The organism is Pedococcus sp. P5_B7, from assembly GCF_054049895.1.
This window is the reverse complement of sequence record NZ_JBFULM010000007.1, coordinates 169954-225588: the sequence shown is the minus strand read 5'-3', so window position 1 is coordinate 225588 and position 55635 is coordinate 169954. Positions and strand designations below refer to the sequence as shown.

Below are 55635 nucleotides of genomic sequence, written 5' to 3'. Positions count from 1 at the left end.
CTGGGCTGCGAATCCAGCTGTCGCGCTCGACCTCGACCAGACGCTCGCGGATTCGCCCAGCCGAGTGAGGTACAAGACCGGCTCGGACGGCAGCGCCCGGCTGTCGCCGGCCGCGAGCTTGGCGATCCGCTCCCGGTGCCGCTGGCGTTCCCGGATCTCGGCCCGTAGGCACGACCGTCAAGCACCTACCGGGACAGCACACGTGAACACACATGCTTGCCCACAATGCTCGCGGTGAGGACTTTCCATACTGGCTCAAGCGCGGCTCCGCCGCGAGGCGCGGGGCCCCGCGATGGGGCCCCGCGCTTAGGCGCTTCGCGCCACGCGCACCCCACCGCACCCCACGCCTGAACAGCAGAAGAGCGGCGTCCCGGTTCTCAGTCACCCGGGCGCCGCTCTCGTGGGGCTGTCAGTCCTTGCAGCAGCCGTCCGCGCAGGCCGCGACCGAGCCCGTCTGCCTCGACTCGTGCAAGACCGCGTTCGGGGCACAGCAGCTGTCGCCCTTCCACGCCTCAAGACCCTCCTTCAACGCCACGCCGGCGATCACCAACGCGGCCAGCGGGTCGGCCCAGGTCCACCCAAACATCGAGTTCACGGCCAGCCCGACCAACAGCACCGCCGACAGGTACGTGCACAGCAACGTCTGCTTGGAGTCCGCGACCGCCGACCTCGAGCCCAGTTCCCGCCCCGCGTGTCGTTGGGCGTACGACAGCCCCGGCATCACCATGAGACTCACGGCCGCCAAGGCCAACCCGACGGTGGAGTGCTCGGCCCGTCCCGACCCGAGCAGAGAGCGGACAGCCTCGAAGCTCACGTAGGCCGCCAAGGCGAAGAACGAGCAGGCGATCACCCGCAGGGCAACCCTTTCCCGCGACTCCGGGTCCTTCCCTGAGAACTGCCACGCCACCGCGGCCGCCGAGGACACCTCAATGACCGAGTCCAGCCCGAAGCCGACCAGAGCGGTCGACGACGCCGCACGCCCAGCCCAAAGCGCGATGACAGCCTCGATGACGTTGTAGGTGATCGTCGCGGCCACCAGCAGCCGGATGCGACGCGACAGCACTGCGCGACGGGCCACGACCGAGGGTGTGGTCAGCTGCAGCGAGGTCACGCCGTCGACCCGACCTTGTCGCACACATCGACCGGCGAGCACGCAGGGTCCACGGCCAGCACCAAGCTCAGCAAGTCACCCAGCGCGTGTCCGATGTTTCGGTCCGCCAACTCGTACCGAGTGCGACGCCCTTCCGGAACAGCCACCACCAGACCGCACCCACGCAAGCACGCCAAGTGGTTCGAAACGCCTTGCCTGGAGGCACCCACCAGGTCAGCCAAGTCACTCGGATACGACGAACCCTCTCGCAAGGCCAGAAGGAGCCGGGCCCGGGTGGGATCCGAGAGGGCATGCCCGAACCGGGCCAGTACATCGCTTGGGGTCGCCATTTGCATGACCGTCATAGTACAGCCACCGCTGTATCCCCCGACCGAGGTCCCCGTGGCCCCGTCCCGGCGACACTCACCTTCCGCCGCCGACCCGACGCTCCACTGTCCACCCGCCTCCGGGACGCCTCAAGGCCGCTGCGCGTCACTGTGTGATGGCCTGCGGCCAGCCTTGACCCGACCACTCCGGCAGGCTCCCCTGCTCTGCTAACGGATCGGTGGCTCCGTCTGCTCACCTCACCGACAGGACCCCCGCGCTTCAGACGACCTCTGGCGATTTCGGCCCACCGGTCCAGGAGCTCATGTGACCGCGTGGGAAGACCCAACGGAACACGCTCAGGCCCGGTCGCTTGCACCAGCAGTCGTCCGCGCAGCCACAAGCGATCAGCCCCATGCGCTCTCGCACCAGCCCGACGACGGCCGCCGCGAGGTAGAGACCCCCAGCAAGTCCCACGACTCGCTTCATGACAACACCTCCACCAACTGATCCACCGTGGGCGACCCGGCTCGGCCTTCTGCGGAAGAGAACACCCGGCAGGCCAAAGCCGCCTGCTCGTCCCCTGTCGCGAATGGGTCTTGGCCATCGAGCAAGATCGTCGGCGACCCGATGAAACCCAGACGCTCTGCATCCTCGGGCGTCTCCACCAGCACATGCTCGATCCGCTCGACATCACGCCCAACGCGGGCCAAAGCCGTCCGCAACCGCTCATCGGCAAGCGCCGAATGGGGACACCCATCGAAGTACAGCAGCCGCACATCCACGACCCCATCATGCGCCTCGCCACACCGGAGGCTCCGTATGTTGCGGGTCCGACCCTCAAGCGCAGCGACTCTCGTGGCACCTCAGTGGCACACCATTTTGAGAATCGACCGATTTGGTGTCAGCCGACCACGACCGACTGAGCACAAATCGGCAAGAAATAGCGCCTGACCTGCACCTTCGGGACTTCTCATGATCCGTCGGTCGTCGGTTCAAGCGCGACCTGCCCCACCAGTGCCTCGGCGCGGAGCTCGCGGACGCCTCAGGTTGCCTTTGGGTGACAGATGGGGACGGAGGAGGCAGGGAACTGCGTCAAACGGGTAGGTTGCCGGGCATGACGGAGCCACTGGTCGTCCTCAAGGGCGTCAACAAGCACTTCGGCGAGCTGCACGTCCTCCAGGACATCAACCTGTCCATCGGCAAGGGCGAGGTCGTCGTCGTGATCGGTCCCTCGGGGTCCGGCAAGTCGACCCTGTGCCGCACCATCAACCGGCTCGAGACCTTCGAGACCGGCTCGATCACCATCGACGGTGTACCGCTGCCCGAGGAGGGCAAGGAGCTCGCCAAGCTGCGGGCCGACGTCGGCATGGTGTTCCAGTCCTTCAACCTCTTCGCCCACAAGACGATCCTCGACAACGTCACGTTGGGCCCGATCAAGGCCCGTAAGGTGCCCAAGGCCGAGGCCGAGAAGCGGGCGATGGAGCTGCTCGAGCGGGTGGGCGTCGCGCACCAGGCGCAGAAGTTCCCCGCCCAGCTATCCGGCGGTCAGCAGCAGCGCGTGGCCATCGCCCGTTCGCTGGCGATGGACCCCAAGGTGATGCTCTTCGACGAGCCCACCTCCGCCCTCGACCCCGAGATGATCACCGAGGTCCTCGACGTCATGATCTCCCTCGCCAAGGAGGGCATGACGATGGTCGTCGTCACCCACGAGATGGGCTTCGCCCGCAAGGCTGCGAACCGGGTCGTCTTCATGGCCGACGGCCAGATCGTCGAGGAGAACGACCCCGAGGGCTTCTTCACCACGCCGAAGTCCGACCGCGCCAAGGACTTCCTCGGCAAGATCCTCACCCACTGACCGACCACGACATCCAGACCGCACTGCACTGAACACCGGGGCGCGCCAGCGCAGCGGCTACACATCAGGAGGAAACGGAATGAAGATTCGTCAGATTGGCGCCATGACCGCCGCATCGGTCCTCGCGCTCGGCCTGGCCGCCTGCGGCGACAGCGCCAAGGACGGGGGCAGCGGCGGAGGCGGGGGCAGCAAGTTCAAGGTCGGCATCAAGTTCGACCAGCCCGGCCTCGGTCTCAAGGAGGGCGCGAAGTACACCGGCCTCGACGTCGACGTGGCGACCTACGTCGCCAAGGAGCTCGGCCACGAGGCGGGCGACATCCAGTGGGTGCAGGCCCCCTCGGCCCAGCGCGAGACGCTGATCTCCACGGGTCAGGTGGACATGGTGGTCGCGACGTACTCGATCACCGATGCCCGCAAGGAAAAGATCTCCTTCGCCGGTCCTTACTTCGTCGCCGGCCAGGACCTGCTGGTGCGCGCCGACGACACGTCGATCACCGGCCCGGAGGCCCTCACCGGCAAGAAGCTCTGCTCGGTGACTGGCTCCACCTCCGCCCAGAAGGTCAAGGACAAGTACCCGGGCGTGCAGCTCCAGGAGTTCGGCACCTACTCCGAATGCGTGACCGCCCTCGTCTCCAAGGGCGTCGACGCCCTCACGACCGACAACACCATCCTCGCGGGCTACGCCTCGCAGGCGCAGTACAAGGGCAAGCTCAAGGTCGTCGGCAAGACCTTCTCCGAGGAGCGCTACGGCATCGGCCTCAAGAAGGGCGACACCGCCACCTGCGAGAAGATCAACACGGCGATCGGCAAGATGATCTCGTCCGGCGACTGGCAGAAGGCCATCGACGCCAACCTCGGCCCGGCTGGTTTCAAGGTCGACAGTGCGACCAACCCGCCCAAGCAGGACGCCTGTTCCTGACCCGTCCCACGCCGCAATGGGTATGCCGCGCGCTCAGCTGAGCGCGCGGCATGCCGCGGCCTTTGTCCGCACCACCCCAGCGACGGAAGGCATCCCTGCATGGGCGACATCCTGAGCACTTACGGTTCCGAGATCCTCAAGGCGTTCTGGGTCACGATCCGGCTCGCCGTCGTGGCGGGCATCGGCTCGCTGGTCATCGGCACCCTCGTCGCAGTCATGCGGCTGTCGCCGGTGCGCGTCCTGCGGCTGCTGGGCGCGTGGTACGTCAACGTCTTCCGCAACACGCCGCTGACCCTGCTCATGGTCTTCAGCATCCTGGGCCTGACCTACATCCTCGGCCTCAACCTCGACCAGCAGGACATCACGCAGAACGCGCTGCGATGGTCGGCCGTGATGCTGTCGATCTACCACGCGGCGTTCGTCTGCGAGGCCCTCAGGTCGGGAGTCAACACCGTGCCGGTCGGTCAGGCCGAGGCCTCCCGGTCGATCGGGCTGACCTTCTCCCAGAGCATGCGTGAGGTGATCCTGCCGCAGGCCTTCCGGGGCGCCGTTGCCCCGCTCGGGTCCAACTTCATCGCCCTCGTCAAGAACACGACGGTCACCGCAGTCATCGTGGCGGCCGAGGCGGGCGGGCTGATGCAGAAGATCATCGAGAACGAGACCGGCACGCTGTCGGTCTTCTTCATCTTCGCGCTCGGCTTCGTCATCCTGACGCTGCCCCTTGGAGTCTTCTTCACCTCGCTGTCGCGTCGCCTGGCGGTGAAGCGATGAGCGCCTCCGTCCTGTTCGACGCTCCAGGGCCCCGTGCTCGCCGGCGGCACGCCATCCTGTCGGTCGTCGGCGTCCTGCTCGTCCTCGCGATCGGCTACGTGGTCGTCCGCAAGATGCAGACGGCCAACCAGCTCGAGGGCTACATGTGGAAGCCGTTCGTGACGGACCGCTCGGTCTGGCGCGACTACCTCCTCATCGGCCTGTGGGGCACGCTGAAGGCCGCAGTGATCTCCATCGCGCTGGCCATCGCCTTCGGGCTGCTGTTCGGCATCGGTCGGCTCTCGAGCATCACGCCGATCCGCTGGGCGTCCGGCGTGGTCGTGGAGTTCTTCCGCGCCGTCCCGGTGCTGATCATGATGATCGCCAGCTACGGCTACTACTCGCGAGCCGGCGTGTTCTCGAGCGAGACTGCTCCCCTCGCCGGCGTCGTCACCGGGCTGACGCTCTACAACGGGTCCGTCATCGCGGAGCTGGTTCGTTCCGGTGTCTTCTCCCTGCCGAAGGGCCAGTCCGAGGCGGGCCTGTCCATCGGGCTGACGGAGTCGCAGACGCTGCGCTCGATCCAGCTGCCGCAGGCCATCACCGCCATGCTGCCCGCCCTGATCGGCCAGTTCGTCGTCATCCTCAAGGACTCGGCGCTGGGCTACTCGATCACCTACGGCGAGCTGCTCGTCTGGTCCAAGACCCTGGGGTCGGCGTTCGCCAACACCCTGCCGGCCTACATCGTGGCGGCGCTGCTGTTCATCCTCATCAACTTCACCCTCACCGTGATCGCGAGTCGGGTGCAGCGCCGGCTCTCGCGTCGTGGGCGGACCACGATCCGCGAGGCCGCAGCCGTCCCTGCCCCCGCAGCGGCGGACACGACCGCCTGAACGCCCGCCGACGGCACGACGAAGGCCCCGGACCTGATGGTCTGGGGCCTCGTTGGTGGGGTGGCTCCCCCGGTTGGACTCGAACCAACAACCTGCCGATTAACAGTCGGCTGCTCTGCCAATTGAGCTACAGGGGAAAGTCCGTCGGCGGTCCCCCGCGTTCGGCGCTGCGCAACCATAGCAAAGGATGCGCGCAGTTCTGAAAACGGGTGGAGGCGCGGGTGGAGGGTCGCCGCAGCGTCCCTAGAGCCCGACCTGCTCGCGCAGGTAGACCAGCACCGCCTCGGTGCGGGCGACCAGCTCGGGGTCGTCGGCGCGCACCCCTCGGCCGAGCACCACCTGCTCGACCAGACCGCCGCCCGCGAGGTCCTGCCGCACGGCCACCTTGGCCGTCCGGCGAGGTCCGAGCTCGATCCGCTGGGCCAGCACCACGCTTGCCTGGACGCGCTCGCGCAGGGTCTCCGGCACCAGGCTCGTGGCGCCCAGCACCCACTGCGAGGGCCGCGAGCCGTCGACCCAGGTGACCGTGAGGGTGCTGAGCTCGGCCGACCAGGTGCCGCCGTCCACCTCGTGCCACGGGCGGTGGAGCGTTCGCTCCCCGGCCGCGTCGACGGCATACAGGGCATGGTTGGTGGCGACCACGGTCGCGCCGCTGGCTTCCTCGCGACCCCAGCTGAGCACCCGCTCCCCCGACGCGAGCCCCACGGCGGAGCGCACCTCGGCCGGCAGCCGCTCTGGGCGGCGCAGCGAGATCGCCATCACGAGGCCTGGTCGCGCAGCGTCGCCAGCTCGCGCTGGAGCTCCTGGAGCTCCCCGCTCAGGCTGCGCGCGAGGGCAGGGTCGGTGTGCGGGTCGGTCGCCATCCTGCGCATGGCCGACATCGCGTCGGCGATCCTGCGGGTCAAGGAGACCTCCTGGACGCGGGTGAGCAACGCGTCGATGTAGCGGCGCTCCGGCAGCCCGGTCGCCTTGTCGAACCTGGTCGGCAGTGACGCGACCGCCAGCTCGGCGACGAGCCCGTGCACGGCCAGCGGCGCTGCCTGCGTCACCCGGTCGGCCCAGGCCTGGACGGACAGCCCCCGCTGTGGCCCGCCGGCTCCGCGGACCCCGTCGAAGACCGCCCGGTGGGCAGGAGCGGTGAACGCGTCGGCCGAGACCTTGTCGACGTCATCGGGGGCGAAGCTGTCGGGGTACTGCAGCAACGTCTGGAGCAGCTGCCGCTCGGCGAAGACGATGGGGTCGCGCAGGTCGGGGGCGGGCAGCGCGGCGCGCGCCTCCTCGATGGAGGGCTCGGGCACCGTGTCGGCGTCGGGCCGGTTGACGACCGCCTCGCGCGAGCGCTCGTGCTGCCCGGGCCGACCCTCGCGACCAGCCGGGGACTCCGCAGCCTCCTTGGCGTCACGGGCGGCCATCCGCTGGGCGCGGGACACCTCCGCCTGCACCTGCTCGACCTCGACCCCGATCCACCCGGCGACCGTGCGGATGTACTCGGGGCGCATCGAGCTGTCCCGGATCGAGTTCACGATGGGAGCGGCGGCACGCATCCCCTGGACCCGGCCCTCGGCAGTCGTCAGGTCGAACCGGGCGATCGTCGTGCGGACGGCGAACTCGAACATCGGCACCGCGTCGTCGATGAGGTGACGCACCGCGTCGTCGCCTTGGGCGATGCGCAGCTCGCACGGGTCCATCCCGCCCTCGGCCACGGCCACGAACGACTGCGAGGCCCACCGCTGGTCCTCGCCGAACGCCCGCATGGCGGCCTTCTGCCCCGCGGCGTCGCCGTCGAACGTGAAGACCACCCGGGCTGGGGCGAGGTCGGCCTCGTCGCGCATGATCCGGCGCAGCAGCTTGATGTGGTCGACACCGAACGACGTGCCGCACGTGGCCACGGCGCCCTCGATGCCGGCCAGGTGGCATGCCATCACGTCGGTGTAGCCCTCGACGATGACCGCCTTGCGGTCGCCCGCGATCGACTTCTTGGCCGCATCGAGGCCGTAGAGGACGGTCGACTTCTTGTAGATGGGGGTCTCGGAGGTGTTGAGGTACTTGGCGGCGATCCGGTCGTCCTCGAACAGCCGGCGCGCGCCGAACCCCACCGTGTCGCCGGTGATGTCGCGGATCGGCCAGACCAGCCGCCCCCGGAAGCGGTCGTAGAGCCCGCGGCTGCCCCGACCCGAGAGACCGGCCAGGGTGACCTCCTCGTCGGTGAAACCCTTGGAGCGCAGGTGGCGCGACAGCTCCTCGCCACCGCGGGGCGCGAAGCCCACGCCGAACTTCTTGGCCGCCTCGCTGTCGAACCCGCGCTCACGCAGGAAGTCGCGGCCCACCCGGGCCTCGGGCGCGTTGAGCAGGGCGTGGTGGTAGAACTCCTGCGCCACCCGGTGCGCCTCGACCAGCCGCGAGCGCCGCCCGAGGGTCTCGCCGTCACGGGGCCGGCCACCCTCCTCGTAGTGCAGCTCCATGCCGAGCTTCTGGGCCAGCCGCTCGATGGCCTCGCTGAAGGTGAGGTGCTCGACCTTCTGGACGAACGAGATGACGTCGCCGCCCTCGCCGCAGCCGAAGCAGTGCCACGCGCCGACCACGGGACGGATGTTGAAGGAGGGGGTCTTCTCGTCGTGGAAGGGACACAGGCCCTTCATCGAACCCGGGCCGGCAGGTCGCAGGGTCACGTGCTCGCGCACGACATCCTCGATGGACGAGCGCTCCTTGACGAGCGCGACGTCCTCGGCCTTGATCCGACCCGCCACTGGCCCTCCTTGTCGCGGTTGAGTCTAGGTGGTGGCCATGACTCGTCGTGGCCGACCATGAGGTCAGGACCAGGCGTGGTGCAGGTACTCCGCGCGCACGTCGGTCAGCGATGCGACCTGGTCGACCACGACCCGCAACGCCTCGGCGTCGTCCGTGGCCGCCTTCCAGTCGCCGAGCAGGTCGGGGTCGAGCCGTCCGACCGGGTCCTGCTGGTAACCGGTCACCAGGTCGGCCACCACCTCCCGCTGCCGGCTCAGCACGTCGACCCGCTCCAGGGCGTGCATGACGAAGTGCGCCGCCACGGCCTTGAGCACGGCACACTCGGCCCGTGTCTCGTCCGGAACGACCAGGTCGGCGGCGTAGCGGGTCAGCGGCCCGTCACCGTGCCGCTCGCGGGTGGCCACCTCCACCCCGTGGACGAACCGGCCGATGAGCCGCGACGTCATGTCCTTGAGCGCCGCCCGGTCCACCCGTGACCCGTCGTATGCCGTGGGCACGGCACCGCTGGCGAGCACGCGTTCCAGCGCAGCGCCGAGGGCGTCCACCCCGAGGTCCGCGGCGTACAGGCCGGTGGCCACCGCGAGCACCGAGTCGACGTCGGTGCGGTCGCGGAGGCGGCGCACGTCGAGGCGGCCCGAGGCGATCGCGTCCTCGACGTCGTGCACGGAGTAGGCGACGTCGTCCGACCAGTCCATGACGTCTGCCTCGAGGCACCGCTGCCCGTCCGGCCGGCCGTCTCTGAACCACTCGAAGACCGGCAGGTCGTCGACGTAGACACCGAACTTGGCCGCGGCACCGTCGTCCCCCGCGCCGCGGCGCCACGGGTACTTCGTGGCGGCGTCGAGGGTCGCCCGGGTCAGGTTGAGCCCTGCTGGTCGGCCGTCCGGGTGGACCCGCTTGGGCTCCAGCCGGGTCAGCAGCCGCAGGGTCTGGGCGTTGCCCTCGAACCCGCCGATCTCGGCGGCGATCTCGTCGAGGGCGCGCTCGCCGTTGTGGCCGAAGGGTGGGTGCCCGAGGTCGTGGGCCAGGCAGGCCGAGTCGACGACGTCGGCGCTGCAGCCGAGCGCCTGCCCGAACTCGCGGCCGATCTGGGCGACCTCGAGGCTGTGCGTGAGCCGGTTGCGCACGAAGTCGTCGTCGCCGGGCTGCACCACCTGGGTCTTGGCCGACAGACGGCGCAGCGACGCGGAGTGCACCAGCCGGGCCCGGTCGCGGGAGAAGTCGTCCCGGTCGGCCCGTTTCGTGGCAGGGTCTTCCCGCACCCACCGCTCACGGTCGACCGCGCTGTACGCCACGCTCGCGAGCCTACGACCGGGCGGCCCGCGCTGCCTCGGCGGCCCGCTCCACCCACTTAGGCTGGGTGCCGTAGCGCTGGCTGGGGATCAGCCGCCCCGCTGCGCTGTCCTCGACCAGCTGGGCCATCCGCTTCGCGCGGGTGGCCTCCTGCTTGGCGGTCACCACCCAGTGCACGGCGAGCTTCCGGTAGGACGCCGTGGCGATCTCCCAGAAGGCACTGGCGGCCGCGTCGCCCGCCAGCCGCGCGGCATACTCCGGCGGCAGCTCGAGCTGGCCCGCGCTCTCGTAGGAGTAGACCCCCGAACGGTCCTCGCGGCGCAGGGCGTAGGCGGCCAGCCCCGGTGGCTGCATCCGCCCCTCTGCCTTGAGCCGCTCGACCGCGGCGATGTTGATGGCGCTCCAGTTGCTGGTGGACTTGCGGGGCGTCCAGCGCTGGCGGGTGGTGTCCTCGTCGATCCGCTGGGCGACCGAGTCGATCCAGCCCCAGCAGAGCGCCTCGATGACCGCCTGCTCCCAGGTCAGACCGCGGTCGGGCACGTGCTTCTTGGAGAGACCCATCCAGAGCTCGGTGGCGGTGTCGTGGTTGGCGGCGAGCCAGGCGCCGAACTCCTCAGGCCCCGAGAAGAACGTCGCCGGGCGCTCCGCGGTCCCGCCCGGCGTCCCGATCCGCATCGGCTTCGTCGTACCCATGGACGCAGCCTGCCACGACCCCCCGACGGTCGTGCCACACCCGGTAGGCCACCGCCGAAGCGGCGACACCGAGCGCCCACACCACGTGCCAGCCGTTCATCACCAGCAGGCCCAGCACCGAGACCAGCGCGACCACGGCGGTCCACCAGGCTCGTGAGCCGCGGTCCAGGAGGCGCACAGCCGCAGCGGTCCCCAGGACGTAGACCAGCGTGAAGCAGCCCGTGGCCAACAGCATCAGCGGGGTGAGCCCGAGGTGCAGCACCTCCGAGGCCACCAACCAGAGCACGGACTGCCCGGCGATGAGGGCCAGGCTGCGCCGCGGCACGCCACCCTTCTCCGCATCCACCGCCAGGTATGCCGGGAGGGCACCGTCGCGCGCCAACGCAGCCCCCAGCCGCGAGCCGCCCGCGTAGTAGGCGTTCATGGCCCCGACCGTGAGCAGGACGGCCACCACGGCGGTGACGATCCGGACCTCGCCGCCGACGCCCGCTGCCAACAGGTCCGACAGGGGCGCCGCACTGGTTCCGGTCGCCGGCCCGAGCACCATCAGGCTGGTGGCCGCGAGCGCGAGGTACAGGGTGCCGACGACCACCAGCGCGATGGCGGTCGCCCGGGGCACGTCCCGAGCCGGGCGCCGGTAGTCACCCGCGAGGGAGGCCACGGCCTCCCAGCCGGCGAACCCCCACACCAGCAGTGCCGCCGCCGAGCCCACGGCCCCCCAGCCGTGCGGCGCGAACGGCCGCAGGTTGTCCCACGACGCGTGCGGCAGGGCGGCGACGATGGTCACCAGCATCAGGGTCGCGAGCACCGCGGTCAGCCCCAGCTGGGCCCGGCCCGACAGCCGGAGCCCGGCGGCGTTCATCAGCGCGACCCCGACGATGAGGCTCGCGGCCACCGCGACGGAGACCATCCGCCCGCCACCCACCGCGTCGGACACGTAGTGCCCGGCCATCAGCGACGCCGGTGGGGCCCCCACCGGGACCGCGAAGTAGAAGCACCAGCCGACGGCGGCCGAGGCTCGCGGACCGAAGGCGCGCCGCACGTAGGTCGAGACTCCCCCGCTGTCCGGGAAGCGGGCCCCCATCGCGGCGAAGGTCGATGCGAGCGGGATGCTCAGCACCACCAGCGCGGCCCAGGCCACGAGGGAGGCCGGTCCGGCGATCCCGGCCGCGATGGCCGGCAGTGTGATGACCCCGGTGCCGAGCACGGCACCGATGGACAGGGCGGTGCCCTGGGGGATGCTCAACCGCGCCGTCGTCGGGGTGCTCGTCATGGGACCAGCCTCGCCGCTCATTGGCCCGGTCAGAAGGTCCACTTGAGGGCAAACTGATTGAGCCAATTTCCGGTCTACGCCCTACCCTGTGGAGGTGGACCTGCACCTCGATCCCGCCACGACCGGCGACCGGTCCGCGACCATCTACCGCGAGCTGCTCGAGGCGATCCTCGACGGCCGGCTGGCCGCCGGAGAGCGGCTCCCACCCAGTCGCGAGCTCGCGTCGTCACTGGGCGTCGCCCGCGGCACGGTCACCACGGCCTACGACCGGCTGACGGCCGAGGGCTTCCTGGTGACCCGCGTCGGCGCCGGGACGTTCGTGTGCGCCGACATCGAGCCACGGCGGGCCCGACGGGCCCCGGTCGGCGACCTCCGCCCCCGGGAGGTGTGGTCGGCGCTCCCACCACCGGTGCCTGACGCGGCACCCACCGACTTCGACCTGTCGGTCGGCGGACCTGACACCACGCTCTTCCCCCTCGCCGTGTGGCGCCGGCTGGTGTCCGCGACCCTGCGGCCGTCGTTGCTCGCCGCCTCCGCCTACGAGGGCGGTGGCCACCCGGGGCTGCAGGCCGAGGTCGCGAGGTATGCCGGTCTGGCCAGGTCGGTGGTCGCCAGCCCCGAGGACGTGCTCCTCACCAACGGCGCCCAACAGGCCCTCGACGTGGTCGCGCGGGCAGTGCTCGACCCGGGTGACGTCGTCGTGGTCGAGGACCCGGGCTACACGGCGGCCACCAGGCTCTTCGCCTCGCACGGCGCCAGGGTGCGGCCGGTCCGGGTCGACGAGGAAGGTCTCGTCGTCGACGACCTGCCCGGCGCCGCGCGGATGGTGTACGTGACGCCGTCCCACCAGTTCCCGACCGGTGCGGTGATGTCGCTACGACGCCGGATCGCCTTGCTGGAGTGGGCCTCTCGGCGCAACGTCGTCATCGTCGAGGACGACTACGACAGCGAGTTCCGGTTCGAGGACCGCCCCCTCGCGCCGCTGCAGAACCTCGACCGTGACGGTCGCGTCGTCTACGTCGGCTCGTTCTCCAAGACCCTCATGCCCTCGCTGCGGGTCGGTTACCTGATCGCCCCTCGGTCACTCCAGGAGACGTTGCGCCAGGCCAAGCTGCTCACCGACTGGCAGGGTGACGCCGTTACCCAAGGAGCGTTGGCCCGGTTCATGGGCGAGGGGTTGCTGTCGGCCCACGTCCGCAAGGTCACCAAGCTCTACGCGGTGCGCAGGCAGGCCCTCCTCGATGGCCTCGCCACGCTGCCCCACGGCGTCCTCGAGGTGCTTCCCTCGGCCGCCGGCCTCCACGTGTGCACCTACTTCACCGACCGCACGGTCGACGACGTGGCGGTGGCTGCGGCAGCCGCTAGGGCCGGGGTCGCGCTCGAACCCGTGTCGGTGCGGTTCCAGGGCGGCACGCCCCGCCCCGGCCTGGCGATGGGGTTCCGCCGGATCACCGTCGAGCAGGTGCCCGAGGCGGTCGCCCGGCTGGCGTCGGTCCTCCCGGCGCCGGGTCAGGCACCCACGTAGAGCGCGAGGTGCTCGCCGGTCAGGGTCGAGCGGTCCGCGACCAGGTCGGCCGGCGTGCCCTCGAAAACCACCAGCCCACCGTCGTGCCCCGCGCCGGGGCCGAGGTCGATGAGCCAGTCGGCGTGGGCCATCACGGCCTGGTGGTGCTCGATGACGATGACCGACTTGCCGGAGTCCACGAGCCGGTCGAGCAGGCCGAGCAGGTTCGCCACGTCGGCGAGGTGCAGACCGGTCGTCGGCTCGTCGAGGACGTAGACGTCACCCTTCTCCGCCATCTGCGCGGCCAGCTTCAGGCGCTGGCGCTCGCCGCCGGACAGGGTGGTGAGCGGCTGGCCCAGGCTGAGGTAGCCCAGGCCCACGTCGGCGAGCCGGTCGAGCACCTTGTGGGCGGCCGGGGTCTTCGCGTCACCGTCGGCGAAGAAGGCCTCCGCCTCGGTGACCGACATGTCCAGCACGTCGGCGATGTTCTTGCCCCCGAACGTGTACTCGAGCACGGCGGCCTGGAAGCGGCGGCCCTCGCACTCCTCGCAGGTCGACTCGACGGTGGCCATCACCCCCAGCTCGGTGAAGATGACGCCGGCGCCGTTGCACGTGGGGCAGGCGCCCTCGGAGTTCGAGCTGAAGAGGGCCGGCTTGACGTTGTTCGCCTTCGCGAAGGCCTTGCGGATCGGCTCGAGCAGGCCGGTGTAGGTGGCCGGGTTGCTGCGGCGTGAGCCCTTGATCGCGGCCTGGTCGACGACGACCACGCCGTCACGACCCGCGACCGAGCCGTGGATGAGCGAGCTCTTGCCCGAGCCGGCGACACCGGTGACGACGCACAGCACGCCGAGCGGGATGTCGACGCTCACGTCGCGCAGGTTGTGCGTCGAGGCGCCGCGGACCTCCATGGCTCCGGTGGACGCGCGCACCGAGTCCTTGATCGCCGCGCGGTCGTCGAGGTGGTGACCAGTGGTGGTGTCGCTCGCCCGCAGACCCTCGACGCTCCCCTCGAAGCAGACCGTGCCACCTCCGGTCCCGGCACCGGGACCCAGGTCGATGACGTGGTCGGCGATCGCGATGGTCTCGGGCTTGTGCTCGACCACCAGCACCGTGTTGCCCTTGTCGCGGAGCTGGAGGAGGAGCCCGTTCATCTGCTCGATGTCGTGCGGGTGCAAGCCGATGGTGGGCTCGTCGAAGACGTAGGTGACGTCCGTGAGCGACGAGCCGAGGTGGCGGATCATCTTGGTGCGCTGCGCTTCTCCCCCGGACAGCGTGCCGGCCGACCGGTCGAGGGAGAGGTAGCCCAGGCCGATCTCGGTGAACGAGTCGAGCGCGTGCTGGAGGCCGGCGAGCAGGGGTGCGACCGAGGGCTCCTCGAGGTCGCGGACCCACCCGGCCAGGTCGCTGATCTGCATGGTGCACAGCTCGGCGATGTTCCTGCCCCCGATCCTCGACGACCGCGCCTCCTTGCTCAGCCGGGTGCCCTCGCACTCAGGACACGACTGGAAGGTGATGGCCCGCTCGACGAACCGCCGGACGTGCGGCTGCATCGCCTCGACGTCCTTGGACAGCATCGACTTCTGGACCTTCGGGATGATGCCCTCGAAGGTCAGGTTGACGCCCTCGACGTTGATCTTGGTCGGCTCCGCGTAGAGCATCGTCTCGAGCTGCTTCTTGGTGAACGAGGCGATCGGTTTGTCCATCGGGAGCCCCATCCCCTCGAAGAGCCGGCCGTACCAGCCGTCCATCGAGTAGCCCGGCACGGTCAGGGCGCCCGCGCGCAGCGACTTCGTCTCGTCGTACAGCGCGGTCAGGTCGAAGTCGGAGACCGCGCCCATGCCCTCGCAGCGCGCGCACATCCCGCCCAGGTAGACCTGGTTCTGGACGACGGCCTTCTCGACCCGGCCACCGGCCTTCTCGGTGCTCATCACCCCGCTGGCCTTGCGGGTCGGGACGTTGAACGAGAACGCGGTGGGCGGGCCGATCTGGGGGTCGCCGATGCGGCTGAAGAGGATGCGCAGCATGGCGTTGGCGTCCGTCGCGGTGCCCACGGTCGAGCGCGGGTTGGCGCCCATCCGCTCCTGGTCGACGATGATCGCGGTCGTCAGGCCCTCGAGGAGGTCGACATCGGGTCGGGCCAGCGAGGGCATGAACCCCTGCACGAAGGCGCTGTACGTCTCGTTGATCATCCGCTGGGAGTCGGCGGCGATGGTGCTGAAGACCAGCGAGCTCTTGCCGGACCCGGACACCCCCGTGAACACCGTGAGCCGCCGCTTCGGGATCTCGACGCTGATGTCCTTGAGGTTGTTCTCGCGCGCACCGTGGACGCGGATCAGGTCGTGGCGGTCCGCCGGGTGCGTCCCGGTCGACGTCGCCTGCGTGGTGCTACCCCTGCTCATCGTGTCTCCCTCTCCAACCCGGTCGCCGCGCGGCCAAGCCTAGCCACGGCGCGTGCGGCGATCTTCTCGATTCCTGACGGACCGAGGTGGCTCAGTCGGGTCAGCCGCCGGAGACTGACAACTCGGCCTCGGCGACCGCCTCGCGGTGCGCCTCGCTGAGCTCGCGGCTGTCGAGCCAGCCCTCAGGCAGGGCGACGTGGCGCGGCGAACCTGCGCGCCCACGCTGGCCCTCGGCGGCGTCACCCGGCCACGCCGCGTCGGGGTCCATCGACGCGATCAGCTCGTCCAGGGCCGCCATCGAGTCGACCAGCGCGAGGTGGTGGCGCACGGTGGAGCCGGCCGGGAATCCCTTGAGGTACCAAGCGATGTGCTTGCGGATGTCGCGGCAGGCCTTGTACTCGTCGTCGTAGAAGTCGATGAGGTACTCGGTGTGCCGGCGCATCGTGGCGGTCACCTCGCCGAGGGTCGGCTCGACGCGCGCCGGGGCGCCGGCGAAGGCCGCGGCCAGGTCGGTGAACAACCACGGACGACCCAGGCACCCGCGGCCGACCACGACGCCGTCGCAGCCGGTCTCACGGGTCATCCGCACGGCGTCCTCGGCCGACCAGATGTCGCCGTTGCCGAGCACCGGGATGGTCTTCACCGTCTCCTTGAGCCGCGCGATGGCGGTCCAGTCGGCTTCGCCGGAGTAGGCCTGGGAGGCCGTGCGCCCGTGGAGCGCCACGGCCGCGACACCGGCCCGCTCCGCGGTCAGGCCCGCCTCGAGGTAGGTCAGGTGGTCGTCGTCGATGCCCTTGCGCATCTTCACGGTGACCGGCACGTCATACGGGCTCGCCTCGCGCACCGCCCCGCGGACGATGGCCTCGAACAGGTCGCGCTTCCACGGCAGGGCGGCGCCGCCGCCCTTGCGGGTGACCTTGGGCACGGGGCAGCCGAAGTTGAGGTCGATGTGGTCGGCGCGGTCCTCGGTGACCAGCATCCGCACGGCCGCCGCGACAGTGGCGGGGTCCACGCCGTAGAGCTGGATCGACCGCGGGCTCTCCTCCGGGTCGTGCTCGATCAGCCGCATCGACTCCGGCGTCCGTTCCACGAGCGCCCGGGACGTGATCATCTCGCTGACGTAGAGCGAGGTCGCCCCGCTCGCGCCGCCCTGGTCCAGCCCCTGGTTGCCGTACTCACGGCACAGCTTGCGGAACGCCCGGTTGGTGATGCCCGCCATCGGCGCCAGCACGACCGGCGACTCGATGGTGTGGCGCCCGATGGTGAGCGGCGGCAGCAGGGAGGCAGTGGTGGCGGTCATGGCGGCACCAGTGTCCCATCTGGTGCTTGACTGGCCGAATGCTTGCCCTGATCAGCGCCGACGAGCTGCTCGTCGACGTCACCCGCGACCCGGCCTCGGTCGTGCTCGTCGACGTCCAGTGGAACCTCACGACGACGGCCGGACCACCGGGGCGTGACCTGTATGCCGCGGCGCACCTCCCGGGGGCCCATCACGTCGACCTCGACGCCGAGCTGGCCGGGCCTCCCGGTCGCGGGGGTCGTCACCCACTCCCCCAGGCCCACTCGGTCGCAGCCGCCGCCCAGCGGTGTGGAGCCGACAACGACTCGCGCATCGTCGTCTACGACCAGGGTCCGTCGTTCGGGGCGGCGCGGGCCTGGTGGGTGCTGCGCTACTTCGGGGCCAGTGACGTGCGCGTCCTCGATGGCGGCCTGGCTGCGTGGCGCGCCGCCGGTGGACCCGTGACCCGCGAGCTCCCCGAGCCCGGCGCCGGGACCTTCGAGGCCCACGCGGGTGGGATGCCGGTGGTCGACGCCACCGCGGCGGCCCAAGTCGCCAGCGACGGTGTCCTGCTCGACGCACGCGCCGTGGAGAGGTTCCGTGGCGAGACCGAGCCCATCGATCCGGTGGCCGGCCGCATCCCGGGAGCCGTGAGCGCCCCCGCCACCGAGAACCTCGGCCCGGACGACCGGTTCCTCGATGCCGAGGTCTTGCGGGAGCTGTTCTCCCGCAAGGGAGTTCCCGCAGCCGGCCCGGTGGGTCCGGTCGCGGCATACTGCGGCTCCGGGGTGACCGCCGCGCACACGGTGCTCGCCCTGGAGGAGGCGGGCGTCGAAGCGGCCTTGTATGCCGGGTCGTGGAGCGAGTGGATCACCGACCCGAGCCGGCCGGTCGCCACCGGCGACTGAGACCGACCTCCCGCCGGACGGGCTACAGCCAGCCGTACTCGTCGGCGATCCGGACGGCGTCAGCGCGGTTGCGCGCCATGGTCTTGCCGATCGCGGAGGACAGGTGGTTGCGCACGGTCCCCTCGGAGAGGCTGACGTCCCGGGCGATGTCGGCGACCGAGCCACCCTCGCGCGCCGCGATGAGCACCTCGGTCTCGCGGGCCGTCAGCGGCGACTCGCCCCCCGCGAGCGAGTCGGCAGCGAGGGCCGGGTCGACGACCCGCAGACCCGAGTGCACCCGGCGCACCGCCTCGGCGAGCTGTCTCGCCGGGGTGTCCTTGACGACGAACCCGCTCGCACCGGCCTGGAGCGCCCGACGGAGGAACCCCGGTCGTCCGAAGGTGGTCACGATGAGGACCCGCACCCCGGGCATCGCCTCGTGCAGCGCCGCGGTGGCGGCGATGCCGTCCAGCCCGGGCATCTCGACGTCCACGAGCGCCACGTCCGGCTTGCTGGCTCGGGCGGCGGCGACGACCTCGTCACCGCTGCCCACCTCGGCGACGACCTCCATGTCGGGCTCGAGCCCGAGCAGCGTCGCGAGGGCGCCGCGCACCATCGCCTGGTCGTCGGCGAGCAGCAGTCGGATCATCATGCCTCTACCCTCTCGTGGGTGTCGGGGTCGGACTGTCGCGGGTCAGACGGTGCCGTGACCGACAGCCGGTAGCCGTGCGGCACCAGCGATCCCGCCACGAGGCGGGCGCCGGCAGCCTCGGCGCGCTCCTGGAGGCCCAGCAACCCCGTGCCGGGACTGCCGGGCTGCACGCCGGCGCCGTCGTCCGTGACGGTGATCCCGTGCTCGTCGAGGATCACCCGGCAGCTCGTCGCGCGGCTGTGCCGGATGACGTTCGTGACGCCCTCGCGCAGGGTCCACGCGCAGAGCTCGCGCAGGTGGCTGGGCACGGCGTCGGCAGCAGTGGGCAGGTCGGCCTCGATGCCAGCCGTCGCGAGGGACGCGCGGGCCCGGGCCAGCTCGGCCGGCAAGGACATCTCACGGAAGCCCGCCACCGCCTGCCGGACGTCGGCGAGTGCGTCTCGCGCCAGCCGCTCGAGGTCGGCCACCTCCGCCTTGGCGCGTTCGGGGCTGACCTCGAGCAACCGGGCGGCCAGCTCGGCCTTCACCGTGATGACGGTGAGGCTGTGCCCGAGGATGTCGTGCACGTCGCGCGCCATCCGGTTGCGCTCGTCCTGGATGGCGAGGCGGGCGTTCTCCTCCCGGGCCTCGGCGAGCGCTCGCTGCCGTTGGGAGGCGATCATGCCTCCGGTCACGGCCAGCATGGCCAGCACCATCGACATGCTGATGCTGACGTCGTGCGTCCAGCCGTCGACGTGGAAGGTGAGCAGCTCGTAGAGGGCGACCAAGCAGGCGCCGATGGCCAGTCCCACGCGGACCCGGAAGGTCCACAGCCCTGACACCGCGAGGAACACCCAGGTCGCCGCGCCCTTCTGGCCCACCGTGACAGTGGCCAGGGCCGCGAGCAGGGCCAACCCTGCCCACGACGCGATCCCGATCGATGTGACGTACCAGCGCGACGCGACGGAGCCCCTTGTCCCCCACACCGCGGCGCGGAGGTGGGAGAAGTGCACCAGGTAGAGGACGACGAACAGGACGAGCACCACCAGCCCACCGTCCCCGCGGAGGTTCTGCCGTTGCTGCCAGGCCGCGTTGAAGGCGTCGGAGAGGAACACCAACCAGATGCCGGCGAAGAAGATCCCGACGATCCTCCCGCCCCACGTGTCGTCGCCGGTGTCGCCGAAGAACTGGGCCCGCGGACCGGTGGTCCGTCCTCCCTCGGCGTTGCGCTCGCTCACACCGCCCAGCCTGTCAGAGACCGGGCCGGCGGTGAACGAGCGCACCGCCGCCAGCAGGGTCAGACGCGCGCTGTGTCGCGACGGAACCGCCATGCCGCGCCTCCCGCGAAGACCGCCAGCCAGGCCACCACGTTGACGCCTGCCGCCCAGCCGGGCGCGTGGCCGGTGAGGGGAGCGTGGGCCAGCTCGCTGAGCCCGTACATGGGCGTGAACTTCGCGATGGTCTGGAAGGTCTGGCCCATCTGGTCGAGCGGGGTGAAGAGCCCGCCGAGGAAGGCCAGCAGGGCCAGGCCCGGCCCGAGGATCTGCATGACGTTGTCGCTCGGGAGCAGGTAGCCCATGAACACCCCGAAGGCGGCGAAGACCAGGGACCCCACCCACGCGATGAGCGCCGTCTCCCACCACAGGTGGTGGTCCATCTGCGCCTGCGTGAACGACCCGGCGAGGTACACGACCGCGACGGACAGGCCGCCCAGGAGCATCGCCACGAGGACCTTCACCGCGATGTAGGCCGTCGGCGTCAGCGGGGTGAGCCGCAGCTGGCGGCTCCACCCCTGGCTGCGTTCGGTCGACACCATGGCCCCTCCCGCGGTGGTCGAGAGCATGGCGCCGTAGAGGGCCATCGAGATCATCACGTAGCTCGCGACATTGCCGTGCCCGGCGTTCTTCAGGGAGTAGTCCTTGCCGGTGCCGAAGAGCAGGAAGAAGACCACCGGCAGGACGATCGAGAAGATCACCGTGCGGCGGTTGCGCAGCAAGCGCCGCAGCTCGATGCGCAGCAGGGTCGAGTTGAACCCACCCAGGGGTGGGACGGCCCGCTCCGGGACGGTGCCGGTGGCGGTGGTCATGACTGGTCCTCCTCGGCGGTCAGCGAGATGAAGGCGTCCTCGAGTCCCCGAGAGGTGATCTCGAGGTCGTGGGCGTCGGTCGCGCTCAGCAGGTGACGGGCCACGGCGTCGCTGTCGGTGGTGGCGATGAGGACCGAGTCGCCACGCACCTCGACCGTCTCGACGCCTGGAAGTCCTTGCAGCGCAGGCACATCTGCATCCGGAAGGGTCGCGCGGATGGTGCGTCCGGACACCAGCGCCTTCACCTGGGAGGCGGTGCCGTCGGCGACCACCTGTCCGTGGCTGACCAGGACGATGCGGTCCGCGTAGGCGTCCGCCTCCTCCAGGTAGTGGGTCGCGAACAGCACGGTCCGCCCCTGCTCGGCGTCCTCGCGGATGGCAGCCCAGAAGTCCCGTCGGCCCGTGACGTCCATGCCGGTCGTGGGCTCGTCGAGCACGAGCAGCTCCGGGTCCGGCAGGAGCGCCATGGCGAAGCGCAGCCGTTGCTGCTGGCCGCCCGAGCACTTGCCGACCCGGCGGTCGCCGAGGTCGGAGATGCCTGCGCGGGCCAGCACCTCCGCGACAGGGCGGGTGTCGCTGAACAGGCTCGCGGTCAGGCGCAGCGTCTCGGCGACAGTGAGGTCCTTGAGGAGGCCGCCGGTCTGCATGACGGCCGAGATCAGTCCGTGGCGGACCGCGGCGGACGGCTCCATGCCGTAGACCTGCACGCTGCCGCCGTCCGGCCTCGACAGGCCGAGCATCATGTCGATCGTCGTGGTCTTGCCGGCACCGTTCGGGCCGAGGAAGGCGATGATCTCGCCGGGCCGCACGGTCAGGTCGATCCCCCGCACCGCGTGGACGCGACCGAAGCTCTTGGTGAGGCCTCGCAGCTCGATGGCCGGCACCGCGGTGGTGCGCGCCACCGGCAGCGTCTGCGTTGGTGAGCTGCCAGCCGACTGTGTCATGCCGACCACGGTGCCGTGGGCGGGCGTCGCGGTCCTCACACAGTCGTCATGAGCCGACCATGACGTCTGTCAGTCGCGCCGGCCGACGTTGAGGGCGACCGGGGTGGCCGGGTCGTCGGGTGCCGCGGTGGTGATCCGCGAGACGTCGAACACCTCGCCCGTGGTCGTCTTCCAGGCCAGGATCCAGCGACCGTGGCTGCCCACCGACTGGAAGAGGACGGTCTGGGCGTCCGCCCACCCGAGCACCGTGCAGCAGCCCTTGAACCGCCCGGTCTGCCCGTCGGGGTTCTCCGGCGCGAGCAGCACCGTGGCCGCCGCGGAGGAGGGCTCGACGACCAGCAGGCCCTGGTAGATCGGGCCGAACCCCCTGCGGATCACCGTCGAGGTGATGTTCTGGTCGAAGAACGCACCGGTGGCGGCCAGCCCCTCGGTGTTGACCGTCTCGCCCCACAGCCCCGACACCGGGCTGCGCACGGGCATGGACCCCAGCGGCACGCCGTGTGCATCGAACCTGGTGACGCGGACGTCGGCCGGCACCGTGTCGCTGGCCGTGACGCGGAAGGTGCCCTCGTAGCCGCCGCGCACGGGGACGGCCGGGGCCCCCGCCGTCGAGGGGTCGACGGTCCACGTGTTCTCCGCGTCGCGCGCGACGACCAGGCTCCCCGCGCCGTTCCAGCCGGCCCACTCCACGTGCTCCGAGGGGATCGGGTAGGACACCGTGGCACCCGTCTGGGTGTCGAGCCGCACGACGTGGTCACGCTGCGGGAAGACGACGTAGCGACCACCACCGCCGACCGCCCGCGGACCGAGGGGCGTGGCCTGGTTGCCGCCCGAGTCCGTGGTCCAGACGAGGGCGACGCCGGCGACCTCGAGCTGGCGGCCGTCGCCCGTGACGAGGACCGGGTGGAAGCGCTCGCCGTCCGCACGCAGGTAGACCGCCACGACCGAGGCCGGGGGCCGGGCCGGCGAGAACGCCTCGGTCCGGGCGCCGACGTCGATCGTCGAGGGCAGCCCGGCGTCGAAGTCGGGCAGCTGCGCCTCCTTGCCCTCCGGGGGCATGACCGCGTATGCCGTGCCGTCCGGGAGCGCGCCCCGGCTGGCCGAGGTGGTGGACGAGATGGCGGGGCCGGGCTTCGGGTCGTCCGACCCGCCCAGCTGGACGGCTGTCACGGCGAGCGCGGCCGCGGCAACGGCCCCCGCACCGGCCACGAACCTGCGTCGGCGGTTCCGCCGACCTTCGAGCGCCGCGTTCCACGCGTTCTCGGCGAAGTCGAGCTCGACGACGTCCTCCGCCGCCCGCTCCAGCAGGGCGCTCAGGTCACGGTCGGTCATGACGGCTCCTCGGCAGACGGGTGCGGTCCGGACGGGTGCGGTCCGGCCAGGTGCGGCGCAAACTCCGGCAGGAGGGTGCGCAGCTTGGCGAGCGCGGCGTGGGTCTGGCTCTTCACCGTGCCCACGGAGACCCCGAGCGCCTCGGCCGTGTCCGCCTCGCTGCGGTCCTCGAAGAACCTGAGGACCACGACCGCCCGTTGTTTCGGGGTCAGCTGCGCAAGGGCACGCAGCAGGTCGACGCGCTCCCCTGCCCGAGACGACCGGTCCGGCTCGATCCCCTCGAGCTCGAGCTCGGGGAAGAGCGACAGGCTCTCGCGCCTGGTCCGGCGCCACGACGACACCGCGTCGCGGTAGAGGATCCTGCGGACGTAGGCATCCGGGTTCTCGTGGCGCAGCCGCTCCCACCGCGTGGCGAGCTTGGCCAGGGCGCCCTGCAGGAGGTCCTCCGCGAGGTGCAGGTCACCGCAGACGAGGAACGCGGCGCGCAGGAGGCGGTGCTGACGGGCCCGCACGTACCGTGCGAAGTCCTCGTCCACGTCCTGCTGCATACCCACCTCCAGCCTGACGACTGCCTCGCCGACACTCCCCGGCGAGGGCTCTCACCCCAGTAACGCACGGGCGAGGCCAAAAGGTTGGCCCGCGGCATACCCGGGCAACGGGTGGTGCAGGAGGCGCTGCGGTCAGCAGCCGAGCAGGCGCCCGCCGAGGTACTCCTCGACCTTGTCGAGCGACACGCGCTCCTGGGCCATGGAGTCACGCTCGCGGATCGTCACGGCGTGGTCCTCGAGGGTGTCGAAGTCCACCGTGATGCAGAACGGCGTGCCGATCTCGTCCTGGCGACGGTAGCGGCGGCCGATCGCGCCGGCGTCGTCGAAGTCGATGTTCCAGTGCTGGCGCAGGGTGGCGGCGAGGTCGCGGGCCTTGGGCGACAGGTCGGCGTTGCGCGACAGGGGAAGCACCGCGGCCTTGACCGGGGCGAGGCGCTTGTCGAGCTTGAGCACGACGCGCTTGTCGACCCCGCCCTTGGTGTTGGGCGCCTCGTCCTCGGTGTAGGCGTCGACGAGGAAGGTCATGAGCGAGCGCGAGAGGCCCGCCGCGGGCTCGATGACGTAAGGGGTGTACTTCTCGCCGCTGGCCTGGTCGAAGTAGACGAGGTCGGTGCCGGAGTGCTCGCTGTGGGTCTTGAGGTCGAAGTCGGTGCGGTTGGCGATGCCCTCGAGCTCGCCCCACTCGCTGCCCGTGAAGCCGAAGCGGTACTCGATGTCGACGGTGCGCTTGGAGTAGTGGCTGAGCTTCTCCTGGGCGTGCTCGTAGTGCCGCAGGTTGTCGGGGTTGATGCCGAGGTCGGTGTACCAGCGGGTGCGCTCGTCGATCCAGTACTGGTGCCAGTCCTCGTCCTCGCCGGGCTTGACGAAGAACTCCATCTCCATCTGCTCGAACTCCCGCGTGCGGAAGATGAAGTTGCCGGGCGTGATCTCGTTGCGGAAGMTCTTGCCCGTCTGGGCGATGCCGAACGGCGGCTTGCGGCGCGCGGAGTTCATCACGTTGAGGAAGTTGAGGAAGATGCCCTGGGCGGTCTCGGGGCGCAGGTAGTGCAGGCCCGACTCGTCCTCGACGACACCGAGGTAGGTCTTGAGCAGGCCGGAGAACTGACGGGGCTCGGTCCACTGGCCGCGCGTGCCGCAGTTGGTGCAGGCGACGTCGGCGAGGCTGACGTCGTCGGGGTTCTCGATGCCCTTCTTCTCGGCCACGGCCTCCTGGAGGTGGTCGGCCCGGAACCGCTTGTGGCAGGACAGGCACTCGACCAGGGGGTCGGAGAAGGTGGCGACGTGGCCGGAGGCCTCCCACGTCTGGCGGGGCAGGATCACGGAGGAGTCGAGGCCCACGACGTCGTCGCGACCGGTGACCATGGTCCGCCACCACTGCCGCTTGATGTTCTCCTTGAGCTCCACGCCCAGCGGCCCGTAGTCCCACGCGGACCTCGTGCCGCCATAGATCTCACCGCAGGGGAAGACGAACCCGCGGCGCTTGCAGAGGGAGACGACGGTGTCGACGGTGGAGGGTGCAGCCATGCGCGCAAGGCTACTGTGCGCCTGCTCGCCCCTCGACGGGGTATGCCGCGCGGCCTACGCTCGACGGCACACCCACCGTCCGAGGGGGCACCGTGAGCGACCGTCCCGTCTCCGAACGCAGCCTCCGCATCGGCGACGCCGCCCCGTTCCGGATGTTGTTCGAGTTCGCCAGGAAGTCGGGCTACCAGGAGCGTCGGCTCGAGCCCGGCGTGCTGGACTTCACCTTCGGGGACCCGCACGAGATGCCGATCCCGGAGTACGTCGAGGCGCTGCGCGGTGCGGTCGTACCGCAAAACGAGCTGTGGTTCGCCTACAAGTTCAGCCTCGTCGAGGCGCAGGAGGCGGCCGCCGCCTCGCTGCGCACGGTGGTGGACCTGCCGTGGACCGCCGACCGGATCCGGATGACCACCGGAGGGTTCGGGGCGATCACCCTGTCGATGAAGGCCGTGGCCGACCCTGGCGACGAGGTCATCTACAGCCTGCCACCTTGGTTCCTCTACGAAGCGCTCGCGCTGGAGGCCGGCTTGGTGCCGGTCAAGGTCCGCATCGACCCCGACACGTTCGACCTCGACCTCGACGCGATTGCCGCCGCGATCACGCCCCGCACGCGGCTGGTCGTGGTCAACTCCCCCAACAACCCCACCGGCCGGATCTACCCGGAGTCCACGCTCCGCGCGCTGGCGGACCTGTTGGAGGCTGCCTCGGCCCGCAACGGCCGACGGATCTACCTCATCTCCGACGAGCCGTACAACCGGATCGTCTTCGACGGCGCACGGTTTCGCAGCCCCGCAGAGTTCTACCCCCACACGATGCTCTGCTACAGCTACGGCAAGACGCTGCTGGCCCCGGGCCAGCGGCTCGGCTACCTGGCCCTCCCGCCGCAGCTGCCCGAGGCGGAGCAGGTCATCGACGCCGTCGAGAGCCTGCAGGTGGCCGCCGGCTGGCTGTTCCCGAACGCCGTGATGCAGTACGCCGTCCCCCGCCTCGAGACGCTCTCGCTCGACGTGGCGCACCTGCAGGCCAAGCGCGACCGGATGACCGTGGCCCTGCGCGAGATGGGCTACGACGTCGCCACCCCGGAGGGCACCTTCTACCTCTTCCCGAGGTCGCCGGTGGCCGACGACGAGGCGTTCGTGGGCCTGCTCGCCGACGCCGGGGTCCTGGTGATGCCCGGGCGGCTGTTCGAGACGCCCGGGTTCTTCCGGATCTGCCTTACCGCCACCATGGAGACCATCGAGGCGAGCCTGCCGCACTTCGCGTCGGTCCTCGACCAGGTCCGCGCCGGCTGACGACCCAGCCGACCCGACGACATAGGGTTTCGCCCGTGCCCTCCCTGCGTGAGCGCGTCACCGACGCCAGCCTGCCCCTCGTCAACACCCTGAACCGGCTGCCGCGAGCCGTCCCCTTCCTCGTGGTGCTCGCCCTCATGGTGGCCGGGATCTTCGTGTCGGGCTGGGGCTGGGTGTTCCTGGCCGTGGTGGTCGCCTTCCTGGCGTGGACCCTCTACCTGGCCTGGCCCGCGCTCGACTCGGGGGCGCGGGCAGGACGCGTCGCTGTCCTGCTCATCGCCGTCGCCATCACGGTCACCCAGGCGCTGCCCCGCAGCTGACGACTTTGACAATCGTTCTCATTTAAGATGAGAATGATTGTCATGACGCTTCGCCCCCTCGGTCTGCTCGCGGGCCTCTTGTCCATCGCCGTGGTCTCCGCCTGTGGCGCGACCGGGGGGCAGGGCGCCGACGACGGTCGGCTCGAGGTCGTCGCAGCCTTCTACCCCCTGCAGTACGCCGTGCAGCAGATCGGCGGCGCGCACGTCGCGGTGCAGGGCCTGACCAAGCCGGGGGCCGAGCCCCACGACCTCGAGCTGAGCCCGCGCCAGGTCGCCACGATCGCCCAGGCGGACGTCGTCGTCTACGAGTCCCACTTCCAGCCGGCGGTCGACGCCGCCGTCGGTGAGCAGGCGAAGCAGACCGCACTCGACGTGTCCGCCGCAGCCCGACTGGACCTCGTCGCGGTCGAGGACGCCCACGAGCACGGCGCCGAGACCGCGGAGGAACACGCCGCGCACGGCGCCCGGGACCCCCACTTCTGGCTCGACCCGCTGCGGTACGCCGACGTCGGCGACGCGATCGCCAGCCGGCTGGCCGAGCGCGACCCGGCCAACGCCGCGGCCTACCGGGCCAACGCAGCGGCCTTCCGCGCCTCGATGACGACCCTCGACGACGAGTTCCGCACCGGTCTGAAGACCTGTGCCATCGACGAGCTGGTCACGTCGCACGCCGCCTTCGGCTACCTGTCGCAGACCTACGGCTTCCACCAGGAGGCGATCACCGGGCTGACCCCCGACGCCGAACCGAGCCCGGCCGCCATGGCCGAGCTCACCCGACACATCCGCGAGACCGGAGCGAGCACCGTGTATGCCGAGACGCTCGTCAGCGAGGACGTGGCCCGCACGCTCGCCCGGGAGACCGGTGCCAGACTGGCCGTGCTCGACCCCATCGAGGGCATCACCTCCGCCTCCGCCGGCCGCGACTACCCGAGCGTGATGCGGGCCAACCTGCAGGTCCTGCGCGCGGGACAGGAGTGCTCATGACGACCACCGAGTCCACGCCCATCATCGAGCTGCGGCACGCCTCCTTCGGCTACGCCGACCAAGCCGTGGTCACGGGGGCCACCCTCGCGATCCACCCCGGTGAGGTCGTCGCGGTCCTCGGGCCCAACGGCTCGGGCAAGTCCACCCTCGTGCGCGGGCTGCTCGGCCTCAACGACCACCTCGGCGGGGACGTCGAGCTGTTCGGCCAGCCGCGCGAGTCCTTCTCCGACTTCGCCCGGCTGGGCTACGTCCCCCAACGACACACCCTCTCGGCGTCGGTGCGCGCCACGGTCGCGGAGATCGTGGCCGTCGGCCGCCTGTCGCACCACCGGTGGTGGCGTCCGGTGCTCAGGTCGTCGCAGGATGCCGCGATCATCGACCGCGCCCTCGATGTCGTGGGGCTCAACGACCGCGCCCACGCCGACGTCGCCACCCTGTCGGGTGGGCAACAGCGCCGCGTCCTCATCGCCCGCGCCCTCGCCTCCAACCCCGACGTGCTGCTCATGGACGAGCCGACCGCCGGCGTCGACACCGCCAACCAGCAGGTGCTCTCCACCGTCCTCGCCCGGCTCGCTGCCCGGGGCACGACGATGGTCATCGTCACGCACGAGCTCGCAGCACTGGCAGACATCGTCACCCGGATCGTCGTGGTGCAGGGTGGCCACCTCGTCTTCGACGGTTCACGGGACGAGTTCGCTTCCAGGACAGGCGAGTTCGTGTCATCGGCCGACCACCACCACCACGAGGACGAGAACCGCGTGAGCTCCCCCAGGCTCCCCGGCGCCCCGTCGGCCGGCCCACTCGACCCCCGAGGACAGGTGCACTCATGAGCGAGCTCCTCTCCCTCGACTTCATGCGGCAGGCCCTCATCGCCGCAGTCCTGGTCGGCATCGCCGCCCCACTCGTCGGGGTCTTCCTGGTGCAGCGTCGGCTCTCCCTGATCGGCGACGGCATGGGCCACGTGGCGCTCGCCGGCGTGGCCGTCGGGGTCCTCACCGGGCAGGCACCCGTCCTCACGGCCCTGGTGGCGGCGGTCGCCGCCGCCGTGGCCATCGAGCTGATCCGCGGGCGCGGTCGCACGAGCGGCGACATCGCCCTCGCGGTGATGTTCTACGGCGGCATCGCCGCCGGCGTGGTCATCATCGCCAAGTCGCCGAGCAGCAGCCCGGCCAACCTCACGGCATACCTCTTCGGGGCCATCACCACCGCCGACCAGAAGGACCTGTGGGTCTTCGCGGGGCTGGCGCTGGTCGTGCTCGTCGGCACCTGGCTGCTGCGCCCGTGGCTGTTCGCGGTGGCCAACGACGAGGAGTACGCCCGAGCCAGCGGGCTGCCCGTGACGGGGCTCAACATCGCCCTCGCCGTGCTCACCGCCGTGACCGTCGTCGTCTCGATGCGGGTCGTCGGGCTCCTGCTCATCAGTGCGCTGATGATCATCCCCAACGCCACCGCGCAGCTGCTCGGTCGCAGCTTCCGGGCCTCGACCCGCTGGGCGGTCGCCGTCGGCGTGGTCTCCAGCGTCGGGGGCGTGATCGCGTCGTTCTACGCGGAGACCCCGTCGGGCGGGACGATCGTGCTCCTGGCGATCGGCTTCTTCGTCGTGGCGGCCACGGTGACCGCGACGGTTGCCAGGGCCCGCGCCCACCAGCACCGACGGGCCGAGCGGCACGACCACGAGCACGGCCCGGAGTGCGGCCACCCCGCGGTCGCCCACGGTGACCACGTGGACTACGTGCACGACGGCCACCGGCACGCCCCGCACGAGGGCCACTACGACGAGCACGACTCGAGCCAGCACGCCAAGGAGGCGGCCCAGCCATGACCGGCACCCGCGAACGCCCCACTCTCGAGGGCACCCGTCGCCCCACGCGGCAGCGCGCTGCCGTGGCAGCGGTGCTGGCGGAGAACGACGAGTTCCGCTCCGCCCAGGAGCTGCACGCCATCCTGCGCGACACGGGAGACAAGGTCGGCCTCGCCACCGTCTACCGCAACCTCCAGGCAATGGCCGCCGACGGCGAGATCGACATGCTCCGCACCGACGACGGCGAAGCGGTCTACCGCGCCTGCTCGACCGGTCACCACCACCACCTCGTGTGCCGCGTGTGCGGACGCACCGTCGAGGTCGAGGGACCGACCGTCGAGGCCTGGGCGAACAAGGTCAGCGCCGAGCACGGGTTCACCGACGTGCACCACACCCTGGAGATCTTCGGCACCTGCGGGGCCTGCTCGACTCAGTAACCTTTGCTAGCAAAGGAAACTGGCAGGTGGACAGGTTGCAACCTGTCCACCAACGAGCAACCTTTGCTAGCAAAGGTTCCTGGAACCCGCGGCTAGGTCGCGGCCCGGTCGACCGCCCCGCCGTAGCGGCGGTCCCGTTCGGCGTAGGTCTGGATCGCGGCCCACAGGTGGCGTCGGTCGTAGTCGGGCCACAGGGTGTCCTGGAAGACCATCTCCGCGTAGGCGCTCTGCCACAGCAGGAAGTTCGACGTGCGCTGCTCGCCCGACGACCGCACGAACAGGTCGACGTCGGGCATGTCCGGCTCGGGGAGGTGGCGCGCGATGGTCTTCTCGTCGATCGATCCCGGCTTGAGCTTGCCGCGCTGCACCTGCTCGGCGATCCGCTGCACCGCGTCGGCGATCTCGGCGCGTCCGCCGTAGTTGACGCAGAAGTAGAGCGTCAGCCCGGTGTTGTCCTTGGTGAGCTCCTGGGCGGTCTCGAGCTCCTTGATGACCGAACCCCAGAGGCGCGGGCGCCGACCCACCCAGCGCATCCGCACGCCCCACTCGTGGAGCTGGTCGCGGCGCCGGCGGATCACGTCGCGGTTGAAGCCCATCAGGAAGCGCACCTCGTCGGGGCTGCGCTTCCAGTTCTCGGTCGAGAACGCGTAGGCCGACAGGTGGGTCACCCCGGCCTCGATCGCGCCGGCCGTCACGTCGAGCAGCGCCGCCTCACCGGCCTCGTGTCCCTTGGTGCGCGGGAGACCACGCTGGTTGGCCCAGCGGCCGTTGCCGTCCATGACGATGGCGATGTGGCGCGGCACGAGCTCCCTTGGGAGAGAGGGAGGTTGGGCTCCGCTCGGGTGGGCGAACGGCTTCGGGTAGACCATGCTCACGCCTCGGCCGCCTGGGCCGCCTGCGCGGCGGCGTGCGCCTCTTCCACCGTGTCCACCACGCTGAGCGGGGCCGGCGCCCACGTCACGCGGGAGTCGAGTCGCGGCTGGGCGTCGGGGTCACGTCGGTCCACGAGGCGCAACGATCGCACACCCTTCTCGAGGTGCCACTGGAGGAAGGCGCTGGCCAGGGTGCTGCCCTCCCTGCGGTGGCGTCCCTGGGACGCGTCGGCGAGGACCCAGTCGCCGGCGAGCAGGGCCGCCAGCAACGACAAGGTCTCCGGCGCCGGCGCAGCGGAGCCGACCGGGCGGCATACCGGGCACACCGTGCCACCCGCCGCGAGGTTGAACGCGCGGTGCGGACCCTCGGCGCCGCACCGGGCGCAGTCGTGGAAGCTCGGCGCCCAGCCCGCGATGGCGAGCGCCCGGAGCAGGTAGGCGTCGAGCACCAGGCCGGGGTCGTGCAGCCCCTCGGCCATCGAGCGCAACGCGCCCTGGAGCAGGAGGTACTGCTGGAGGTTGGGCTCGCGCTCCTCGGTGAGCCGGTCCGCGGTCTCGAGCATCGCGGCCGCAGCGGTGTAGGTCGTGTAGTCGCGGGCCAGCACGTCACCCCACGAGGCGAGCGACTCGGCCTGGGTCACGGTGTCGAGGTTGCGGCCCTCGTAGCACTGGACGTCGACCATCATGGCCGGCTCCAGCCGAGCCCCGAACCGGCTCTTGGTGCGGCGCACCCCCTTGCCGACGACCCGCACCTTGCCCAGACCGCGGGTGAGCAGCGTGACGATGCGATCGGCCTCACCCAGCTTCTGGGTGCGCAGGACGATTCCCTCGTCGCGGTACAGGGGCATGGCCCCATTGTCGCAAGTCCCGTCCCGGAAGCCGGTATGCCGTGCCGATGGTCAGCCGCGCAGCCCCAGCCCGAAGAAGGCGAGGCCGATGATGACGAGGATGACCACGACCGCGACCAGGCCCGCCCAGATCCCACAGGCCAAGCCGCGGGCCAGCGGGTCGTCCTCGGCGCGACGCTCGGTCATGGGACGACGGTAGCGTCACGCGCCATTGGATGCCGTGTCGGGCTAGAACACCTGTTCGAATGTGGGTTAGAGTGCCCTCATGTCCACGGCATTCCAGGGCTCCCTGCTCGACACCGGTGACGACATCGCGCTGCACTCCCTGACCGACGGCCTGCACCGCACCCCGCTCAGCCGCGGGGCCTGGGTGGACTACCGTCCCGGTTGGCTGGCCGGCGCCGACACGCTGTTCGAGCTGCTCCACCACGAGGTGCCATGGCACGCCGAGCGGCGTGAGATGTACGAGCGCATGGTCGATGTGCCCCGGCTGCTCAAGTTCTACGACGAGGACGAGGTCCTGCCGCACCCCGCCTTGACGCAGGCCCGTGAGGCGCTGAGCAGCCACTATGCCGCCGAGCTGGGCGAGCCGTTCGCGACCTCGGGACTGTGCCTCTACCGCGACGGTCGCGACTCGGTGGCGTGGCACGGGGACCGGATCGGCCGGTCCAAGGACCTCGACACCATGGTGGCCATCCTCTCCGTCGGCTCGGCGCGCTCCCTGATGCTGCGTCCGCGGGGCGGGGGCCCCTCGATGGGCTTCTCGCTCGGTCACGGCGACCTGGTCGTGATGGGCGGCTCGTGCCAGCGCACCTGGGACCACGCAATCCCCAAGACGACCAAGGCGGTCGGCCCGCGGATCTCGATCCAGTTCCGTCCCCGCGGGGTGCGCTAGGGCACCCGGGCCTGTCCCGTTCCGCGCCCTGTGGGCTCGTGCGTGTGGCAGCATGTGGGCCGCGCGGACGCGGGATCCGTGCACGGAGACCATCGGGGGATCAGGTGACACGGGCTCTCGATGTCCAGGACGACGACGGACATCGGCCGGGTTTGAGCCTGCGACGGCGCCCTCTCACCCTCGCCGCCGCCCTCGTGGCGGCAGCGGCCACACTGCTGGCCTCCGGGTGCGAACGCTTCCCGGCACCACGCACGTCGGACCGGTCGGCGGCCCCCCGGTCGGGACCGACAGTGGTCGGTGGGTGGTCGCGCGTCGCCACGCCCGATGAGCTGTCCGGGCCGATCGACACCGTGGGCGTGATCGGGATGATGTTCGTCGGGCGGCGCGGCGACGGATCGTGCCTCGAGGAGATGGATTTCGATCGACGGTTCGCCTGCGTGGCCTGGCTGCCCTCCCAGCACGTGATGGCCTTCGACACCGCCGCCGAGTGGTCCCTGCTGGCCAGCTCGAGGCCGGCGGCGACCCCCCAGCTGTACAGCGCTGACACCCAGCTTCCGGTGCGGTGGGCCCTCGAGCTGCACGACCCCCCAGCGACCGCGCGGCGGCTGGCTGCCGACGGCACCATGGACGACGCCGTCAAGGTCCAGTCGGTCGCCATCGACGACGATGGCGTCTTCCCCATCGCAGCGGGCACGACGACCACCGCCGGCGGCGATCGGCTGGGCGTCTGGACCCTGCAAGAGGACCACTTGGTCAAGGTGGCTCCGCCGGACGGCCAGGGCTGCTGCGTGGTCGAGCCCGGCAGCGTGGTCCGGGCCGCCGGCACCGACCCTCAGGTTCTAGTCGCCGCCTCCGTGCGCGATGCGACCGACTCTGACGGGCCCTATCGGGTGCGCGCATGGGCTGGCTGGAGTGATGACACTGGTCCCGACAGCTGGACCTGGGCGGAGCAGCGGCTGGCGACCTCACTGGAGGTGCTGACCGACGCAGTGGGCGACACGCTGGACACCTGGCTCGCCGGGACCTCCCACGGCACCGCGGTGGTCCTGCGGACGTCGGAGCACCGCCGCGGGTTCGAGCGCGTCGAGCTACCCGACATCCCCGTGGACCCGGATGAGCCCGTCCTCGTCGTTGCCCTCTCTTCGTTCGCCGACGACGACGCTCTCGTCCTCGCCGTGCAGACGCCGACGGGCGGACAGGTCTGGACCCATCACGACTCGGGGTGGAGGTCCGTGGATCTCCCGAAGGGTGTGGTGGTGGACGCGGCCGTGTTCGACGGCACGGCCTACGTCACGTTGCGCGACGACTCCGGCCACATCACCCTGTGGCGTCAGAGGGTCATGGCGAGCACCATCGTGGAGGAGCTGGGCGGCCCGGACGAGATCGGCGACTACGTCCCCCGTGGCTACCTGGACGAGGTCCGCCGCGAGGACTGGCACGACTGAACACCATCGCACCGCTGAGGCGAGGTAGGCCGGGTGGCCGGAGCCGGCGCGGCATACCTCTCGTCACTCGGCGAGGGTCATCCGCTCCGCACGGTTCACGGCGGAGAGCACCGCGGTCAGGGACGCCTTGACGATCGAGGAGTGCAGTCCGACACCCCACAGCACGCGGTCACCGACGGCGCACTCGACGTAGGCCGCAGCCTTCGCGTCGCCACCGGCCGACAGGGCGTGCTCGGCGTAGTCGAGGACGCGGACGTCCACGCCCAGCGTTGACATGGCATCGATGAACGCCGCGATGGGGCCGTTGCCGGTGCCCTCGACGGTGACCTCCACACCACGGTCGAGCATCGTCGCGCTGATCCGGTCGACACCGCCCTGCTCGCTGAGCAGCGAGTGGCTGATCGGCGTGAACCGGCCCCAGGTGTTGACCGCACCGTCGACGGCCGGCAGGTACTCGTCCTGGAAGATCGACCACAGCTCGGCCGCGCTGACCTCGCCGCCCTCGCTGTCGGTCTTGGCCTGCACGACGCCGCTGAACTCGATCTGGAGCCGGCGCGGCAGGTCCAGCTGGTGCTCCGCCTTGAGCAGGTAGGCGACGCCACCCTTGCCCGACTGGCTGTTGACCCGCACCACGGCCTCGTAGGACCGGCCCACGTCGTGCGGGTCGATCGGCAGGTAGGGCACGCCCCAGACGAGCTCGTTGATGGACTTGCCGCTGGACGCCACTTGGCGCTCCATGTCCTCGAAGCCCTTCTTGATCGCGTCCTGGTGCGAGCCGGAGAACGCCGTGAAGACGAGGTCGCCGCCCCACGGGTGGCGCTCCCCCACCGGCAGCTGGTTGCAGTGCTCCACGGTGCGACGGATCTCGTCGAGGTCGGAGAAGTCGATCTGCGGGTCGATGCCCTGGCTGAAGAGGTTCATGCCGAGCGTGACCAGGTCGACGTTGCCGGTGCGCTCGCCGTTGCCGAACAGGCAGCCCTCGATGCGGTCGGCGCCGGCGAGGTAGCCCAGCTCCGCCGCGGCGACACCGGTCCCCCGGTCGTTGTGCGGGTGCAGGCTGACGACGATCGACTCGCGCCGCTCCAGGTGGCGGACCATCCACTCGATCGAGTCGGCGTAGACGTTCGGGGTCGCCATCTCGACGGTGGCCGGCAGGTTGATGATCATCTTGTGGTCCGGGGTCGGGTCGATGACGTCGGCCACCTCGTTGCAGATCCGCACCGCGAACTCGAGCTCGGTCCCGGTGTAGGACTCCGGGCTGTACTCGTAGTAGACCGTCGTGTCGGGGATGGTCTCCTCGAGCTTGCGGCACAGGCGCGCGGCCTGGAGCGCGATGTCGACGATGCCGTCCTGGTCGAGCCCGAAGACCACGCGTCGCTGCAGGATGGACGTCGAGTTGTAGAAGTGGACGATGGCCTGCTTGGCGCCGCGGATCGAGTCGAAGGTGCGCTCGACGAGGTGGTCGCGACACTGCGTCAGCACCTGGATGGTGACGTCGTCGGGGATCATGTCGTCCTCGATCAGCATCCGCACGAAGTCGAAGTCGGTCTGGCTCGCCGAGGGGAACCCGACCTCGATCTCCTTGTAGCCCATCCGCACCAGGAGCTCGAACATCCGCTTCTTGCGGTCGGGGCTCATCGGGTCGATCAGGGCCTGGTTGCCGTCGCGCAGGTCGACGGCGCACCAGCGCGGCGCCTGCTCGATGACGCGGGTGGGCCAGGTGCGGTCGGGGAGCGCGAAGGGGATCTGGTCCTGGAAGGGGACGTACTTCGCGACCGGCATGCCCGACGGCTGTTGGGGGTGGATCATGGTGTCTCGCCTCACGATTCGCTGCAGTTGGCCGTACTCAGGGTCTCAGCCGGCAACGCGAACTCCGCGACGAGGGGCGGCTGATCGGTCAGGCCCCGCCGCGGCGGCGAAGGAGGAGGCGCAGTGAACGCACGGGTCGAGGGTATGCCGCGCGCCCGGCATCCGTCCAACGTGCGAACCTGCTCGCCCACCATCCGGACGCAGGGCGGGTAGGTTGCCGCCATGATGATCCGACCGGACACCCTCGCGGCCATCAGGGCGGGCGACGTCGATCTCGCCTTTCGGCGCTGGGACCGTCCGAGGGTGGTCGTCGGCACGAGGCTGCGCACGCGCGTCGGCCTGCTGGAGGTGACGTCCGTCGAGAAGGTCGCCCCGTCGCGGATCAGCGCCGAGGAGGCCCGGCGAGCGGGCGCGAAGTCGGTCGTCGAGCTGCGCCGGATGCTGGAGGCCAAGGCCGACCGGCCGGTCTGGCGGGTTGGGCTGCGCCACGCGGGCGCCGACCCGAGGGAGCAGCTGCGCGCCACGGTGCCCGAGGCCGACGAGGTGGCCGCGATCCGCGAGCGCCTCGACCGGCTCGATCGCGCGTCGTCGATCGGCCCGTGGACCCGGGCGACGCTGGCGATCATTGACCGCTCCCCGACGGTCCGGGCGCCGGAGCTCGCCGCCGAGCTGGGGCGCGACACCCCGAGCTTCAAGCGCGACGTCCGCAAGCTCAAGGAGCTCGGGCTGACCGAGTCACTCGACATCGGCTACCGGCTGTCGCCCCGTGGGGCGGCCGTGGTCGACGCCGAGTCCGGCGCTGCATGGCTCGACCGGCCGACCGCCCCCGAGGGCACTCCCCTGCCCCGCATCGGCGCCCCCGCCACCCGAGCACTGCGGGCCGAGGGGATCTGGACCCTCGAGCAGGTGCGGGACCGCAGCGAGGGAGGGCTGGCGGCGCTCCACGGGGTGGGACCGATCGCACTCCGGTTCCTGCGCGAAGCCCTGGCCGAGCGCGGGTGGACGTTCGCCGAGGGTGGTCAGTCGAAGATCCCCGAGTAGGCGTTGAGCGCGGGCTGTCCACCGAGATGCGCGTAGAGCACCGTCGAGTCCTTCGCGATCTCGCCGGACGTCACGAGGTCCACGAGACCGGCCATCGACTTCCCCTCGTAGACCGGGTCGATGATCATGCCCTCCAGCCGACCGCTCAGCAGGATCGCCTCGATGGTGGAGTCGACCGGGATGCCGTAGAGATCGCCGGCCCAGCCCTCGAGCACGGTCACCTCGTCATCGCGGAGCGGCCGGTCGAGGCCGATGAGGTCGGCCGTGTGCTGCGCGATGCGGCGGACCTGGTCGCGGGTCTTGTCGATCGTGGCCGAGGCGTCGATGCCCAGGACCCGGCGCGGGCGACTGCCGGCGTCCTCGAGGGCTGCGAACCCGGCGATCATGCCGGCGTGGGTCGAGCCGGTCACGGTGCAGACGACGATGGTGTCGAAGAAGACCCCGAGCTCCTCCTCCTGCTGGATCACCTCGTGGGCCCAGTTCGCGAACCCGAGGCCGCCCAGCCGGTGCTCGGAGGCCCCGGCGGGGATGCCGTAGGGCTTGCCCCCGGACTCCTCGACCTCGCGCAGCGCGTCCTCCCAGGACGAGCGGATCCCGATGTCGAAGCCGTGCGGGTCGAGCCGAGCGTCGGCCCCCATGATCCGCGACAGCAGGATGTTGCCGACCTTGTCGTTCACCGGGTCGTCCCAGTCCACCCACTTCTCCTGCACCAGGCGGCACTTGAGCCCGAGGTGTGCCGCGACCGCCGCGACCTGCCGGGTGTGGTTGGACTGGTAGCCACCGATCGACACCAGCGTGTCCGCGCCCTGCGCGAGGGCGTCGGGGACGATGTACTCGAGCTTGCGGGTCTTGTTGCCACCAAAGGCGAGCCCGCTGTTGCAGTCCTCGCGCTTGGCCCAGACCTGCGCGCCACCAAGGTGCTTGGTGAGACGCGCCAGCCGGTGCACCGGGCTCGGGCCGAAGGTGAGCGGATAGCGCTCGAAGTCGTGGATCGACATGCGGATCTCCTCGGGTCAGGTGTCGAGCAGGGGGGCAAGGGTCTGCCAGGTCTGGTGGGACACCTCGGCGGCCGCCTCCCGGTCCCCCGCCTCGCACAGGTCGATGAGCCGGGCGTGCAGGGCGACGGAGCCACGGCCCGACAGCGAGCTGAACCGCAGCCGCTCCACCCGCCGGAGCACCGGGGTGAACTGGTCGAGGACCGCGGCGAGCGCGGCGTTGCCCGCCGCCGCGACCGGTATGCCGTGCAGCTCGTCGTCGGCGGCGAGGGCCCCCTCCGCGTCGCCGGCCCCCAGAGCCAGGCGGAAGCGCGCGTTCGCGGCGCGCATGCGGGCGAGGTCGTCGGCCGTCAGCAGGCCGACCGCGTCGTGGACGGCGAGCCGGTGCATCTCGGCCACCACCGCCTGGGCGTCCCGAGCCGCCCGGGTGTCGAGCGAGGCCACCGTGGTGGAGCGACCCGGGAGCGCGGCGACCAGCCCCGCCTGCTGGAGGCGCAGCAGGGCCTCGCGCACCGGGGTGCGGCTCACGCCGAGCCAGGCCGCCAGCTCCTGGTCGCGCAGCTGCTCGCCGGGGCCGAGGGTGCCGTCGACGATCGCGTCGCGCACCCGGCGATAGACGTCGTCGCGCAGCAGGGCACGGGAGACCGGAGGCTGCGGCGCGGGGACGGGCACGCGATATATTGCATATCAGTTGGGTCGGCCGGTCAAGGGCTGCTCAGCTCCTGGACCCCGTCGAGCTCCGCGATCGAGGCCGTCGAGAAGACAGGGGACCACAGCAGGAAGAGCACCGACAACGAGCCGCCGACCGCCGCGACGACCATGGTCGGCGCCAGCCCGATCCACTCCCCGACCAGACCACCGAGGACCGCGCCGAGCGGACGGATGCCGTAGTTCACCGTCGAGAACGCTCCGGTCACGCGGCTTCGCACGCCGTCAGGCGTCACCGCGGTCATCAGGGCGTTGAGCGGGATGTCGAGGCACATGACGCCCAACGCGGAGATGAACTCCACGAGCGCCAGCACACCCGCCCGCGACCAGGTCGGGCCGCCCGCCAGGGGCAACAGCGCAAAGGGAGCTGAGAACACCACGGCGCCGACCGCGATGGTGCGCCCGAGCCCGATGCGACGCGTGAGCGGCCCAGCGAGCACCGTGCCGAGGAGACCACCGGTCGCACCGATGCCGAGGGCCAGGCCGATGACCCCGGCCGACAGGCCCAGCTCGCGGCTGGCGAAGAGGATCAGCAGCGCACCGGCCATCAGGTTGAACAGGTTGATGGTCGTGGCGCACGCGAGCGAGGCGCGCAGGTAGCGGTCTTTCAGCACCAGGCCCATGCCATCGCGCGCCCGTCGGAGCAGCCCCGCCTCGTTCGAGGTGTCGACCGGCAGCTCGCGCAACCGCACCCTGCCGATGAGCACCGCAGAGATGGCGAAGGTGACCGCGTCGACCAGCATGGCGACCGGCGCCGTGACCGCTTGGATCAGCCCACCGGCCACCGCCGGCCCCGCCACGAACGACGCCGACCGCGTGCCGCTGAGCAGGCTGTTGGCCTCGACGAACTGGTCACGCCGCACCAGCGCGACGAAGAAGCTGGGGTTGGACGTCTGGTAGAGGACCTGACCGGCTCCCGCGAGCAGCGCCACCGCGAAGAGCTGGCCCATCGTGATCGCCCCCAGGAAGTGGGCGACGGGCAGGCTGAGCAGCACGACGCACCGCAGCAGGTCGGCCGCGATGAGCAGCCGGCGCTTGCGCACCTGGTGGTCGACCCAGGTGCCGACGAACAGCGACAGCAGGTTCGGCGCCCAGACCGCAGCTGTCAGTAGGCCCACCGTGGGGGCACTGGCGTGCAGGGCGGTCACCGCGATCAGCGGGAGCGCCAGCTCGGTGATGCGGTCGCCGAACTGGGAGATGCCCTGCCCCGCCCAGTACGTGGCGAACCGGCGGTCCCGCCAGAGCGGGGCCTTCGTGGTGGTCGTCGTTGCCGCGGACTCGCTCATGGGGTCTCGTCCACCTCGGAGCCGTCCTGCGCCTCGGGAAGCACGTAGCGCAGCATCCGAACGTTGCGGCCACCGGGCACGGCCTGGCGGTTGGCCCGGCGGTGCACGAACGGTGCGAGCAGGTGCTCGATGGCCGACTCCACCTCAGCCAGCTCCTCGGCGGTGACGACGACCGTGGTGTTGGACAGGCCCGCCGACCGGCGCCAGTCGTCCTCGAGCAGGGGCTCGGTCTCCCGGGTCCAGGCGCGAGGCAAGGGCTCGGCCTGGTCGAACAGCACGTGGGACAGCAGGGTCGCGGCGTCCCGGCCCGCGTCGTCGGCGGGTGGGACGAAGCGGAAGCCCGTTCCAGCGGCCTCCCACCACCGCTGACGCCCGTCCGACTCCACGTCGGCGTCGCGGACCAGGCCGTGCTCGGCGAGGTGGCGCAGGTGCCAGCTGGTGACGGACGGAGTGGCCCCGACGAGCGGCGCGAGGGCCGTCGCCGTGCTCGGACCGTAGCCCTGGAGGCGGCTGAGGATCGCCAGCCGGACGGGGTGGGCGAGCGCCCGCATGGCCCGAGGGGTGAGCTCGACGTCGCCGTACGGGTTGTCACCGCGCTGCTCCGACATGACCGCTCCAGACGGTGGTGGGAATTGTGAGAGAACTCGTGCTTGAGAAGTAATTGTGAGAGGACTCTCTCACAATATTCTCCGGGTGTCACCGGGAAAACCACGTGCGTCCGGACCCACACCCCGGCACGCTTTCGCCCATGGATCTTCCCGCCGGGCTGGTGGCCCGCCCGCTGTCCCCCACCGACGCCCAGGCCGTCTACGAGATCGTCGCCGCGGCCGAGACCCATGACGTGGGTGAGGCCGCCATCGAGGTCGAGGACATCGAGGGCGACTGGGCCCGCGGCAGCTTCGACCTCGCCACCGAGAGCATCGGCATCTGGGACGGCGACCGGCTGGTGGCCTCGGGTGAGGTCTTCAAGGGCCGCCGCGCCGACGCCTCCGTGCACCCGGACCACCGGGGTCGCGGCATCGGCACCTGGCTCGCTGGCTGGCTCGAGGACTGCGCCCGGCAGCGCGGGTCGCACCTCGTGGGGCAGACCGTCCCCGGAGACACTGACCCCGAGAGGTTCTTCCAGGCTCGCGGGTACCGCGAGGGCTGGACGTCCTGGGTGCTCCAGGTGCCGGCAGACCGCCCCATCGAGCCGCAGCCGCTGCCGGAGGGATACACGCTCCGCGAGTTCGAGGGTCCCGCCGACGGCCGGGTCGCCTTCCAGCTCATCGAGGACGCCTTCAACGAGTGGCCGGACCGGGACCCCTCGACCTTCGAGGACTGGGCGCCCCGCGGGCCGCTGCGGCCCGGCTTCGAGCCGTGGCAGATCCGGTTCGTCGTCGACCCGCAGGGCACCGAGGTCGGGGTCTGCTACACGATCCTGGCCGGCGCCACCGGCTACGTCGACGCCATCGCGGTGCGGAACGACCAGCGCGGACTGGGCCTGGCCAGGGCGCTCCTCGTGGATGCGTTCGAACGCGCGCGGGACCACGGTGCCACCGTGAGCGAGCTCTCCACCGACTCACGCACCGGCGCCCTCGGTCTCTACGAGCACGTGGGCATGCAGGTCACCCAGACCTGGCGGCACTGGATGACCGACCTCTGAGCGCCGACGGCTGAGCCCGGTGGTCGCGCAGCCTACTCGGGAGTAGCGTGGCGGCAGGAGGCGATCACATGACCAGTGACGTCGAGCAGGGCCAACCGACCGTCGATGCGACCGAGCGCGAGTCGCGAGCCGTGGCCGAGGCGGCGCGCGAGTCCGACTGGAACCGGCCGAGCTTCGCCAAGGGGCTCTACCTGGGGCACTTCGACCTGGACCTCGTGCACCCGCACCCGCGGGCCACGCCCGAGGACCAGGCCCGGGGTGAGGAGTTCCTCGTCCGGCTGCGCGAGGTGTGCGAGGGCATCGACGGCGCGCAGATCGAGCGCGACGCACTGATCCCCGACGACGTGCTGGCCCGACTGGCCGACATCGGCGCGTTCGGGATGAAGATCCCGCGCGAGTACGGCGGCCTCGGCCTCACGATGTCCGCCTACGGCCAGGCCCTCATGCTGGTGGGCTCGGCGCACCCGAGCCTCGGCGCGCTCCTGTCGGCGCACCAGTCCATCGGCGTCCCCGAACCCGTAAAGCTCGTCGGCACCGCCGAGCAGAAGCAGGCCTTCCTCCCCCGCTGCGCTGCCGGCGCGATCTCGGCGTTCCTCCTGACCGAGCCCGACGTCGGCTCGGACCCGGCCCGCATGGGCAGCACCGCGACCCCCACCGAGGACGGCACGGCATACCTCCTCGACGGGGTGAAGCTGTGGACCACCAACGGCGTGGTCGCCGAGCTGCTCGTCGTCATGGCGCGCGTGCCCGCTCGCGACGGGTCGAAGGGCGGGATCACCGCCTTCGTCGTCGAGGGGACGGCCGAGGGCATCACGGTCGAGCGGCGCAACTCGTTCATGGGGCTCAAGGGGATCGAGAACGGCCTCACCCGCTTCCACCAGGTGCGGGTGCCGGCCGAGAACCGCCTCGGCAAGGAGGGCGACGGCCTCAAGATCGCCCTCACGACCCTCAACGCCGGTCGGCTGTCCATCCCGGCGATGTGTGCCGCGGCCGGCAAGTGGGCGCTGAAGATCTCGCGCGAGTGGTCCGCCGAGCGCGTGCAGTGGGGGCGGCCGGTCGGCGAGCACGGTGCGGTGGCCGAGAAGATCGCCTTCATCGCGGCGACGACCTACGGCCTCGAGTCGGTGCTTGAGCTCTCGGCCCAGCTCGCCGACGCGGGCAGCAAGGACATCCGGATCGAGGCGGCCCTGGCCAAGCTCTGGGCGTCGGAGATGGCGTGGCAGATCGCCGACGAGCTGGTCCAGGTGCGCGGCGGGCGCGGCTACGAGACGGCCGAGTCGCTCCGGGCCCGCGGCGAACGCGCCGTCCCGGCCGAGCAGATGATGCGCGACCTGCGGATCAACCGGATCTTCGAGGGCTCCACCGAGATCATGCACCTGCTCATCGCGCGCGAGGCCGTCGACGCCCACCTCAAGGCTGCGGGTGCGCTGGCGGAGAAGGACGCCTCGCTGGAGGACAAGGCGCGAGCCGCCGCGGGCGCCAGCGGCTTCTACGCCAAGTGGCTCCCCCAGCTCGTCGTCGGCAAGGGTGCCGCACCCACCTCGTATGCCGAGTTCGGCGCCCTGGCCACGCACCTGCGGTTCGTGGAGCGGTCCAGTCGCAAGCTCGCCCGGCAGACGTTCTACGGCATGTCGCGGTGGCAGGCGAAGATGGAGTACCGGCAGGCGTTCCTGGGGCGGGTCGTCGACATCGGGGCCGAGCTGTTCGCGATCGCGGCCGCCTGTAGCCGCGCAGAGATGCTGCGCACCGACGACGCGGAGCGCGGACGCTCCGCCTACCAGCTCGCCGACGTGTTCTGCCAGCAGAGCCGGCTGCGGGTGGAGCGGCTGTTCACCGCCCTGTGGTCCAACAGCGACGATGCCGACATGAGGCTCGCCAAGGGCGTGCTGGCCGGCGACTACACCTGGCTCGAGGAAGGGGTCATCGACCAGAGCGAGGGCACCGGGCCGTGGATCGCCCCGTGGTCCCCGGGCGCCAGCGAGTCGGAGTCGGTCTGGCGGGCGGTCCGCTGACCTTCCGAGCCCCCGTGCCCGGGTCCGCGGCGAACCTCAGCGGCGCTTGAGCAGCTCCTCGGCGATCTGCACCGCGTTGAGGGCGGCGCCCTTGCGCAGGTTGTCGCCCACCACGAAGAGCACCAGGCCCTTGCCTGCCGGGGCGGCCTGGTCGACCCGCACCCGACCGACGTAGACCTCGTCACGCCCGGCCGCCTCGAGCGGGTTGGGCACGTCGGTCACGACGACGCCGGGAGCCTTGGCCAGCAGCTCCAGCGCGCGCTCGGGCGTGATGTCGTCGGCGAACTCGGCGTGGATGGCGAGCGAGTGACCGGTGAAGACCGGCACCCGGACACAGGTGCCCGACACCAGCAGGTCGGGGATGTGCAGGATCTTGCGCGACTCGTTGCGCAGCTTCTGCTCCTCGTCGGTCTCGAGCGACCCGTCGTCGACGATCGACCCTGCCAGCGGGATGACGTTGAAGCCCACCGGCACCGCGTAGACGTTCGGGGCCGGGATCTGCACCGCGCGCCCGTCGAGGGCCAGCTCGGCAGGCTCGCCCGCGGCATACCCACCGCGGAGCTGGCCGTCGAGCTCCTGCACGCCCTTGCCCCCGGAGCCGGACACCGCCTGGTAGGACGCCACGGTGAGGCGGACCAGCCCGGCCTCGTCGTGCAGCGGCTTCAGGACCGGCATGGCGGCCATCGTCGTGCAGTTGGGGTTCGCGACGATCCCCTTGGGGATGGTGTCGAGGTCGTCGGCGTTGACCTCGCTCACGACGAGGGGGACGTCGGGGTCCTTGCGCCAGGCCGACGAGTTGTCGACCACGACCGCTCCCGCGGCCGCGACCTTGGGAGCCAGCTCCTTCGACGCCGCTCCCCCGTTGGAGAAGAGCGCGATGTCGATGCCGGAGAAGTCAGCCGTGGCCGAGTCCTCGACGGTGACCTCGCCACCCGCCCACGGGAGCGTCGTGCCGGCAGACCGCGCCGACGCGAAGTAGCGGATCTCGTCGACCGGGAAACCCCGCTCGGCAAGGAGTGCGCGCATGACCGAGCCGACCTGCCCGGTGGCCCCAAAGACACCAATTCTCATGGGACCAAGGATAGGTCGGCTCGGTCGTGCACCGGTTCAGTGGCTCACGATGTGGCGGAACCGATGGCTCGGTCGCCCACGCCTTCGCCGGGCGCGGACTCCTCGAAGGTGAGCGTGAAGTCGTCGCCGTGCTCGGTGACGCCGGCCACCACGGCCTGCTCGACGGCCGCCATGGCATACGCACCGCGGACGATCATCGGGTCGTTGCTGAGGTCCTTGACCAGGGCGATCGCCAGACCGACCATCACGACGAGGAACGGCAGCGCCGCCACGATGGTGATGTTCTGCAGCCCTGACAACGCGTCCTCACCGCCGACGAGGAGCATCACCGCTGCCACGGCGCCGGTGGCGGCGCCCCAGAAGACCACGGTCTTGCGGCTCGGGACGAGCGTCCCGCGCTCGGAGAGCGTGCCCATGACGATCGACGCGGCGTCGGCACCGGACACGAAGAAGATCGCGACCAACAGCATCACCACGACCGACGTGATGGTCGACAGCGGCATGTGGGAGAGCATCGCGAAGAGCGTGCCCTCGGCGGATCCCGCGCCGGCCACGTCGGTGCCGCTGCGCTGCATCTGGATGCCGGCACCACCGAAGATGGCGAACCACACGAGGGACACGACACTCGGCACGAGCAGCACACCGGTGACGAACTGCCGGATGGTGCGACCCCGCGAGATGCGGGCGATGAACATGCCGACGAAAGGCGTCCAGCTGACCCACCAGGCCCAGTAGAAGATCGTCCAGCCCGACAGCCATTCCTTCATGGCGTCGCCACCCGCGGCGTCGGTGCGGGCCGACATCATCGCGAGGTCCTGGAAGTAGGAGCCCACGGCGGTCGGGACGAGGTTGAGGATGAAGACGGTCGGGCCCACGACGAAGACGAAGACGGCGAGCGCGAGGGCCAGCACCATGTTGATGTTGGACAGCCACTGGATGCCCTTGGCAACACCCGAGACGGCCGACAGGATGAAGCAGACCGTCAGCACGGCGATGATCGCGACGAGCAGCATGTTGCCCGCCTTGCCGATGCCGGCGACGATCTCGAAGCCGGAGCCGATCTGCAGCGCGCCGAGGCCGAGCGAGGCCGCGGAGCCGAACAGCGTCGCGAAGATCGCGAGCATGTCGATGACGCGACCGGCCGGGCCGTTGGTGCGCTTCTCCCCCAGCAGCGGCGCGAAGGCCGAGCTGATGAGCAGCGAGCGGCCCCTCCGGAAGACGCCGTAGGCGATGGCCAGCCCGACGAGGGCGTAGATGGCCCACGGGTGCAGGGTCCAGTGGAACAGCGTCGTGGCCATGGCGTTCTGCACGGCCTCCGGGTTGCCGGCCGCACCGGTGCCGGGCGGCGGCGTCACGAAGTGCGAGAGCGGCTCGGAGACGCCGTAGAACATCAGGCCGATGCCCATGCCGGCCGAGAACATCATCGCGACCCAGGAGACCGTGTTGAACTCCGGCTGCTCGTCGTCGCGGCCCAGCGGAATGCGTCCGTACTTGCTGGCCGCGAGCCAGATGACGAAGAACACGCAGCCCGAGGCCACCAGGGAGAAGAGCCAGCCCATGTTGTGGACGACCCAGCCGAGGCCTGCGCCCGAGGCCGAGCTGAGGGTGTCGGTGCTGAGGAAGCCCCACAGCACGAACGCGACCGCGATGGCGGCCGTGACCCCGAAGACGATGGTGTCGACCTTCCGGGGTTCGTTGGCCTGGTGCTCCACCACGACGGGGTCGAGGGCGGGGTGGTGGTTGTCGGGCAGGTGCTCGAGGGCGTCGTGCTCGCCCGAGGCCTCAGCCGGTGCGGCCGGGCCAGTGTTCGTCAGTGTGCTCACAGGGTGTTGTTGGCGCGTGCGGGCGCCGCTCCTTCGTTCTCGTCAGTTGCGTATCAAGCTCGGTCCAGTTCAAAACCGTTGCAATGCAATACCATTGCAACCGACCGCCCACCCTGTCGAGAACGAGCGCCGATCTCAAGTCGCGAGCGGGCCGACAGCGATCGGCGTCACCGAATTCGTTGCCCCGCAAGGGATTCGGGTATGGCGTGAGCCTCGCCACACGAGGCGGAACGTCGCCGGGCCCGCAGAAACCCAGGCGCTGTCTTCAGAAACCCAGGCGCTGTCTTCAGAAACCCAGGCGCTGCAGCTGCTTGGGGTCGCGCTGCCAGTCCTTGGCGATCTTCACGTGCAGGTCGAGGTAGACCTTCTGGCCGAGCAGCTTCTCGATGCCGATGCGGGCGTTGGTGCCGACCTCGCGGAGCCTCGACCCTCCGCGCCCGATGATGATCGCCTTCTGGGACGAGCGTTCGACGAAGACGTTGACCCGGATGTCGAGCAGCGGCTTGTCCTCCGGGCGGTCGGGCCGCTGCACCATCTCCTCGACCACCACGGCCAGGGAGTGGGGCAGCTCGTCGCGCACCCCCTCGAGCGCCGCTTCGCGGACCAGCTCGGCGATCATGACGACGTCGGGCTCGTCGGTCAGCTGCCCCTCGGGGTAGAGCGGGCCCGGCGACGTCGGGAGGTAGGTCGACAGGACCTGGGCGACGTCCTGCACCTGGCGGCCGTCGACGGCCGAGCAGGGCACGATCGCGTCCCAGTTGCCGAGCTGGTCGATGGCGATGAGGTGCTCGGCCAACCGCTCGCGGTCGACGGTGTCGATCTTCGTCGCGATGGCGACGACCGGGCGCCGCCGGTCCTGCTGGATCTCCTTGAGCTCACGGGCGATGAACCCGTCACCCGGGCCGATCCGCTGGTCCGCCGGCAGGCAGAACCCGATGACGTCCACCTCGAGCAGGGTCTCCCGCACGACGTCGTTGAGCCGCTCGCCCAGCAGGGTCCGGGGCTTGTGCAGCCCCGGGGTGTCCACGAGCACGAGCTGCGAGGTCGGCGTCGTGACGATGCCGCGGATGGTGTGCCGCGTGGTCTGCGGCTTCGACGAGGTGATCGCGACCTTGTGACCCACGAGGGCGTTGGTCAGCGTGGACTTGCCGGCGTTGGGCCGACCGACCAGGCAGGCGAAGCCTGCGACGTACCCGTCGGACGCACCCGAACCACTCGCAGTCATGACACTCCCTCGCGCTCGGGCTCCACCGTAGTGCGCTCGAGGCTGTCGTCGGTCGGCGCGTGGCCGCCGTCGGGGTCGGCCACGGCGACCCGCTCGACGATGACACTGGCGATCCGGTGGCGGCGACCGGCCATCCGCTCGGCGGTCAGCGAGAGCCCACCGACCTCGCACCTGGACCCGACGATGGGCACCCGGCCGATCGACTTGCCGATGAGGCCACCGACGGTGTCGACCTCGTCCTCCTCGATGTCGACGTCGAAGAGGTCGGCCAGGTCGTCGATGTCCATCGTCGCGGGGACGCGGAAGGTGCCGTTCCCAAGGTCCTCGACCCCGGGAGCCTCACGGTCGTACTCGTCGGCGATCTCGCCCACGATCTCCTCGATGATGTCCTCGATCGTCACCAGGCCGGCGGTGCCGCCGTACTCGTCGACGACCACGGCGAAGTGGCTCTGGTCGCGCTGCATCTCGCGCAGCAGGTCGTCGACCGGCTTGCTCTCCGGCACGTAGTGCATGGGGCGCATCTGGGCGGTGACCGGCAGCGTGCCCGCCTCGTGGTCGGCGTTGACCCGCCGCACGACGTCCTTGAAGTAGAGCAGCCCCAGGATGTCGTCGGAGCCGTCGCCCACGACCGGGATCCGCGAGAAGCCCGACCGCAGGAACAGCGACATCGCCGAGCGCAGCGACTTCTCGCCGTCGATGGTCACCATGTCGGTGCGGGGCACCATGACCTCACGCGCCACGGTGTCGCCGAGCTCGAAGACGGAGTGGATCATCTCGCGCTCGCCGGCCTCGATCACCGCGCTCTCCCCCGCGAGGTCGACCAGGTCGCGCAGCTCGGACTCGCTCTGGAACGGGCCGTCGCGGTAGCCGCGCCCCGGGGTCACCGCGTTGCCCAGCGCGATCAGCACGCGGGCGACCGGGCCGAGGAAGGTGCGCAGCCCGACGATGAGCGGAGAGGCAAGCAGGGCAACGGCGTCCGAGTGCTGACGGCCGAGCGTGCGGGGCGAGACGCCCACGACGACGAAGGAGACGAGCGCCATCACGCCGATCGCGACGAGCAGCCGCGTCCACAAGCCGTCGACGAGGTTGATCGCCCCGAGGGTGATGAGGACGGCGGTGGTCGACTCCGCGACGATGCGCAGGAACGCCGTCACCGACAGGTATGCCGCGCTGTCGCCGACGATGCGGTTGAGGGCCTTGGCGCCCGGTCGCTTCTCCTCGAGCAGCTCCTGGGCGCGGACCCGCGACATCCGCCAGAGGGCGGCCTCGGCGGCGGACAGCAGAAAGGCGGCAGCGACGCTGACGAGGGCGGCGAAGACGAGTCCGGTCATGACGTCACCATCACGGGGCGGGACGCCCGCGGCCCGCGAGGAAGGTCAGCAGCAGCTGACGCTGGAGCTCGAACATCTCGCGCTCCTCCTCGGGTTCCGCGTGGTCGTACCCGAGCAGGTGCAGGATCCCGTGCGTGGTCAGCAGCAGGAGCTCCTCCTCGGTCGCGTGGCCGGCGTCGGAGGCCTGCTTGGCTGCCACGGACGGGCACAGCACGATGTCGCCGAGCACACCCTCCTCGGGCTCCTCGCCCTCGCGACCCGGCCGCAGCTCGTCCATCGGGAAGCTCATCACGTCGGTGGGGCCGGGCAGGTCCATCCACTGCACGTGGAGCACCTCCATCGCCGCCTCGTCGACCAGACGAAGGCACAGGTCTGCTCCGGGGTGGACCCGCATCTCGCCCATGACGTAGCGGCTCAGCGCCACCAGCTCGAGCTCGTCGAGCTGGTAGTCGGTCTCATTGAGAACGTCGACGCTCACGCTGTCCTCGCCCTCCCGAGTCCTGGGTCCGCTCGTCCCAGTGCTCATAGGCGTCGACGATCGCGCCCACGAGGCGGTGCCGGACGACGTCCTGCGCGGTGAGGAGGGAGAAGTGGATGTCGTCGACGTCGGCGAGGATGTCGCGGACCACGCGCAGCCCCGACTTGGTGCCGTCGGGCAGGTCGACCTGCGTGATGTCGCCCGTGACGACCATCTTCGAGCCGAACCCGAGCCGGGTGAGGAACATCTTCATCTGCTCCGGCGAGGTGTTCTGGGCCTCGTCGAGGATGATGAACGCGTCGTTGAGCGAGCGGCCACGCATGTAGGCCAGCGGCGCGACCTCGATGGTGCCGGCGGCCATCAGCCGCGGGATCGACTCGGGGTCGACCATGTCGTGCAGCGCGTCGTAGAGCGGCCGCAGGTAGGGGTCGATCTTGTCGTTGAGGGTGCCGGGCAGGAAGCCGAGCCGCTCCCCCGCCTCCACTGCCGGGCGGGTGAGGATGATCCGGTTGACCTGCTTGGCCTGCAGCGCGGCGACGGCCTTGGCCATCGCGAGGTAGGTCTTGCCGGTGCCGGCCGGGCCGATCCCGAAGACGATCGTGTGGGCGTCGATGGCGTCGACGTAGTGCTTCTGGTTGAGCGTCTTGGGCCGGATGGTGCGGCCGCGGTTGCTCACGATGTTCATCGTCAGCACGTCGGCAGGACGCTCGGTGGTCTGGGCGCGCAGCATGCTGATCGAGCGCTCGACAGCGTCGCGGTTGAGCGGCTGTCCGCCGTCGATGACCAGGAGCAGCTCGTCGATCGTGCGCTCGGCCAGGGCCACCTCGGCGCTCGGGCCGGACAGGTGGAACTCGTTGCCGCGGACGTGGATCGCCAGCTTCGGGAAGGCCCGCTCCATCGTGCGGAGGAGCTCGTCCCGCGGGCCGAGGAGCGTCACCATCTGCACCTGTGGCGGGATCTCGACGGTGTGCGTGGGCACCGGGAGAGCACCCTCGGGCGCGCCCCCCAGCGTGGTCGGATGTTCAGGATCTGACATGGTCTGCCCAGTCTACGGTGCTGCTCAGCCGGGTGGCCAAGCCATTGACCGGCCGCCGAGCACGTGGACATGGGCGTGGAACACCGTCTGGTGCGCCTCGGCTCCGGTGTTGAAGACCGAGCGGTAGCCACGGTCGGCCAGCCCCTCCTGCGCCGCCACGGCGGCCACGGCGCGCATCAGGGCCGCGACGTCCTCGGGAGCCTCCTGCACGAGGCCGGCGACATCGGGCACGTGGTGGCGCGGGACCACGAGGACGTGCGTCGGGGCCTGTGGCTCCAGGTCACGGAAGGCGAAGGTCGCCTCGTCCTCGTACACGACGGTCACGGGGAGCGTGCCCGCCACGAGCTTGCAGAACAGGCAGTCCGGATCGGAGTTCCGCGTCGTCCCGTCGCGCCGGCCCGTGTCGTCCATGGTGGTGTCGTCCATGCCTGTGTCGTCCACGCCGGTGTCTTCCACAAACAAGAGGGTATCGGCGCGTCAACCGGCCAGAGGGGTTGCGCGTCTAGGTGGCGTGAGACTGTTGAGTGTGGCCGAGCGCGACCGGGGTGGTGAGGTGCGGCCGAGTGCCGACGAAGCCATCACCGAGCTGTATGCCGCGCACTGGACTGGGCTGGTGCGGCTGGCCTGGCTGCTGCTGCGAGACGACCTCGCGGCCGAGGAGGTCGTCCAGGACGCCTTCATCGCGGTGCACCGCCGCTGGGACACCATCCGTGACCACCAGGCCGCGGCCGCCTACCTGCGTCGCGCGGTGGTCAACGGAGCCCGCTCCGGCCTGCGGCACCGCGGCGTGGAGGAGCGCTACGTGACGCGCGAGCAGCAGGGCGGCCCCACTGCATACGCCCGGCACAGCGAGGCGAGCGCAGAGGAGCGCGCCCTCCAGTCCGAGAGCACCACCACCATGATCGGCGCGCTGGGACGACTCCCCCAGCGCCAGAGAGAGGTCCTGACCATGCGCTACTACCTCGACCTCAGTGAGGCCGAGATCGCCGATGCGCTCGGCATCTCCGCGGGCTCGGTCAAGGCCCATGCGCACCGCGGGCTCGCGACCCTGCGCGACCGGATGGAGGCGACGTCATGAGCGACCGCACCGACTTCCTGCACCCCGACTACGAGCCGGGCGAGTTCGACCAGGTGGAGCGACGGCTGCGCCAGGCGCTGGCCCGCGACGCCGAGCAGGTGCGCCCGTCCAACCGGCTCGACACGATCCTGCACGAGGCCCACGAGGTCGGGCCGGTGACCGCCACGGGGGGCTCGGGCACCCGGCGCTGGGTGCTGCCACTGGCCGCAGCAGCCGCGGTGGCGGCCATCATCGGTGGCGTCTGGTGGTCCGGGCAGGACGACCGACCGTCGGTCACGCCACCGGCCACCCACGGCCCCACGCAGTCAGCGTCGTCGACCGGCTCCCCGACCAGCTCGCCGACCACGAGCGCACCTGCCGCGACCGAGTCGATGTCGCTCCCGGTCTACTTCGTCGGCCCGATCGGCGACGCCAAGCCGACCTACCGGCTGTTCCGGGAGTTCCTCCGTCAGGACCTGTCCACCGGCGCCACCGCCGCGGCCAAGGCCAAGGCGGCCTTGGTGCTGGCCATCAACGCCCAGCCGTACAGCAACACCGACGGCTACCTCCAGCCGTGGTCGGGGCAGACCATCGGCGACGTGACCGTGGCTGATGGAGTGATCACGGTGCACCTGGCCAATGCCGGCTCGTCGAGTGCGGTCGTCGGCGAGGAGAACAAGCGGCTCGCCGTGCAGGAGCTGGTCTGGACCGCGCAAGCGGCGATCCAGCAGACCCTCCCCGTGCGTTTCGCGGTCGCTGACGGGTCGACCACGCTCTTCGGGTCGATCTCCACGGACCAGGACTTCACGCGTCCACCGTCGGACCGCCTCTACGAGGACGTGGCCCCTATCTGGGTGACCTCGCCCTCTCGTGACCAGGTGCTCCCGGCGAGCAAGCCGGTCGTGGTCAAGGGCCTGGCGATCGTCTTCGAGGCCCACCTCAACTGGCAGCTGGATCGCGGCACGACGCAGGTGTCGACCGGCACCGCAATGGCGTCCAGCGGAGGTCCGAGCCAGGGCGACTACTCCTTCTCGCTCGGCCGGCTCCCCGCGGGTGACTACTCGATCCGGGTGTTCGCGATGAGCATGGAGGGCGGCGACAAGGTCGCTGCCGAGAAGATCGTGTCGTTCTCGGTGAAGTGAGCTGGGGGCGGTCAGCGCCAGCGGCTGGCAGCGCTCAGCACGGCGAGGGCCGCCGGCCCGGCGCTGGAGGACCGCAGGACGGTGTCGCCCAGCCGCACCGTCACTGCGCCGGCCGCCTCGAACGCCGCGACCTCCTCGGGCGTGATGCCGCCCTCCGGGCCGACCACGACCAGCACGTCGCCCGCGGTCGGGAGCACCTGAGCGGCGAGGCTCTGGGTGGCGTCCTCGTGGAGCACGAATGCCGCCGCGGCGCCGCCGATGCGCGCGGCGAGGATCTTGGTGGTGGCCAGGTCCGCGACCACCGGCACGCGGGCGCGGCGGGACTGCTTGGCGGCCGCCACCACGGTGGACTCCCACTTGCGGCGGGCCCTGTCGGCGCGTTCGCCGCGCCACTGGACGATGGAACGGGACGCCTGCCACGGCACGACCTCGTCGACCCCGAACTCGGTCGCGGCCTCGATGGCCTGGTCGTCGCGGTCGCCCTTGGCGAGCGCCTGCACGAGCACGAAGCGGGGCTGGGCCGCGGGCTCGTGGTCGACCTCGACCACGCTGAGCTCCAGGTCGGCCTTACCTGAGCCGACGACGGCGCAGGTGAGCCGCAGCCCGGCGCCGTCGGCGAGCATGACCTGCTCCCCGACGCCGATCCGGCGGACGGTCGCCGCGTGGCGCCCCTCGGGACCGTCGAGCACGACCCGGCTGCCGACAGCGGCGCCGGCGACGACGACGGGGTCGACGAGGAAGAGCGGCAGGGTCACGACGGTCGGCTGCTACTTGGGCTTGAAGGCGTCGCGGAGCTTGCCGAACAGCCCGGGGTGAGCCGGGGACAGCCGGCCCTCCGGGCGCTCCTCGCCGCGCAGCGTGGCGAGCTCGCGCAGGAGCGCCTCCTGCTGCTCGTCGAGCCGGGTCGGGGTCTGCACGTTGGCGTGGATGATGAGGTCACCACGGCCGGTGCCCCGCAGGTGGGTGACGCCCAGGCCCCGCAGGGTCATCGCGTCGCCGGCCTGGGTGCCCGACTTGATCTCGAGCTCGTTGGTGCCGTCGAAGGTCTCGAGCTTGACCGTCGTCCCCAGCGCTGCCGCCGTCATCGGGAGCTCGACCGTGCAGTGCAGGTCGTCACCACGACGCTGGAACGTCTGGTGGGGGCGGACCGCGACCTCGACGTAGAGGTCACCAGCCGGGCCGCCGCCCTGGCCGACCTCGCCCTCGCCGGCGAGCTGGATGCGGGTGCCGGTGTCGACGCCTGCGGGGACCTTGATCGTGAGGGTGCGCCGGGTGCGGACCCGGCCGTCGCCGGAGCACTCGAAGCAGGGGCTGACCAGCACCTCGCCGTAGCCCTGGCATGTCACGCACGGACGGGTCGTCATGACCTGGCCGAGGAACGAGCGCTGGACCTGCTGGATCTCACCCCGACCGCCACAGACGTCGCAGGTCCGCCGGGAGGTCCCGGGCTGGGCGCCGTCGCCGTGACACGTCGAGCAGACCACGGCGGTCTCGATGGCGAGCTCCTTCTCCGCACCGAACACCGCGTCGGCGAGGTCGATGTCGAGCCGGATCAGGGCGTCCTGGCCGCGGCGCTGGCGGGACCGCGGACCGCGCTGGGCCTGGCCGGCACCGGCGCCGAAGAAGGCGTCCATGATGTCGCTGAACGAGAAGCCCTGGCCGAAGCCCGCTGCGCCACCGGCGTAGGGGTCGGTGCCCATGTCGTAGGACCGGCGCTTCTCGGCGTCCGAGAGCACGTCGTAGGCCTGCGAGACCTTCTTGAACTGCTCCTCGGCCTCCGGGCTCGGGTTGACGTCAGGGTGCAGCGTCCGCGCCTTCTTGCGGTAGGCCCGCTTGATGTCCTCGGGGCTGGCGTCCCGGGACACGCCCAGGTCCTGGTAGTAGTCGTTCAACGAGATGTCCTTGGTGTCGATGGTGCTGACAGTCGGTGGGGCAGGTGGACGCGCGTCACTGCGCGAGGATCCGGGAGACGTAGGTGGCCACGGCCCGCACCGACGCCATCGTCGTGGGGTAGTCCATGCGGGTGGGTCCGAGCACGCCCAGCCCGGCGACGAGGTCCGAGCCCGAGCCGTACTCCGTCGAGACGACGGAGGTGGACTGGAGTCCGGCGAAGGGGTTCTCGTGCCCGATCCGCACCGAGACCGCGTCGGAGGTCTCCCTGGCCGTGCCGAGCAGCTTGAGCAGCACGACGTGCTCCTCCAGCGCCTCGAGCACGGGGCCGATGCTGAGCGGGAAGTCGGTGCCGACCCGGGCGAGGTTGGAGGTGCCCGCCAGCACCACGCGCTCCTCGCGCTCCTCGACGAGGGCGTCGTCGAGCGACTGCACGACGGAGCGGACCAGGTCGCGGTCCGCGGGGTCGAACTCGTCGGCAAGGCTGGCCAGCGACGCGGCGGCCCCCACGAGTCGCTGCCCGACGGCCCTGGCGTTGACCTTGGCGCGGACCAGGCCCAGGAGGGCCTCGCCGTCCGTGGCGGACAGGTCGTGGGGGGTTTCGATGACGCGTTGCTCGACCCGGCCGGTGTTGACGATCAGCACGACCATGAGCCGGCTCGGACCCATCGGCACGAACTCGATGTGGCGCACGGTGGACCGGGTGAGCGAGGGGTACTGCATCACGGCGACCTGGCGGGTGAGCGAGGCCAGCAGCCGCACCGTCCGGTCGACGACGTCGTCGAGGTCGACCGCCCCCTCCAGGAACTGGGCGATGGCGGCCCGCTCGGCGGCGGTCATCGGCTTGACGGAGCTGAGCCGGTCGACGAACAGCCGGTAGCCCGCATCGGTGGGCACCCGTCCGGCGCTGGTGTGCGGAGCGGCGATCAGCCCCTCCTCCTCCAGCGCGGCCATGTCGTTGCGCACCGTCGCGGCCGAGACCCCCAGCTGGTGGCGGTCGAGCAGCGACTTGGACCCCACCGGCTCGGAGGTCTGGACGTAGTCCTGCACGATCGCGCGCAGCACGGCGAGACGACGTTCCTCGCTCAATCGACACCTCCGTTCGGTCAGGTTGGCACTCACACTCAGCGAGTGCCAAGTCTACGTGGTTCCCGGGCCGGGACCAGCACGGGCGGCGCGCCCGCGTCGCGAAGGCGCGTCCGCGGCATACCCTGCCTCGG

General features: G+C 70.8%; 55 protein-coding genes and 1 tRNA gene (1 of these 56 only partly in view). 20 read left to right on the top strand and 36 right to left on the bottom strand.

The genetic code is table 11. The features are described from left to right. Positions 1-409: 409 nt before the first annotated feature. The 3 genes from ACXJKD_RS17065 to ACXJKD_RS17055 form a co-directional block, all read right to left on the bottom strand. The gene (locus ACXJKD_RS17065) at positions 410-1111 is read right to left on the bottom strand and encodes a cation diffusion facilitator family transporter (protein WP_457255858.1); all 702 of its coding nucleotides are present in this window, start codon (positions 1109-1111) and stop codon (positions 410-412) included. After that, entirely contained in the window at positions 1108-1446 is a 339-nt protein-coding gene (locus ACXJKD_RS17060; protein ID WP_457255856.1) for an ArsR/SmtB family transcription factor, read from the bottom strand. Before ACXJKD_RS17060 ends, ACXJKD_RS17065 begins: the two co-directional genes overlap by 4 nt. A gap of 453 nt (positions 1447-1899) precedes the next feature. Continuing rightward, the gene (locus ACXJKD_RS17055; protein WP_457255854.1) at positions 1900-2199 is read right to left on the bottom strand and encodes a thioredoxin family protein; all 300 of its coding nucleotides are present in this window, start codon (positions 2197-2199) and stop codon (positions 1900-1902) included. Positions 2200-2531: 332 nt separating this feature from the next. On the opposite strand from ACXJKD_RS17055, the gene ACXJKD_RS17050 reads away from it, so the two are divergent. The 4 genes from ACXJKD_RS17050 (at position 2532) to ACXJKD_RS17035 (ending at position 5834) form a co-directional block, all read left to right on the top strand. After that, a complete protein-coding gene (locus ACXJKD_RS17050) occupies positions 2532-3272 on the top strand; it encodes an amino acid ABC transporter ATP-binding protein (protein WP_457255853.1) in 741 nt (246 codons plus the stop codon). Between the two features lie 79 nt (positions 3273-3351). After that, complete coding sequence (locus tag ACXJKD_RS17045) at positions 3352-4191, top strand: glutamate ABC transporter substrate-binding protein (protein ID WP_457255851.1); 840 nt, start codon at positions 3352-3354, stop codon at positions 4189-4191. A gap of 99 nt (positions 4192-4290) precedes the next feature. Continuing rightward, positions 4291-4962 (top strand): amino acid ABC transporter permease, encoded by a 672-nt coding sequence (locus ACXJKD_RS17040; RefSeq protein WP_457255849.1) that lies wholly within the window; start codon positions 4291-4293, stop codon positions 4960-4962. Further along, on the top strand, positions 4959-5834 hold the full coding sequence (locus ACXJKD_RS17035; RefSeq protein ID WP_457255848.1) for an amino acid ABC transporter permease: 876 nt from the start codon (positions 4959-4961) through the stop codon (positions 5832-5834). Before ACXJKD_RS17040 ends, ACXJKD_RS17035 begins: the two co-directional genes overlap by 4 nt. Positions 5835-5895: 61 nt before the next feature. Here ACXJKD_RS17035 and ACXJKD_RS17030 read toward each other — a convergent pair. The 6 genes from ACXJKD_RS17030 to ACXJKD_RS17005 all read right to left on the bottom strand — a co-directional run bounded on the left by ACXJKD_RS17030 (position 5896) and on the right by ACXJKD_RS17005 (position 11841). Then, positions 5896-5971 (bottom strand) — tRNA-Asn (locus tag ACXJKD_RS17030). A gap of 106 nt (positions 5972-6077) precedes the next feature. Then, positions 6078-6593 (bottom strand): hypothetical protein, encoded by a 516-nt coding sequence (locus tag ACXJKD_RS17025; RefSeq protein WP_457255847.1) that lies wholly within the window; start codon positions 6591-6593, stop codon positions 6078-6080. Then, positions 6593-8581 (bottom strand): DNA primase, encoded by a 1989-nt coding sequence (gene dnaG / locus ACXJKD_RS17020; protein WP_457255845.1) that lies wholly within the window; start codon positions 8579-8581, stop codon positions 6593-6595. The genes ACXJKD_RS17025 and dnaG overlap by 1 nt, the downstream gene beginning before the upstream one ends. A gap of 63 nt (positions 8582-8644) precedes the next feature. After that, complete coding sequence (locus tag ACXJKD_RS17015; RefSeq protein ID WP_457255843.1) at positions 8645-9877, bottom strand: deoxyguanosinetriphosphate triphosphohydrolase; 1233 nt, start codon at positions 9875-9877, stop codon at positions 8645-8647. Positions 9878-9887: 10 nt separating this feature from the next. Then, positions 9888-10568, bottom strand: a complete 681-nt coding sequence (locus ACXJKD_RS17010; RefSeq protein ID WP_457255842.1) for a YdeI/OmpD-associated family protein — start codon at positions 10566-10568, stop codon at positions 9888-9890. After that, the gene (locus ACXJKD_RS17005; protein ID WP_457255840.1) at positions 10489-11841 is read right to left on the bottom strand and encodes an amino acid permease; all 1353 of its coding nucleotides are present in this window, start codon (positions 11839-11841) and stop codon (positions 10489-10491) included. Before ACXJKD_RS17005 ends, ACXJKD_RS17010 begins: the two co-directional genes overlap by 80 nt. 94 nt (positions 11842-11935) lie before the next feature. Between ACXJKD_RS17005 and pdxR the strand changes: the two genes are divergently transcribed. Beyond that, positions 11936-13366, top strand: a complete 1431-nt coding sequence (gene pdxR / locus ACXJKD_RS17000) for a MocR-like pyridoxine biosynthesis transcription factor PdxR (RefSeq protein WP_457255838.1) — start codon at positions 11936-11938, stop codon at positions 13364-13366. Here the strand turns inward: pdxR and ACXJKD_RS16995 are convergent. Continuing rightward, on the bottom strand, positions 13351-15744 hold the full coding sequence (locus ACXJKD_RS16995) for an ATP-binding cassette domain-containing protein (protein ID WP_457255836.1): 2394 nt from the start codon (positions 15742-15744) through the stop codon (positions 13351-13353). The genes pdxR and ACXJKD_RS16995 overlap by 16 nt on opposite strands. 100 nt (positions 15745-15844) lie before the next feature. Next, positions 15845-17044, bottom strand: a complete 1200-nt coding sequence (gene dusB / locus ACXJKD_RS16990; protein WP_457255834.1) for a tRNA dihydrouridine synthase DusB — start codon at positions 17042-17044, stop codon at positions 15845-15847. Positions 17045-17082: 38 nt separating this feature from the next. Here dusB and ACXJKD_RS16985 point away from each other — a divergent pair, with 38 nt between their 5' ends. Next, on the top strand, positions 17083-17931 hold the full coding sequence (locus ACXJKD_RS16985) for a sulfurtransferase (protein ID WP_457255832.1): 849 nt from the start codon (positions 17083-17085) through the stop codon (positions 17929-17931). A gap of 22 nt (positions 17932-17953) precedes the next feature. On the opposite strand, the gene ACXJKD_RS16980 is transcribed toward ACXJKD_RS16985, so the two are convergent. The 7 genes from ACXJKD_RS16980 to ACXJKD_RS16950 form a co-directional block, all read right to left on the bottom strand. Continuing rightward, positions 17954-18559, bottom strand: a complete 606-nt coding sequence (locus tag ACXJKD_RS16980) for a response regulator (protein ID WP_457255886.1) — start codon at positions 18557-18559, stop codon at positions 17954-17956. Continuing rightward, positions 18559-19779 carry a sensor histidine kinase gene (locus tag ACXJKD_RS16975; protein WP_457255830.1) on the bottom strand — a complete coding sequence of 407 codons (1221 nt, stop codon included), beginning with the start codon at positions 19777-19779 and terminating at the stop codon, positions 18559-18561. The genes ACXJKD_RS16980 and ACXJKD_RS16975 overlap by 1 nt, the downstream gene beginning before the upstream one ends. Before the next feature lie 59 nt (positions 19780-19838). Then, positions 19839-20627: an ABC transporter permease gene (locus tag ACXJKD_RS16970; protein ID WP_457255828.1), complete on the bottom strand. Its 789-nt coding sequence runs from the start codon at positions 20625-20627 to the stop codon at positions 19839-19841. Next, positions 20624-21571 (bottom strand): ABC transporter ATP-binding protein, encoded by a 948-nt coding sequence (locus tag ACXJKD_RS16965; protein WP_457255826.1) that lies wholly within the window; start codon positions 21569-21571, stop codon positions 20624-20626. Before ACXJKD_RS16965 ends, ACXJKD_RS16970 begins: the two co-directional genes overlap by 4 nt. A gap of 69 nt (positions 21572-21640) precedes the next feature. After that, positions 21641-22903 carry a hypothetical protein gene (locus tag ACXJKD_RS16960; protein WP_457255825.1) on the bottom strand — a complete coding sequence of 421 codons (1263 nt, stop codon included), beginning with the start codon at positions 22901-22903 and terminating at the stop codon, positions 21641-21643. Continuing rightward, complete coding sequence (locus ACXJKD_RS16955; RefSeq protein ID WP_457255823.1) at positions 22900-23451, bottom strand: SigE family RNA polymerase sigma factor; 552 nt, start codon at positions 23449-23451, stop codon at positions 22900-22902. Before ACXJKD_RS16955 ends, ACXJKD_RS16960 begins: the two co-directional genes overlap by 4 nt. Before the next feature lie 132 nt (positions 23452-23583). After that, the gene (locus ACXJKD_RS16950; RefSeq protein ID WP_457255821.1) at positions 23584-24975 is read right to left on the bottom strand and encodes a glycine--tRNA ligase; all 1392 of its coding nucleotides are present in this window, start codon (positions 24973-24975) and stop codon (positions 23584-23586) included. A 92-nt stretch (positions 24976-25067) separates the two neighbouring features. Here ACXJKD_RS16950 and ACXJKD_RS16945 point away from each other — a divergent pair, with 92 nt between their 5' ends. From ACXJKD_RS16945 to ACXJKD_RS16920, 6 genes are read left to right on the top strand one after another with little or no spacing between them, the layout of a single operon-like run. Continuing rightward, complete coding sequence (locus ACXJKD_RS16945; protein WP_457255819.1) at positions 25068-26264, top strand: aminotransferase class I/II-fold pyridoxal phosphate-dependent enzyme; 1197 nt, start codon at positions 25068-25070, stop codon at positions 26262-26264. Positions 26265-26299: 35 nt separating this feature from the next. After that, positions 26300-26584, top strand: a complete 285-nt coding sequence (locus ACXJKD_RS16940) for a DUF6703 family protein (RefSeq protein ID WP_457255818.1) — start codon at positions 26300-26302, stop codon at positions 26582-26584. 42 nt (positions 26585-26626) lie between these two features. After that, on the top strand, positions 26627-27568 hold the full coding sequence (locus ACXJKD_RS16935) for a metal ABC transporter substrate-binding protein (RefSeq protein WP_457255816.1): 942 nt from the start codon (positions 26627-26629) through the stop codon (positions 27566-27568). Beyond that, positions 27565-28398 carry a metal ABC transporter ATP-binding protein gene (locus tag ACXJKD_RS16930; RefSeq protein WP_457255814.1) on the top strand — a complete coding sequence of 278 codons (834 nt, stop codon included), beginning with the start codon at positions 27565-27567 and terminating at the stop codon, positions 28396-28398. Before ACXJKD_RS16935 ends, ACXJKD_RS16930 begins: the two co-directional genes overlap by 4 nt. Further along, the gene (locus ACXJKD_RS16925) at positions 28395-29390 is read left to right on the top strand and encodes a metal ABC transporter permease (RefSeq protein ID WP_457255813.1); all 996 of its coding nucleotides are present in this window, start codon (positions 28395-28397) and stop codon (positions 29388-29390) included. Before ACXJKD_RS16930 ends, ACXJKD_RS16925 begins: the two co-directional genes overlap by 4 nt. Further along, on the top strand, positions 29387-29806 hold the full coding sequence (locus ACXJKD_RS16920; protein ID WP_457255811.1) for a Fur family transcriptional regulator: 420 nt from the start codon (positions 29387-29389) through the stop codon (positions 29804-29806). The genes ACXJKD_RS16925 and ACXJKD_RS16920 overlap by 4 nt, the downstream gene beginning before the upstream one ends. Before the next feature lie 92 nt (positions 29807-29898). On the opposite strand, the gene ACXJKD_RS16915 is transcribed toward ACXJKD_RS16920, so the two are convergent. Genes ACXJKD_RS16915 through ACXJKD_RS16905 form a run of 3 tightly spaced genes read right to left on the bottom strand, consistent with a single transcriptional unit; the run spans position 29899 to position 31712 of the window. Then, entirely contained in the window at positions 29899-30675 is a 777-nt protein-coding gene (locus tag ACXJKD_RS16915; RefSeq protein WP_457255809.1) for an isoprenyl transferase, read from the bottom strand. Positions 30676-30677: 2 nt separating this feature from the next. Then, positions 30678-31526 (bottom strand): DNA repair protein RecO, encoded by an 849-nt coding sequence (gene recO / locus ACXJKD_RS16910; RefSeq protein WP_457255808.1) that lies wholly within the window; start codon positions 31524-31526, stop codon positions 30678-30680. A 51-nt stretch (positions 31527-31577) separates the two neighbouring features. After that, complete coding sequence (locus ACXJKD_RS16905; RefSeq protein WP_457255806.1) at positions 31578-31712, bottom strand: hypothetical protein; 135 nt, start codon at positions 31710-31712, stop codon at positions 31578-31580. A gap of 79 nt (positions 31713-31791) precedes the next feature. Here ACXJKD_RS16905 and ACXJKD_RS16900 point away from each other — a divergent pair, with 79 nt between their 5' ends. Together ACXJKD_RS16900 and ACXJKD_RS16895 are read left to right on the top strand one after the other, a co-directional pair. Then, positions 31792-32421: an alpha-ketoglutarate-dependent dioxygenase AlkB gene (locus ACXJKD_RS16900; protein ID WP_457255805.1), complete on the top strand. Its 630-nt coding sequence runs from the start codon at positions 31792-31794 to the stop codon at positions 32419-32421. Between the two features lie 152 nt (positions 32422-32573). Continuing rightward, positions 32574-33866: a hypothetical protein gene (locus ACXJKD_RS16895; RefSeq protein WP_457255803.1), complete on the top strand. Its 1293-nt coding sequence runs from the start codon at positions 32574-32576 to the stop codon at positions 33864-33866. A 63-nt stretch (positions 33867-33929) separates the two neighbouring features. On the opposite strand, the gene leuA is transcribed toward ACXJKD_RS16895, so the two are convergent. Next, positions 33930-35675 (bottom strand): 2-isopropylmalate synthase, encoded by a 1746-nt coding sequence (leuA, locus tag ACXJKD_RS16890; RefSeq protein ID WP_457255802.1) that lies wholly within the window; start codon positions 35673-35675, stop codon positions 33930-33932. A 222-nt stretch (positions 35676-35897) separates the two neighbouring features. On the opposite strand from leuA, the gene ACXJKD_RS16885 reads away from it, so the two are divergent. Beyond that, positions 35898-36716: a hypothetical protein gene (locus tag ACXJKD_RS16885; protein ID WP_457255800.1), complete on the top strand. Its 819-nt coding sequence runs from the start codon at positions 35898-35900 to the stop codon at positions 36714-36716. On the opposite strand, the gene ACXJKD_RS16880 is transcribed toward ACXJKD_RS16885, so the two are convergent. From ACXJKD_RS16880 to ACXJKD_RS16865, 4 genes are read right to left on the bottom strand one after another with little or no spacing between them, the layout of a single operon-like run. Then, positions 36695-37714 (bottom strand): 1-aminocyclopropane-1-carboxylate deaminase, encoded by a 1020-nt coding sequence (locus ACXJKD_RS16880; RefSeq protein ID WP_457255799.1) that lies wholly within the window; start codon positions 37712-37714, stop codon positions 36695-36697. The two genes, ACXJKD_RS16885 and ACXJKD_RS16880, sit on opposite strands and share 22 nt — an antisense overlap. A 15-nt stretch (positions 37715-37729) precedes the next feature. Next, positions 37730-38383: a GntR family transcriptional regulator gene (locus ACXJKD_RS16875; RefSeq protein WP_457255797.1), complete on the bottom strand. Its 654-nt coding sequence runs from the start codon at positions 38381-38383 to the stop codon at positions 37730-37732. Positions 38384-38415: 32 nt separating this feature from the next. Beyond that, positions 38416-39705: an MFS transporter gene (locus ACXJKD_RS16870; RefSeq protein WP_457255795.1), complete on the bottom strand. Its 1290-nt coding sequence runs from the start codon at positions 39703-39705 to the stop codon at positions 38416-38418. After that, positions 39702-40313: an ArsR/SmtB family transcription factor gene (locus ACXJKD_RS16865; RefSeq protein WP_457255794.1), complete on the bottom strand. Its 612-nt coding sequence runs from the start codon at positions 40311-40313 to the stop codon at positions 39702-39704. Before ACXJKD_RS16865 ends, ACXJKD_RS16870 begins: the two co-directional genes overlap by 4 nt. Before the next feature lie 140 nt (positions 40314-40453). On the opposite strand from ACXJKD_RS16865, the gene ACXJKD_RS16860 reads away from it, so the two are divergent. Beyond that, positions 40454-41350 (top strand): GNAT family N-acetyltransferase, encoded by an 897-nt coding sequence (locus tag ACXJKD_RS16860; protein ID WP_457255792.1) that lies wholly within the window; start codon positions 40454-40456, stop codon positions 41348-41350. A 68-nt stretch (positions 41351-41418) separates the two neighbouring features. Next, positions 41419-43362 carry an acyl-CoA dehydrogenase family protein gene (locus ACXJKD_RS16855; RefSeq protein ID WP_457255790.1) on the top strand — a complete coding sequence of 648 codons (1944 nt, stop codon included), beginning with the start codon at positions 41419-41421 and terminating at the stop codon, positions 43360-43362. A gap of 36 nt (positions 43363-43398) precedes the next feature. Here ACXJKD_RS16855 and ACXJKD_RS16850 read toward each other — a convergent pair whose 3' ends face one another. From ACXJKD_RS16850 to ACXJKD_RS16820, 7 genes are all read right to left on the bottom strand, one after another. Continuing rightward, positions 43399-44433, bottom strand: coding sequence for an aspartate-semialdehyde dehydrogenase (locus ACXJKD_RS16850; protein WP_457255789.1), 1035 nt, complete (start codon positions 44431-44433; stop codon positions 43399-43401). 44 nt (positions 44434-44477) lie between these two features. Next, positions 44478-46184: a BCCT family transporter gene (locus ACXJKD_RS16845; RefSeq protein ID WP_457255885.1), complete on the bottom strand. Its 1707-nt coding sequence runs from the start codon at positions 46182-46184 to the stop codon at positions 44478-44480. 358 nt (positions 46185-46542) lie between these two features. Next, on the bottom strand, positions 46543-47481 hold the full coding sequence (gene era / locus ACXJKD_RS16840) for a GTPase Era (protein ID WP_457255787.1): 939 nt from the start codon (positions 47479-47481) through the stop codon (positions 46543-46545). Beyond that, the gene (locus ACXJKD_RS16835; protein ID WP_457255785.1) at positions 47478-48812 is read right to left on the bottom strand and encodes a hemolysin family protein; all 1335 of its coding nucleotides are present in this window, start codon (positions 48810-48812) and stop codon (positions 47478-47480) included. Before ACXJKD_RS16835 ends, era begins: the two co-directional genes overlap by 4 nt. A 10-nt stretch (positions 48813-48822) precedes the next feature. Then, positions 48823-49290: an rRNA maturation RNase YbeY gene (ybeY, locus tag ACXJKD_RS16830; RefSeq protein WP_457255784.1), complete on the bottom strand. Its 468-nt coding sequence runs from the start codon at positions 49288-49290 to the stop codon at positions 48823-48825. Continuing rightward, a complete protein-coding gene (locus ACXJKD_RS16825) occupies positions 49268-50326 on the bottom strand; it encodes a PhoH family protein (protein ID WP_457255782.1) in 1059 nt (352 codons plus the stop codon). Before ACXJKD_RS16825 ends, ybeY begins: the two co-directional genes overlap by 23 nt. Positions 50327-50350: 24 nt before the next feature. Then, the gene (locus ACXJKD_RS16820) at positions 50351-50752 is read right to left on the bottom strand and encodes a histidine triad nucleotide-binding protein (protein WP_457255780.1); all 402 of its coding nucleotides are present in this window, start codon (positions 50750-50752) and stop codon (positions 50351-50353) included. 85 nt (positions 50753-50837) lie between these two features. Here ACXJKD_RS16820 and ACXJKD_RS16815 point away from each other — a divergent pair, with 85 nt between their 5' ends. Together ACXJKD_RS16815 and ACXJKD_RS16810 are read left to right on the top strand one after the other, a co-directional pair. Next, positions 50838-51404, top strand: a complete 567-nt coding sequence (locus ACXJKD_RS16815; RefSeq protein ID WP_457255778.1) for a SigE family RNA polymerase sigma factor — start codon at positions 50838-50840, stop codon at positions 51402-51404. Continuing rightward, positions 51401-52525, top strand: coding sequence for a Gmad2 immunoglobulin-like domain-containing protein (locus ACXJKD_RS16810; RefSeq protein WP_457255777.1), 1125 nt, complete (start codon positions 51401-51403; stop codon positions 52523-52525). Before ACXJKD_RS16815 ends, ACXJKD_RS16810 begins: the two co-directional genes overlap by 4 nt. Positions 52526-52536: 11 nt before the next feature. On the opposite strand, the gene ACXJKD_RS16805 is transcribed toward ACXJKD_RS16810, so the two are convergent. The 3 genes from ACXJKD_RS16805 to hrcA are packed head-to-tail and all read right to left on the bottom strand — an operon-like array spanning position 52537 to position 55504. Continuing rightward, a complete protein-coding gene (locus ACXJKD_RS16805) occupies positions 52537-53280 on the bottom strand; it encodes a 16S rRNA (uracil(1498)-N(3))-methyltransferase (protein WP_457255776.1) in 744 nt (247 codons plus the stop codon). A 12-nt stretch (positions 53281-53292) separates the two neighbouring features. Continuing rightward, entirely contained in the window at positions 53293-54417 is a 1125-nt protein-coding gene (gene dnaJ / locus ACXJKD_RS16800) for a molecular chaperone DnaJ (RefSeq protein WP_457255775.1), read from the bottom strand. 55 nt (positions 54418-54472) lie between these two features. After that, positions 54473-55504 (bottom strand): heat-inducible transcriptional repressor HrcA, encoded by a 1032-nt coding sequence (hrcA, locus tag ACXJKD_RS16795; protein ID WP_457255773.1) that lies wholly within the window; start codon positions 55502-55504, stop codon positions 54473-54475. A gap of 130 nt (positions 55505-55634) precedes the next feature. Here hrcA and ACXJKD_RS16790 point away from each other — a divergent pair, with 130 nt between their 5' ends. After that, position 55635 carries a 1-nt sliver of a DUF3097 domain-containing protein gene (locus tag ACXJKD_RS16790; protein ID WP_457255772.1) on the top strand. The gene runs 875 nt beyond the window's last position, so only 1 of the gene's 876 nt is visible here; the start codon is cut by the window's right edge — 1 of its three bases falls inside, at position 55635; its stop codon lies off the right edge, out of view.

What these genes read in the sequence shown, in the direction of transcription:
- ACXJKD_RS17060 (WP_457255856.1), bottom strand. Translation starts at nt 1,446, where the DNA reads ATGCAAATGGCGACCCCAAGCGATGTACTGGCCCGGTTCGGGCATGCC.
- ACXJKD_RS17050 (WP_457255853.1), top strand. Translation starts at nt 2,532, where the DNA reads ATGACGGAGCCACTGGTCGTCCTCAAGGGCGTCAACAAGCACTTCGGC.
- ACXJKD_RS17045 (WP_457255851.1), top strand. Translation starts at nt 3,352, where the DNA reads ATGAAGATTCGTCAGATTGGCGCCATGACCGCCGCATCGGTCCTCGCG.
- ACXJKD_RS17040 (WP_457255849.1), top strand. Translation starts at nt 4,291, where the DNA reads ATGGGCGACATCCTGAGCACTTACGGTTCCGAGATCCTCAAGGCGTTC.
- ACXJKD_RS17035 (WP_457255848.1), top strand. Translation starts at nt 4,959, where the DNA reads ATGAGCGCCTCCGTCCTGTTCGACGCTCCAGGGCCCCGTGCTCGCCGG.
- ACXJKD_RS17025 (WP_457255847.1), bottom strand. Translation starts at nt 6,593, where the DNA reads ATGGCGATCTCGCTGCGCCGCCCAGAGCGGCTGCCGGCCGAGGTGCGC.
- ACXJKD_RS17010 (WP_457255842.1), bottom strand. Translation starts at nt 10,568, where the DNA reads ATGGGTACGACGAAGCCGATGCGGATCGGGACGCCGGGCGGGACCGCG.
- ACXJKD_RS17005 (WP_457255840.1), bottom strand. Translation starts at nt 11,841, where the DNA reads ATGACGAGCACCCCGACGACGGCGCGGTTGAGCATCCCCCAGGGCACC.
- ACXJKD_RS16995 (WP_457255836.1), bottom strand. Translation starts at nt 15,744, where the DNA reads ATGAGCAGGGGTAGCACCACGCAGGCGACGTCGACCGGGACGCACCCG.
- dusB (WP_457255834.1), bottom strand. Translation starts at nt 17,044, where the DNA reads ATGACCGCCACCACTGCCTCCCTGCTGCCGCCGCTCACCATCGGGCGC.
- ACXJKD_RS16985 (WP_457255832.1), top strand. Translation starts at nt 17,083, where the DNA reads ATGCTTGCCCTGATCAGCGCCGACGAGCTGCTCGTCGACGTCACCCGC.
- ACXJKD_RS16980 (WP_457255886.1), bottom strand. Translation starts at nt 18,559, where the DNA reads ATGATCCGACTGCTGCTCGCCGACGACCAGGCGATGGTGCGCGGCGCC.
- ACXJKD_RS16970 (WP_457255828.1), bottom strand. Translation starts at nt 20,627, where the DNA reads ATGACCACCGCCACCGGCACCGTCCCGGAGCGGGCCGTCCCACCCCTG.
- ACXJKD_RS16965 (WP_457255826.1), bottom strand. Translation starts at nt 21,571, where the DNA reads ATGACACAGTCGGCTGGCAGCTCACCAACGCAGACGCTGCCGGTGGCG.
- ACXJKD_RS16960 (WP_457255825.1), bottom strand. Translation starts at nt 22,903, where the DNA reads ATGACCGACCGTGACCTGAGCGCCCTGCTGGAGCGGGCGGCGGAGGAC.
- ACXJKD_RS16955 (WP_457255823.1), bottom strand. Translation starts at nt 23,451, where the DNA reads ATGCAGCAGGACGTGGACGAGGACTTCGCACGGTACGTGCGGGCCCGT.
- ACXJKD_RS16935 (WP_457255816.1), top strand. Translation starts at nt 26,627, where the DNA reads ATGACGCTTCGCCCCCTCGGTCTGCTCGCGGGCCTCTTGTCCATCGCC.
- ACXJKD_RS16930 (WP_457255814.1), top strand. Translation starts at nt 27,565, where the DNA reads ATGACGACCACCGAGTCCACGCCCATCATCGAGCTGCGGCACGCCTCC.
- ACXJKD_RS16925 (WP_457255813.1), top strand. Translation starts at nt 28,395, where the DNA reads ATGAGCGAGCTCCTCTCCCTCGACTTCATGCGGCAGGCCCTCATCGCC.
- ACXJKD_RS16920 (WP_457255811.1), top strand. Translation starts at nt 29,387, where the DNA reads ATGACCGGCACCCGCGAACGCCCCACTCTCGAGGGCACCCGTCGCCCC.
- ACXJKD_RS16915 (WP_457255809.1), bottom strand. Translation starts at nt 30,675, where the DNA reads ATGGTCTACCCGAAGCCGTTCGCCCACCCGAGCGGAGCCCAACCTCCC.
- recO (WP_457255808.1), bottom strand. Translation starts at nt 31,526, where the DNA reads ATGCCCCTGTACCGCGACGAGGGAATCGTCCTGCGCACCCAGAAGCTG.
- ACXJKD_RS16905 (WP_457255806.1), bottom strand. Translation starts at nt 31,712, where the DNA reads ATGACCGAGCGTCGCGCCGAGGACGACCCGCTGGCCCGCGGCTTGGCC.
- ACXJKD_RS16900 (WP_457255805.1), top strand. Translation starts at nt 31,792, where the DNA reads ATGTCCACGGCATTCCAGGGCTCCCTGCTCGACACCGGTGACGACATC.
- leuA (WP_457255802.1), bottom strand. Translation starts at nt 35,675, where the DNA reads ATGATCCACCCCCAACAGCCGTCGGGCATGCCGGTCGCGAAGTACGTC.
- ACXJKD_RS16885 (WP_457255800.1), top strand. Translation starts at nt 35,898, where the DNA reads ATGATGATCCGACCGGACACCCTCGCGGCCATCAGGGCGGGCGACGTC.
- ACXJKD_RS16880 (WP_457255799.1), bottom strand. Translation starts at nt 37,714, where the DNA reads ATGTCGATCCACGACTTCGAGCGCTATCCGCTCACCTTCGGCCCGAGC.
- ACXJKD_RS16870 (WP_457255795.1), bottom strand. Translation starts at nt 39,705, where the DNA reads ATGAGCGAGTCCGCGGCAACGACGACCACCACGAAGGCCCCGCTCTGG.
- ACXJKD_RS16865 (WP_457255794.1), bottom strand. Translation starts at nt 40,313, where the DNA reads ATGTCGGAGCAGCGCGGTGACAACCCGTACGGCGACGTCGAGCTCACC.
- ACXJKD_RS16860 (WP_457255792.1), top strand. Translation starts at nt 40,454, where the DNA reads ATGGATCTTCCCGCCGGGCTGGTGGCCCGCCCGCTGTCCCCCACCGAC.
- ACXJKD_RS16855 (WP_457255790.1), top strand. Translation starts at nt 41,419, where the DNA reads ATGACCAGTGACGTCGAGCAGGGCCAACCGACCGTCGATGCGACCGAG.
- ACXJKD_RS16850 (WP_457255789.1), bottom strand. Translation starts at nt 44,433, where the DNA reads ATGAGAATTGGTGTCTTTGGGGCCACCGGGCAGGTCGGCTCGGTCATG.
- era (WP_457255787.1), bottom strand. Translation starts at nt 47,481, where the DNA reads ATGACTGCGAGTGGTTCGGGTGCGTCCGACGGGTACGTCGCAGGCTTC.
- ACXJKD_RS16835 (WP_457255785.1), bottom strand. Translation starts at nt 48,812, where the DNA reads ATGACCGGACTCGTCTTCGCCGCCCTCGTCAGCGTCGCTGCCGCCTTT.
- ACXJKD_RS16825 (WP_457255782.1), bottom strand. Translation starts at nt 50,326, where the DNA reads ATGTCAGATCCTGAACATCCGACCACGCTGGGGGGCGCGCCCGAGGGT.
- ACXJKD_RS16820 (WP_457255780.1), bottom strand. Translation starts at nt 50,752, where the DNA reads ATGGACGACACCACCATGGACGACACGGGCCGGCGCGACGGGACGACG.
- ACXJKD_RS16810 (WP_457255777.1), top strand. Translation starts at nt 51,401, where the DNA reads ATGAGCGACCGCACCGACTTCCTGCACCCCGACTACGAGCCGGGCGAG.